Origin of the sequence: Novosphingobium guangzhouense, from assembly GCF_002896965.1 — a bacterium.
Classification (GTDB): Bacteria; Pseudomonadota; Alphaproteobacteria; order Sphingomonadales; family Sphingomonadaceae; genus Novosphingobium; species Novosphingobium guangzhouense.
The window spans coordinates 57672-115342 of sequence record NZ_LYMM01000084.1; the positions used below are offsets into that span (position 1 = coordinate 57672).

Here is a 57671-nt window from a genome sequence, read left to right on the forward strand (position 1 = left end):
AGGCGCCGCCCACCAGCCATTCGAAGCCACCGTGACGGCCCGCAAGGAACGCCGAGCCTGACGGCCGCTGGCCGTTACCGATGTGCCCGATCCCGGTAGAGGCGCGCGCAAGGGCGCCGATGCTGCGACCGGGTTTCAGCACATCGTCCACGTCCATGTAGCGAAAGTTCACCGATGCGCCGAGGCCCCCGATCGCTCCGGTGCCGGTGGACCCGCCGCGCGTCACATCGATGCCGGCGAGCATCATCGGATCGACGAAGATCGACCCGGTCTGCGCGATATTGGCGCTGAAGGCGCTGAAACCCTGGCTGATCCCTTCGATCTGCTGAGTGATGCGGTTCTGCCCCTCGATCCCCTGGACGCCCACGGCCACGTCCGCACGCGAATAGAGGCTGTTGATGTGCAGGCCCGAGATGCTCTCGATCAGGTCGGCCATGTTGCCGGCATCGCGGCGCTGGATCGCTTTGGCGCCAAGGTCCACCTGCTCGTCCTTGTCACGCAGGCCAGTGACGGTGATCGCCTTTTCGCCGTCATCCTTGTGCGGCCGGTCTTGCGCGAATGCCGCCACGGGCACGAGCGCGGTGGAGGCCAGCAGCAGTGCTGCGGCCAGGGGCGAAGTCCGGCATTCCCGGAAACGCGGGCGGTACATTCTCAACATCTCCTGCACACACAAAAGTGATTGCCCCCGATCACCTGCATATCCGTTGAGTGCTAACCGACTGGTTTGATTGGGTTGCACGAAGCGGGAGGTGCCGAGATTGACTCGACAAGGATCGTCGCGTCGCTATAAATGATAGTGATTATCAATTGCAAATCTGCCCGAAGCGGGTTTTTCTCTACCCGCATCGGATCGCCGGGGAGTAAGGCCGCATGTCCGCAACACCGCCATCATCGATCCTGCAAACACCGATTTCCGTGCTGCTGGGCGGCGATGCCGACGTCGGCGCCTGCAGCTTCGCGCGGGTGGAACTGCAACCGGGAATCGATCTGACGGTGTGGGAAGGCGACCTTGCCCAGCCGATCACGTTCGATGTCCACGACGACTGGCACCGCATCAACTTCTCCTGCGCGCTGGCGGGCCGTTCCCAGTTTTCGACGCTCGACCAGCAGCGTAACGAGGCGCACCAGCTTGATGGCGGGATGAGCTGCGTCAGCTTCACCCCCGATGTGCGCGGGCAGGCCAGTTATCGCGGCCGGATTTCGAGCCTGCATGTCTCGATGGACCCGGCAATGCTTGAAGGATTGCTGCCCGACGCGCCTGCGCAGTTGCATCGTCGGCTGGGCGAGGGGCGCTTCTATCGCCAGAACGCCGCCGCCGCCGAGATGAGCGCGACCGCGCAGGCAATGACCCAGGCGATGCAGCGCGCCCGGATGCGGGGAGATACCGCGCTTGCCGGAGCATCGCGGATGTGGATGCTGGGCCAGGCCTTCGTGATGGCCAGCCTGGCGATCGAGGCGGGTTTCGGCGATGAGCGGGCAAGCGCCGACCTCAGCCTCGAAGAGATGCGCAAGCTGCGCCGCGCGCGCGATCTGCTGCTGGCCGATCTGACGCAGGCGCCGACCATCGCGATGCTGGCAGCCGAGACGGGGCTGCCGGTGATGAAGGTCAAGCGCGGCTTTCGCCAGCTGTTCGATGACAGCGTCTACGGCCTGTTCCAACGCGAACGGATGATCGAGGCGCGGCGGCGTCTGGTGGCGGACATGCCGGTGATGCTGGTCGCCAGCGACCTTGGCTATACCAACGCCAGCCACTTTGCGGCAGCCTTCCGCAAGCAGTTCGGTATCGCCCCCTCCGACCTCAAGCGGCGGAAGTGAAGTTCACCGATCCGGGCAACATCCGCACCATCTCGGGTAGAGAGGGGCTGCTGCAAATGATTAGCATCCGCAAACTTTTCCATCCTTCGCGGAGTGCCTTCATGACCCTGTTCGTCGATACCCGGAGCTGGCCGATCGTGCGCCTGACGATGCCCGAACAGGTGCCCGATGCCGAAGCTCAGGCGCATGTCGAACAGTTGCAGGCGGTCTACGCGCTGGACGAGCCGTTCGTGCTGTTCATGGCCGGGGCGGAACTGCCGCGTCATTCGCCCGCGTTCATGCAGGCCTATGGCGCTTGGGCCATGGCCAGCATGGACGTGCAGCGCCGTTTGTGCCGGGGGGCTGTGCGGATCGAGCCCGATGCCGGGCTGCGTGCCGCCTACCGCGAGCGCGCGGCGGCTGCGGCAAGGGCCAATCCGCAGCCTTACGCTTATGCGATCGTCGCTGACGAAGTCGAGGCTGCGGAACTGGCCGGGCGCTGGCTGGCAAGTGCGCCGCAGCCGTGATGACCCGCTCCGTCCTGTCGCAAGGGAGATACCCCCCGTGTCCTTAGCTGAAGCGTCATTGGCCGAAACCACCGAAAGCCTCACTCCTGAAGCCGCGCAGGGGCCGGATTACCTTGCCCCTTTGCGGCTCATGCGCGGGCATCTGGGGGACTCTTCCGCACGGCTGGCTTTCGCGATCGGGCTGGCGACGCTGGGTGTCTTCGCCGAACTCGTGCCGGTCTGGGCGGTCTACCGGCTGGTCGCGGCGGCAGTGGCGGGTACGCTCGACTGGCCGCTGGTGACGACGCACGCCGCGATCGCGGCGCTGGGCGTGATCGTCGGCTTTGCGGCGATGGGGCTGGCGCTGGGCCAGTCGCACCTTGTGGCCTTCGATGTCATCCATCGCGTGCGCCTCGCTGCCGCGCGGCACATGGCGCGCCTGCCGCTGGGCTACTTCGCCGAGCGGCCCAGCGGCGATGCCAAGAAGCAGGTGGTCGACGAGCCCGAGAAGCTGGAAGCCATCGTCGCCCATGGCCTGCCCGAAGGCGTCAGTTCGGTGGCGACATGGCTGGCGGTGTCGATCTGGCTGTTCGCGGTGGACTGGCGCATGGCGCTGGCCGCGATCGTGCTGACGCCGGTGTCCTTCGTGCTGCTGGGCATCGGCATGAAGCGCGGCGGCACTTATGCCACGGCTTATCAGCGCGCCAATGCGCGGATGAACGCGGCGATCGTCGAATATCTGGCGGGGATGCCGGTGGTGAAGGTGTTCAACCGCACCAGAGACAGCTTTGCCGAGACGAGCGCGGCGGCACGTGCCTATGCCGATATCGAGACGCGCTGGGCGCGCGCCTACCTGCCGCTGGGCGGGGCGTTCTACATGCTGGTGATCGCCAATATCGTGGTGATCCTGCCGGTCGGGCTGATGCTGGTGAAGGCCGGGACGCTCGACCTTCCGACGCTGCTGCTGTTCGTGATCCTGGGCGCCAATTACAGCCAGCCGCTGCTCAAGCTGTTCAACCAGTTTCATGGTCTTGCGCATATCGCGATGGGCTCCAGCGCCGTCACCGACCTGCTGGCGCAGGAACCGCAGGCTGACAGCGGCAGGCGGGTGATCCTGCGCAATCACGATGTCGCGTTCGAGAAAGTGCGCTTCGGCTACGGCCAAAACGACGTGCTCCACGGCGTCGGCTTTCTCGCCCGCACCGGCGAGGTGACGGCGCTGGTCGGGCCTTCGGGCTCGGGCAAGAGCACGATCGCCGCGCTCGTCGCGCGGTTCCGGGATGTGCGCGAGGGCAATGTGTCGATCGGCGGGGTGGACGTGCGCGACATGGCCATCGACCAGTTGATGGAGACGGTCGCCTTCGTGTTTCAGGATACCTTCCTGTTCTCCGACACGATCGCCGCCAACATCCGCTTCGGCAACCCCGATGCCAGTGACGATCAGGTGCGCGCAGCGGCCGAGGCGGCGCGTGCGCATGATTTCATCATGGCGCTGGACCACGGCTACGACACGCCGCTGGGCGAGCAGGGCCGCACCCTGTCCGGCGGCGAGCGGCAGCGCATCGCCATCGCCCGCGCCATCCTGAAGGATGCGCCGGTGATCGTGCTCGACGAGGCGACCGCCTTCGCCGATCCCGACAACGAGGCCGCGATCCAGGACGCCATCGCTGCGCTGACGAAAGGGCGCACGCTGATCGTCGTCGCCCATCGCCTGCATACGATCATGGCGGCCGACCAGATCCTGTGCATCGACCGGGGCCATGTGGCCGAGCGCGGCCGCCACCGGCAATTGCTGGAGCAGAACGGCCTCTATGCGCGGCTCTGGGAAGATTACCTCCACGCCCGCAACACGCCCTTGCGGCCCGCAAACGCCGCAACCATCACACAGGAGGCCGTATGACGGGCCAGACCACCATCGCCCCGTCGCAGGACGTGCGCTCCGACGTCGACAGCCTGCGCCGCGTCTGGGCGCTGGCCGGGCTCCAGAGGGGCAAGGGACTGCGCGGCAAAGTGCTGCGTGGCATCCTCTACCGGTTCTTCCAGTCGCTCTCGCTCGGTCTTGCCTTCGGGGCAATGATCTGGGTGGTCATCGACCTTGCCGCCGGGCAGGTGCTCGACTGGGCGCGGATCGGGCAGGTCTGCGCGATCGTCGCGGTATCGCTGATCGGGCAGACGGTGTTCAGCTACCTCTCGGCGATGAACGCCTGGCTCGCCAGCTTCGAACTGGCCAGCGACCTGCGGCTGGCGATCCTCGATCACTTGCGCCGCCTGCCGATGGGGTTCCACCTCGCGCGGCACAAGGGCGATACGGTGACGGTGCTGACCAGCGACATGCAGATGCTGGAGAGCTTCCTGTCGGACGCCCTGCCGCGCATCGCGCAAGCGTTCGGGCTGCCGGTGATCGTGCTTGGCTACCTTGCGTGGCGCGACTGGCCGGTGGCGCTGGCGGCGCTTGTCTCGATCGCGCTGGGCTTGCCGCTTTTCGCATGGACCAGCCGCAGGCTCGCGCTGCTGGGCATCCGGCGACAGGACACGCAGGCCGAAGCGGGCGCACGGATGATCGAATACGTGCAGGGCATGGCCGTGATCCGCGCCTTCAACCGGCTGGCGAAGGGCGAGGAAAGTTTCCGCGCCGCGCTTGCCGATTTTCGCGACATCTCGGTGCGCATGGTGATGCAGTTGACGCTGCCTCTGGTACTGTTCGGTGCCGTTGTGTCCCTCGGTGTGCCGCTCGTGATGCTGGCTGCGGGAGCCAGGAATCTGGACGGCGCGATCGACACGGGCACGTTGGTGACGGCACTGGTTCTGGTCTTTTCGCTGTATTCTCCATTACTTGCGCTGATCTCCGTGATGGAGCTGACGCGCATGGCGGATGCCTCGCTAACCCGGATCGACCGGATCATGACCGCGCAAAGCCCGCCGCTTCCGGTAAGCCCGAAAGAGCCTCAAGGCTTCGCAGTTCGCTTTGAAAACGCAGGATTTTCCTATGTTGCGGGAAAGCCGGTGCTGACCGACATGAGTTTCGCGGTTCCAGAGCGGACGATGACCGCCGTGGTCGGTCCATCGGGGTCGGGAAAAAGCACTGTTCTCAACCTCCTGGCGCGGTTCTGGGATGTCGATGAAGGGCGCATCACCATCGGCGGCGTCGACATCCGGGAGATGAGCGAGGAACGCCTCAACAGCCTGATAACCGTGGTATTTCAGGACGTCTTCCTGTTCACCGGAACGGTCTTCGACAACATCGCCTTCGCCCGCCCCGGCGCCACCCAGGCCGAGGTCGAGGATGCGGCAAAGGCGGCATGTGCCCATGATTTCATCATGCTACTGCCGCAAGGCTACCAGACCCGTATAGACGAAGGCGGCGGTAATCTCTCAGGCGGAGAGCGCCAGCGCATCTCGATCGCCCGCGCTATCCTCAAGGGCGCACCCATCGTCCTGCTCGACGAGGCGACCGCCGCGATCGACCCGACCAACGAGCGCGCGGTGCAGCAGGCCCTTACCAGCCTCGTTGCGGCCAAGACGTTGATCGTCGTCGCGCATAAGCTCGGTACTATCCGTGCTGCAGACCAGATCCTCGTCGTCGGCGAAGGTCGCATTGCCGAAAGTGGCTCGCACGATGCGCTGATGGCAGCGGGCGGGCGTTACAGCAACTTGTGGAATGCCCGCGCTCGTTCGGAAAGTTGGCGGATCGAAGGGCACTCATCAAATCTCGCGACGAGGGCACACTGAGATGGCAGAACATGGTGCAACAACAGGTCTGACCGGCGTGCCGGAGACATTGCTGATAACGCTGGCTGCGCGATTGCTGGCCAGTCGGCGCAATCCGGACCTGCGATTTGCCGATCCCGCCGCTGAAGCAGTCGGCGCAGCGCTCGGTTTCGATCCAGACCGCTTTGCGCACGACAAGGCGAGCATGCGCGGCTGCGTGGTGCGGGGGCAGTGGTTCGACGCAATCGTTCGGCACTTCCTGCTGTCCAATCCGGAAGGTCTGGTCATTTCGATCGGCTCGGGCCTCGATACTCGCGCCAACCGGATAGCACCGCCGCCGGGCGTCGACTGGGTAGACATCGATTTCGCTGAGGTGGTGTCTCTGCGCCGCGCCCATGTTCCGCCATTGGTCAACGTGCGGTCGCTGGCCGGAGACGGCACCGCCGTTTCCGACTGGATCGATGATGTGCCCTGGCATGAAGGTCGCCCGGTGATGACCATCGCGGAGGGCGTCTCGATGTATCTCAAGCCGGAACAAGCGTTCGCCTGGCTTGACGCAATGACGGCACAGGCACGCACGCGCCAATCCTCGATGACGATCGCGCTTGACCTTGCCTCGCCGTTGATGGTCAGCCAGTCACACCGCCATCCAAGCGTGTCGAAGACCGGCGCGGTCTTTTCATGGGGTGTGAAACATCCCGCCGACATAGCGAAGAAGGTGCCATCGCTTGAACTGACCGAAACCTACGATATTGCACGCCAATGTGGATTGCCATCCTACCTGGTCGCATCCGCTTATCGGCTGCTGACGTTCGGACGGCCGATATACAGTTGTGCCGCATTCCGCATGTGAAGGTGCTATATCAAAGCCTCTCGTCGAGGCCGGCTGTTCGCTGCGTCTGGCCGGATGATGATGGGTGTTTCTGTCAGGATTTCTCCAAGGCAAGGGAAGCGGTGCCAAGGCTGTGCCAGTTCTTTTCCTGCCGGGTGAACTTTATCTCGGTCATCTTGAGGATCGTTGGCAGGATTCCGCTGTTCAGCGCGGCCGAAAATGCTTTCTTGATCACCGTGGCAAATCTCATGTCCGGGACGGCGATAAGGATCATGCCCGGATCTGCAATCTTGATGTAGCTCGCCAGCACCTGGCCAAGATGCGCGCCGGCAGTGTCGAAAACGGCGCACGCATCGCTGTCGCCTTCGCATGCCCGGTCGAGAAGCTTGATGAACAGCGCTTCCACTTCGGCCTCGTTACGCGGATCCAGCCGGGATACCTGAGCGCCAAACCCGCGCAAGACCATGCCGTAGATCGAGGCGTAGGTCGTGGCGCAGCCACGCGACCCGCAGTAGCACGGTTCGCCATTCTCGATGTCGCCGGTTTGCACATGCGCAAGTTCGGGGCCGAAGCCGTGCGTGCCGACGCGCGGCAGGCCATCACTGTATGCCGCTGAGTCCAGCGACAATCCCACATTGATCAGCGTGAAGGTATCATGGCCCTGTGCCGCACCGTGCCAATGCTCTGCGCGCGCCTTGTAGGTCGTGCCTTTTTCTATCGTCACGGGCAGGCCGATCCTGTCGCCCACGACGGCGGCAAATGGATATGGGGTGTCCTCGAAAGTCGCCATGAAATGGACAACGCCGTCCACGCTGTCGACGAGCGCCGGAACGCCGATGCCGACGTGCTCGATGCGCCCCTTGGGGAAGCCGCTGGCATCGATCGCCTCGGCGATTGTTTCGGCTACCCGCTCGGCCAGTTCCGCAATCGAACGGGGCCCGGAGAAGGGCAGTTCACTCTCGCTGCAGATGGCGCCGTTCAGATCGACGAACGTGATCAGAAGCGTGTTGAGGGTTGATATGACCGCACCCAGCACCAGCGGGCCTTCACCGGCGATCGTGAGGTAAGTCCGCGGTCTTCCAGAGCGTTTGCCGGTTTCGCGGGCTTCGACGACGTACCCGCGCGCCACGAGTTCCCCGGTCGTCTGCGAGATCGTTCCGGCTGCAAGGCCGGTCAGCCGGGGCAAATCGCTGCGAGACACAGGAGCATGGGCGCGAATTGCCTTGAGCACTTCGAGCCGGTTCGTGCTTGGGCTTCTTCTACGCATTGCAACTGCCAATAGGATGCCGTCTCGGCGATGGGAAGTGCAGAGGTTATTTCACAGCATGAAATAATGTTTGACAGAAGCCGGCGCCCTCTCAACAATCGGCCTCGGGAAACAAGTGCGGTCGCCGGCAATGGGCGCGCCGCCGCGCCGAAAGAGCGTCGAAAAAGCGTAGAAAAAGCAGGGGGGGAGACTGATGAGGCACCACGGGAAAAGTGCGCGCGCGGATCATGCAGCGGCCCGGTCAAGCTGGCGCGCGCTGGCAGTGGCCGGCCTGCTCGCGGCGGGCTTGATGCCCGGCGTGGCATTCGCACAGGAGGCCGACCAGGAGGCTGCCAAGGACGCTGGGCAGGATTCCGGGCAACACGATATGCCGACGGTCGAGAACGAGATCGTCGTAACCGGCACGCTGCTTCGTGGCGGGGCGCCTGTCGGGTCCAACGCCGTGATGCTTGGGCCAGACACCATTCAGAAGACGGCCGCGATATCGTCCAACGAACTGCTGGCATCGGTGCCGCAGGTTTCCAACTTCTTCAATCGCGTGCCGCTGGCCGATCTCGCGATCGCGACGAACCAGATCCAGGTGACCCGCCCGAACATCCGCAACCTGGCGCCGGGCGGGAAGACCAGCGTGGCGGCAAGTTCGCCAACCCTGATCCTCGTCGACGGTCATCGCATTGCCTCGGTCGGTGTGAACCAGGCTTCCATCGATCCGGACCTCATCCCGATCGGCGCGATCGAGCGCGTGGACGTGGTCACCGAAGGCGGATCGGCGACTTACGGCGCGGACGCGGTCGCGGGAACGATCAACTTCATCACCCGGCGGCGGTTCGACGGGCTGAAGGTCGACGGACATTACGGCTTCGCCGACGATTACTGGCAATGGGACGCCAGCGCCACGGCCGGAAAGGACTGGGGCAGCGGGTCGTTCTATGTCTCCTACAGCTACTCCAAAAGCGACAAGCTCTATGGCCGGGAGCGCAGCTTCATCCACGATCTGGACTACACCGCGCAGCCCTATGGGCCCCGCGACCTGACATGCGCATCGCCGAACCTGTCATTGAACACCGTGATCCCCGCCTTCGGTGCGACGGTCGCCTCGGTCAACTACGCGGCTCCCGACTATGTCGCCGGCACACGCAACCTTTGCGATAATTCGCAGGACGACGTCTACATCCCGTCGGCAGAGCGCCATGGCGTGCTGGCCAGCCTGTTCCAGCAACTGGACGACCGGACCGAGGTGACCGTGAAGGCGTTCTACGCACGCCGATCGACACTGAAAACGGGCGATCTGACCGGTGTAGTTGCTGTCAGCCCGGCCAACCCTTACGCCGCAGCCAGTCTGCCGCCGGGGTTGGCGCTCGGCCCGACGACCGTTGAAATTCCGGGGCTCGGGACATTCCCCGCAGTCAATCTGGCCTCGGTCAGCTTCAATCTGCGACCGCTCCTCGGCCCTGACGCGCAGCGGGAGCGTACCCGTCTGGAAGAGTGGGGCTTCAATGCCGAACTGGTTCGTGATCTCGACGACAACTGGCAGGCACGCCTTCTGTTCAACTGGAGCGAAAGCGACAGTTCTTTCGCGCTGACCGGCATCAGCAGTGCGCGGCTCAACGCTGCCGGCGCGGGCACAAGCCTTGCCACGGCCTTCAACCCGTTCGACGTCACGAATAACGACCCGGCGTTGATCGCAGACCTGATCGACAGCCAGATCGGGGGACAGGCGCGCGACAACCTGGTCGATATCCGGGGCATCCTGGAGGGGCGCCTTGCAGAACTGCCCGGCGGCGACCTGCGGCTGGCGATCGGCTACGAATACATGAACGATCAACTGCAGCAGCGCTATCTGAGCGACATCCGCATCGGCACGCTGTCGAACTATCCGTTCGCCCGCTATTCGCGCAACATACATTCGTTCTTCGGTGAGGTGCGGGCGCCGGTACTGTCCGACGGTGAGGGCGCAAGCATGCTTACCCTGTCGGCATCGGGTCGCTATGACAAGTACAGCGACTTCGGCGGAACGTTCAACACCAAGTTCGGCGGGACGTTCAAGCCGGCGCAATGGCTGTCCCTTCGCGGCAACTGGGGCACTTCGTTCACCGCACCGACTCCGCTCGACCAGCTGGGGTCGCAGCGCAACACGATCAGTTCCTACGCCTTCGTTCCCTTCCCCAACCCAGCCGATCCGCCACCGGGCGGCGCCTATACCGTTTCCATCCAGGGATCGACCGCGAACCTCAAGCCGCAGACTGCGGATACCTGGTCCGTCGGCGCCGACCTCACGCCGTTTCGGGGCTTTCGGGCCAGCGTCAACTACTATGACGTGAAGTTCCAGGACATCCTGCAGACGCCGCTCGTCAATGCGGATATCCTTGCCAACTATCCCAGCCAGATACTGACCCGAAGCACCGGGTTCTCCGCCGCCGAACTCCTGGCTTTCGCGGCCGGTGCGCCGAACGGACAGGCTGTCGTCCAGCCGCTGATCGACAGCGGTACGCTGGTCTATTCGCTTGTCGACTTCCGTGTCGCGAACTTCGGGATCCTGCACGTCAAGGGCATCGATTTCGACGTCAATTACGCATACGATACCAGCTTCGGCAGCATCGATGCATCGGTCAACGGCAACCGCCCGCTTTCGCGCAAGGCGCAGGCGAGCCCGACTTCCCCGGTCGTCGACGAACTCGCGCTTGAAAGCCCCAAACTGTATCTGCAGGCGGCCCTGGGGGCCACCATCGGGGGTCTGCGTGCGCAGGCGACATGGAACCACACGGGTGGCTATGCCATCGCGCCGACCAGTTCCGTGCCGGTTCAGGACCGCGTCGGAGCGTTCGATACGGTCAATCTCTTCTTCAAGTACGATGTGCCCGGCCAAAGCGCGCTGATGAAGAACCTGAGCTTCACGCTCAACGTGAACAATGTCTTCGATCAGGATCCACCGCTGCTGCGCCGAAACCTGCCCAGCGAACTGGGCTTCGCCAATGGCTTCACCTTCGGGCGCATGTTCATCCTCGGGGTGAGCAAGCAATTTTGACCTTGTAGCAGGGTGGGCATCGAGCCGCCCGGGAGACGATCATGAAAAACACGTTCATCAGCGCCGGAGCCTTCGGTCTGGCCGCGCTGGCGGGATCGACCTGCCTTGCAACTTCAGGCGCGGCCGCAGCGGAATGCCGGTTCGCTCCGGTTCGGCAGATCGACAGGGATGTCGGCGTCGACCCGCAATTGCTGATCGACGGCACTTGTACCGACCCGGACTACAACGAAGGGACATTCGTTGTCGACAAGACCGAGCAACTGACGTTCGAGGTGCCCGGCGGACCGACGATCCCCTATACACAGGTCACAGGCCATTTCCCGGCGACCCGGACCACCGCGACGCTGCCGCCCTACGTGCGCCAGAGCCCGACGCTGTTCCGGCAGGATTACGTGTTCCGCTTTCCCGCGAAGGAATTCTGGAAGCACCGTTCCTTCCAGCAGCAGCATCCTTCGGGCGGGGGCGTCGTTGACAACCGCATGGCCTTCACCAACGGCGCGTTCTCGGTGAACTGGATGAGCGCAAGCACTGCCAATTCGGTGGCCAGCCATCGTCACGAGGCCGCAGCCACCAAGGTCGCCAAGGCTTATGCCAACAAACTTTATGGCAACTCGGCGAAGATCTACAGCTACTTCTGGGGTTGCAGTGGCGGCGGCATCGTCAGCATGGCGGCTGCCGAGAATACCACCGGGGTCTGGGACGGAGTCCAGCCGCAATGCCTGGGCCCGAAAGGCGTGGCGACCTTCCATTCGTTTCAGTGGCAGGCGCATTACACCATGGCGATCCCGCAGGCGAAGCGCGATGCGATCGCCGCCGCAGCGGCGCCCGGCGGCACCGGCGACATCTACGCCGGACTGAACGATGAAGAGAAAGCCGTCCTCGACGAGTTCATCGCCGCCGGCTACCCGCTGCCCGCCATCGGCAACCATTTCAAGAGCCTGGTGCCGTTGGTCGATCCGATCGACATCCGCATCGCGGACCCGACTTACGAGGACGATTTCTGGTCGAAGCCGGGATATGCGGGCGCCAATCCGCCCGCCTACCTCAAGGCGGCGCTGATCGATGACTGGGCGACGATCACCGGGATCGATCGCGGCGCGGACGGCGCACCGGCCACGATCCGCTTCGATGCGGCGACGCTTCCCAAGCTTGGCGTCATGGGCGACAATTACCTTGAATTCTTCGTCTACGGTGCAGACGGCAAGACGCGACTGATCGATCCCGAACCCGTGGTAGGCGAGCCGAGCGATAACCGCCGTCGCTACAGCCTTCAGGGCAAGTACGATCCCGTAGCCGGTACGCTTGCACTGACCGGGACAACGACCAATGTGTTCGGCAAGACATCGCCGCTGGTCAACAGCAAGCTCCTGCTAGACGGCCTGAAGGTCGGTGGGAAAGTGCGGATCAACAACCGCTTCATCCTCGCGATGTACTACTATCCGCGTTACAGCAACATTGCGGGCGCGCGCAGTTACGACCAGTACCGTAATGCCGACGGTTCGCCCAAATACCCGCAGCGCGCGGACATCAGCGTTCTGTGGGGCGCGAACTATCGCACCATGGGTGGGCGGGTAGAGACCGGCGACGTCAAGACCAGGACCATGATCATGGAGGGCATGAGCGACAACCTTTCATGGCCGATCTTCAATGCCAGCTATGCCGAGCAGATCCAGCATACCCTCGGCGCGGCCAAGGCCAGGAGCACGATGCGTTTCTATCTGCACGACAACGGCAACCACAGCACGGGCGGCGGCGAGCCGGGCATTTTCCAGCAGTCGATCCAGGACCTGATGGCCTGGGCGGAGCGCGGCGTGACGCCGCCGCCTTCGACGCAGTACACAATCCGCAAGGGGCAGGTGGTGCCCGCGCCGCGCGCCGCCGATCGTGGTGGCCTCCAGCCGGTGATGACGCTGGCGGTGGACGGGGCAAACCGCGCGACGGTGGCCGCGGGTCAGCCCGTCAGGCTGGCCGGCGCGCTGGAAATGCCCCCCGCCACGGGTAAGATCGTCCAGTATTTCTGGACGATAGCCGGGGCGGACGAGGCGCCGACGAAGCTGCCTTCGCCGCAACAGAAGCTGGACGTCGAGCGCACGCTGAGCTTCCCGGCTGCCGGCTCCTACCTTGTCCGGCTTACCGTGAACGGCCAGCGCAACGGCCAGATCGATCCGTTCGACAAGACGCTGCTGCGCAACTTCAAGGAGGTGCGCATTCTTGTGAAGTAGGCGTTGTCGCCTACTTCTTCATGCCCTGCACGAACGCAAGCGCGCCCTTCACGTGATCGCGAACTTCGTCTTCGGTGTGAACGAAGACGATCTTGCCGGAAGGCGCGATTACGTAAGTCGTGCGGGTATTGAACATCGCGCCGTCGTTGACGTCGAAAGCGTTCACAAGGCTTTCGTCTGCACTGCCCAGAGCGAACTTTCCATGCGCCGCGCCGGTCGAAAGTCCGCTCAGCGATCCGACGGAATCGCGCGACATGCCGACGATGGTTGCACCCGCGGCGCGGAATTGATCGGCCTTCGCCGCAAACTCTTCCGTTTCTGCGGCTTCCGTGAAAGCCGACGGGAAAAAGTAGAGCACGACCGGACCGTCCTTGAGCAAGGTTGCGAGTTCGACCTGCCTGGCCGCCCCATCCTGCACAGCCTCGACCGTGAAAGTCGGGGCCTGAGCGCCGACGGACAGTGCCGCCTGTGCCGGGGTTGCGAATAAAAGGCTCAGGATACCAATTGCGCACGCGTGTTTCATGGTCTGTTTATCGCATGGGAACCCTTTGGGCGGCCATGAGAAACGCCCTTGAGGAATAGTCATCGCGGGCACGAAGCCAATGGTGTTCGGTCGTCGATCGTTTCTGGCGACTTGCGTTTGATCGACCGGATACGGAAAGGCCGAAGACAGGCCGAACATGCCGGGCTCTTAACCACTATTGCGATTGACTTGCAATAGTGGTTAAGAGCCCGGCATGGTTGGATTCGCCAAATCGCTGAGATTGTCGGAGGAGCGCTCATCCGGCCGCGGCGCGTTGCGGTTGCCGGCCCTGGCGATTACCGGCGTGGTCCATCTGCTGGTCATCGCTTTGTTCGTCTGGTGCGGGGGAAGGCCGCATCCGGCGGGAGCGCCCAGAGATGCCATGCATCTGGTCCTGCTGCCTCCGACTTCCAGCACCCCTGTCGAACGCAGAGCAAAACCCGCACGAGCAGCGGAACAGCCCATCGCGACGAAGAGCAAAGCGTCACCGCCAATACCCGCGACGGCGCCCTCCGCAGCGGGGCTGCAGCAAGCAACTGCCCTGCTTCCAGACCCGGATGTGCCGGACGTGACAATAGCGCAAACGGCGACGCAGGTGCCACACCGCTCGCAAGACGAAATCGCCACCGACTATCGGCAGGTGCTGTTCGAGAGCCTGGCGGCGCAGCGTCACTATCCTGAAGCTGCCCGTTTGCAGCACTATCAGGGCCAAGGTGCCGTGATGTTTCGCATCGATCGCGATGGAAGACTGCTTGAAGCATCGATGGAAAAATCGACCGGCAAGCGCATCCTTGACCGCGCCGCGCTGATGCAAGTTCGCAGAGCGGCGCCCTTTCCAGAGATTCCGGGCGAACTGCCGGATGAACTGATTGTCTCCATGTCGCTCCAGTTCCTCATCACCCAGCCCGGAAGGCAGATGGCTGCGCGGTGACGGGAACGGCGCTCTCCCTGCTTGCCCGGCATCGCAGCGCCCTGCTGGCGAGCGTGCGACGGCGCGTTCGTCCGCCGGTAGAGCCTGCCGACATCGTGCAGGAAGCCTTTTTGCGGGCCATTCCCGCGATAGAGGCCGGCCGGGTCGTGAACGTGCAGGCGTTCGTTCACGGAATCGCCCGCAATCTCAGCGCGGAGGCGATGCGCCAGCAGCAGCGCTGGTCCCGCTGGCTGGTGGACGCGGACCGGACGGACGATGTGGCCGACGACGCGCCTTCGCCCGAGGCTCATGCCGCGGGTCGCAGCGAACTGGATCGCCTGCACGACGCTATGGCCACGCTGCCGCCGCGCTGCCGCGAGGTTTTCGCCATGCGCCATGTGGAACTTCTCGAAAAGGCGGAAATTGCGGATCGGCTCGGCATTCATGTCAAGCAGGTGGAGAAGCAATTGCGCCATGCCCTCATGCTGTGCGCCCGCGCCTTGAGCGAGCAGGGTCAGGACGATTAAAATGCAGATACCAGGGCTCCATATCGGCATGCCATCCGACAATCCTTACGAGACTACAGACCAGGGGCGCCTCGCCCCGCGCAGGCATGAGGTGAGCGATGTCGATTGAAGACGACGCGGACGCTCCGCTCGAGACGCCGGAGGAGCAGGCTGCAGACTGGGTAGTCCGGCAGGACGGCTCTGCACTGGACGAAGCCGGGCAGGCTGCCTTCGCGGCATGGCTGGCAGTGCCGGGACATCGCGCCGAGTTCGATCGACAGCACGCGGTCTGGCAGCGGTATCGCCGTCTGGCGTCGCTTCCCGAAGAGGAGCCCGGCGGCCGCATATTCCACCGGCCAGCTCGGCGCACGCCCGCCTGGCGCTTTGCGCGCGTGATGACGGGGCACCGCATCGCCATTCCAGCCATCGCAGCAGCCTGCGTTCTGGCGATGGTCGGTGCAGCCGAGGATTGGCCCACCCGTCTGCGTGCCGATTACGCGACCGGCGTGGGAGAGCGGCGCAACGTCACCTTGCCGGATGGTTCCACCGTGACGCTGGCGGCAAGTTCGGCGATCGCGTTCGATCAGGCGCATGGTGAGCGGACCGCAAGCCTGCTGGCGGGCGCGGCGCAGTTTCAGGTCGCACCTGATCCGCACCACCCCTTTCGCGTCAAGACGGCTCAGGGGCGCGTCACTGCCCTTGGCACCGTATTCACGGTGCGCGAGGATGCGGGCGGCCCACAAGTCGCCGTGCTCGAACATTGCGTCGCCATTCTCACCGCGAGTGGGGAAAAAGCGGTCGTCCACGAAGGTGAAAGCACGCGCTTCACCGCTGCAGGGATAGCACCTCCGGTCCGGTCCGATGTTCAGACCGCGGCCGCATGGACACGTGGCAAGCTGATCGTGTTCGATCGTCCGCTCGGCGAAGTCGTCGGCATCATCGGCCAGCAGCGACGGGGCTACTGGACCGTGACCGGAGACGCCGCGAACCTGCGGGTGAACGGAGTGTATGATCTCGATCACCCGCTGGACGCACTGGCGGCGCTTGAAAAGACCTTGGGCCTGCGGTCCTTTCGCATTTCGAACCGGTTCGTCGTCATCAGCCGCTGATCTGCCGCGCGGCGTCAGTACGGCCATCTCGAACGGGCCGCTTGGGATTCGGCCCGCTTCGATTTTTTTCGCACCGGTAGGCTCCAAACCCGGCAGCGCTCCGTCCTACCTTATGAGAGTGCCTCGCAACAGCATTTACGGGCGCTCGGGGTTATGTGGGGTTTTCCGAAAAATGAAGCGATTTTCCGTGCGTCCGCTGCTGGCAGCTGCCTGGGCCGGCACGACAATGCTGACCTCAGCAGGTCTGTGCGTTCCGGCCTATGCCCAGCAAGCCGAAACCATGCGCCATTATGACATTCTGGCCGGGTCGCTGGCGCAGGCACTCAGCCGCTTTGCCGACCAGAGCGGCGTGCAGATTTCCTATGAAGGCAGGCTGACCGAAGGCCGGACGACCTCGGGCCTGCGCGGCACCTTCGTTCCCAAGGAAGCCCTTTCGCGCCTGCTTGCAGGGACCGGCCTTGTGGCGCGCACCCCGGATGCGCGCACGGTGACTGTGGTGCCGGCCACCGTGGGGCGCCTGGAACTCGACCCCATGCGCATCCAGACCGTAGCCTATGCCGATGGCGATGATACAGGATCGGACACGGAAGATCAGACGGGGCGTGACGGCTCGACGATTATCGTCAACGGCCAATCGACCACGATCGACAAGGTCGCCGGTATAGGCCCCTGGGGTTCGCGAACGCTGAACGATACGCCCTATGCGATCAGCGTCATGGGGAACGAGCAGATCCGCAACACCATCGCGCGCGATCTTGATCAACTCTACAAGATGAACCCTGTGGTGCAGGAAAGCACCCCGACCAGCGTGTTCGGCTACCCGGCTGTCACCATTCGCGGGTTCATGCAGACGGCAGGCATCGTCGACGGCGTCAGGCTCTCGTCCTACACGTATGGCCTCAGCACCGAGGAAATCGAGAAAGTCGAGGTCATGAACGGCCTGTCCGGCTTCCTCTACGGATCGGGCAACGTCGGCGGCGTGGCGAATTACGTGCTGAAGCGCCCCACTTACGAACCGTTGCTGACGGCGACCGCAGGCAATTACGGCGGCAGCCAGTATTTCGGTCATGTCGACGTGGGTGGCAAGATCACCAGCGACAACACGCTGGCCTATCGCGTTAACGCTTCCTATGCCAACGGCGGTACCGCGAAGGACGACCAGCACCTCAAGAAGTGGATGGTCAGCGGCGCGCTTGACTGGAACGTGGCGGACAACCTGCTGCTGCAGGTCGAAGGCGCGCACACGTACTGGCATCTGGATCGCGTGGACACCCGGTTCTACACGTCCGGCCTCGATTACTGGCCCGATGCCTACGATGTCGAAAAGACCTATACCCCGGACTGGACCTACAACCAGACCAAGTCCGATCGCATCGGCGGCAATCTGAAGTACACCATAAACGATGGGCTCACCCTGCGTTCGGCGTACATGCACAAGACCGACGAACGCGAATACGTCATCATATACCCGATCAGGACGGCCAGCGGCTGGTCTACGTACAACATCACTAAGACGTTCCCGTACAAGACCGTATCCGATGGCGCCTATACCTATCTGGATGCTGCGTTCGATACGTTTGGCATCCGTCACAAACTGACGGTTGGCGGTTCGTGGGATACCTACAAGGAACTGCGCCGCACCGTTGGCAACGTGCAGGGTTACAAGAGCGACGGCACGATCTACTCGCCCGCGGCCAATGTGACGCTGGAAGAACTGCTCAACCTTGAAACGCCGGTATTTCCGGGTGATCCGGGCCCGCTCTACAAGTCCATGGTGGCGACCAACACCAATGTCGTCATCGGCGATGACATAACGTTCACCGATACGTTCAGCGCGCTGGTCGGCTTCAACTACAGCACGATCAAGACCAGGGCCTTCAGCACCGCCAGCGTACAGACATCGGGATACAACGAGTCCGCACTGACGCCTACGGTATCGCTGATCTTCAAGCCTGTTGAGGGCCTGACCACTTACGCCAGCTACATGGAAGCGCTTGAAGCAGGGACGATCGTGGGCAACGACGAAACCCTCTACACCAATCCCGGCATGGTCTTCGATCCGATGATCAGTCGCCAGTACGAAGTGGGCGCAAAATATGCCCTTTCGGAAGGGCTGATGCTGACATCGGCGCTGTTCCGCATCGAAAAGGCCAATTCGTACCAGGAGACGGGCAGCGACAACATGATCACGATCAGCCAGGATGGCAGGCAGGTGCACCAGGGCATCGAGCTTACGCTTGCCGGCAAGGTCACGGACAACCTGAGCGTGACGATGGGCGGTACGCTGATGGATCTCAGCATCCAGAAGGCCTCCAGTGCGGCACTGAAGGGCAAGGAGCCGACCGGATCGGCGCCGCTGCTGGCCAAGGCTTTCGTCGATTACACGATCCCGGGTATCGAGGGGCTGACGCTGTCCGGGGGCGTCTATTACACGGGATCGAAATATTACGATTCCGCCAACCTCTACAAGATCGATGCATACACACTGGTCGATCTGGGCATGCGCTACAGGACAGAAGCACTCGGCCGGCCGCTGACCTTCAACCTCTACGTCTCGAATGTGACCGACGAGGATTACTGGGCGACGATCAACCAGTTGGGCACTCCGCGCAACATCGCTTTCTCGGTCCGGGCGGAGTTCTGAGCACCGTGGGCAAGGCAGCATCGGCGCTCGCGGGAAAAGCCGCGTCATGAAGCAGGGTTTTCGCCAGTCGATGGCGTGGCTGCACACCTGGGCCGGGCTTGTTCCGGGCTGGATACTGTACATCGTCTTCCTGTTCGGGACTGCAGCGTTCTTTCATCACGAGATCGACGCCTGGATGCGTCCCGAACTGCCTGCCCGCACGGCAGTCAGTCCGGGTGCGCTGGCGGCTGCCGACACGCTCCTGCGCCAACGCGGCGAAGGAGCGGAGAGCTGGAACGTCGCCCTTCCAAACGCGCGTGGCGGCAGCGGGCTGAAAGTGTCATGGAGCTTGCCGGGGCAGGATCGGTACGACCGGGAAGAGATCACGCTGGACCCGCAGACCGGGCGCGAACTGGCGGTCCGTGACACGCAGGGCGGGTTCTTCCTCTACCGCATGCATTTCGACCTGCACTACATCTCCGTGCGCTGGGGCCGCTATACGGTATGCGTTGCGGCGCTGGCGATGCTGGTGGCGATCCTTTCGGGCGTGGTGACGCACAAGAAGATCTTCACCGACTTCTTCCAGATGCGGCTGGGCAAGGGGCAGCGCAGCTGGCTGGATGCGCATAACGCCACCGGCGTGCTGGTCCTGCCGTTTCACATCATGATCACCTATACCGGGCTGGTCACGTTGCTGTTCATGCTGATGCCCTGGGCGATCACCGCGAACTTCGTGGATCAGGATACCTTCTCAAAGACACTGAACCCCCGGCCCGAGGAGCGCGCCGCCAGCGGCGTCCCGGCGCCGACCATGCCCCTGGAGCGTCTGCTCGCGATCGCTGAAAGCCAGTGGCAGGGCGCTCCTGCCAGTTACGTCATCATCGAGCATCCAGGTGACGCCGGAGCGACCGCGCGGCTCATTCCCGAGCGCAGAGACTGGGGCAGCGGTCGTCGCGAGAACCTGTATCTGAACGCCGCGCAAGGTCGGGCCGTCCCGATACCCGCGCAGACCAAGGGCGGTGCCAGCCTGACGCGCGAGATCATGGTCGACCTGCACACCGGCTGGTTTGCCGGTGTCGGGCTGCGCTGGCTCTACTTCCTGTCAGGCATCGGCGGCACCGCAATGTGCGCGACAGGGCTTGCCCTGTGGTGCGTGAAGCGGCGCACCAAGCTGCCCGATCCGGCGCGCCCGCATTTCGGGTTCCGGCTCGTGGAACGCCTAAACATCGGTTTCATCGCCGGTGCGCCGGGGGGAATGGCGGCCTACTTCCTCGCCAACCGCCTGCTTCCCGTCGATCTGGCGGAGCGCGATCAGTGGGAGATCGACAGCCTGTTCATCGTCTGGGGCCTGATCTTCGTCTGGACGCTGGCGCGGCCTGCCAAGCGCGCCTGGGTGGAAGCCCTGTCGGCAAGCGCCGTGCTGTTCGCGCTCGTCCCGATCGTCAACGCCGCCGCAACGTCCCGCGGGCTGGGGCCAAGCCTTTACCGGGCTGATTGGACCTTCGCTGGTTTCGACCTCACGATCATCGCCTTCGCAGCGGGTCTTGGCTACACCGCCTGGAAAGTCCTGCGCCACCAGCCGAAGGCCGCTCCTGCACGCCGCAGGCGCAATGCGGCGGAGGCCCCGGCATGATCCACCTTGCCATCGCCGCACCGGCACTGCTCGGTTTTGCGCTGTTGCTCATGGCCATGACGCGTCACCAGCAGGACTGGCTGCGGCGGAAACTTTCCCCGCGGCTGTCGAAGTCGATGCGCTGGAGCGGCCTTGGCCTGCTTGTACTGGCTTTCGGCGTCGCCGGGCTGGCTATGGGCTGGGCCTACGGTTCAGTCGTGTGGTTCGGATGGCTGAGCGTGGCTGCCGCGCTGGTGCTGACCGGGCAGACCAACCGCGAACGCATCCAGCGCATGCTGCGTTTGCAGTCGCACAAATCCTGACCCCTTCTCGCCGATAAATGAGATCGCCATGAGCAATTCCACAAAACAAGCCGCAGCAGATGATCCCTCCCCCTTGCTTCCTGCTGCGGCGGTCAGTGCGCGTCGTCATCGTCGCTCGGTGACGGCGCGCACGCTTGCCGGCACGCTTGGCGCTTATGGCGTGACCGCGCAGGCCACGATCGTCCTTTCGTTCATGCTCGCGCTGTGCGGCATGGATCGTGCCGAAGCGGTCGTCGCCGCAACGCTGGCCAGCTTCGCGATCTTCGCGCTTGTTTCGATGGCGGTCTTTCATACCGGCAGCGCCAGCCGGGCATGGATCTGGCTTGTGACGGCGTCCGTTCCGCTGGCCTTTCTCCAATGGGTGCTGAGTCCGCTTTGATGAATTCCCTTTCCCTGATGCTTGCCGGCATGGCCGCCACCGCCACGCCGCTGGACGAAACACAATCCCTGAAGCGAACAGGGCAGGAGGCTCCGCCGGCCGTCGTCCCCGCCGGTCCCGACCCGGTCTATCCGGCCGACTTCTACAAGCCCTTCCAGCCCCAGACCGCGCTCGACATGCTGGAGCGCACCCCCGGCTTCATTCTGAGTGAAGGCACTTCGGTCCGTGGTTTTGGCGGTGCTGCGGGCAACGTTCTGATCGACGGGCAGCGCCCCACCGTCAAAGGCGGCGGCATATCCGAAGTGCTGCGCCGCATCGCAGCGTCGCGGGTGGAACGCGTGGTCCTGCTGCGCGGCACCGATGCCGCCGAAGCGCAGGGACAAACGCTTGTCGCCAATCTGGTGCTGCGCGCCGATGCCGGCGGGTCGGGCAATGCCTCGCTTACTCTCAGCCATACGGCGGACGGCGTGATCTCTCCTTCCGCACGCATCAGCCACGCACGGCGCATCGCCGGATGGCAGACCAACATCGAACTTTCGGGCGAGATGGTACGCTTTCCTACCGACGGCACCTATCTCGACCGGAATGCGATCGGTGCTCTCACCTCCACGCGGCAGGAGCATATCGCGGGCAAGGCGCCTGAATATGGGCTGGCGCTCAGCACGTCCGGTCCGCTGGCGGGTGGCACGCTGACGGTGAACCTGAGGCTCAACAAGGACGGCTACTCCTCCAGACGCGGGATCGACATCTTTGACGGCGCCGCTGACGACACCCCCGATGCCCGGCGCGACATCGCCTATGACGAAAAGGGCCGCAGCGGCGAACTGGGGCTGGACTGGACCCGCCGGATCGGCGCGGGCTGGACCGCCAAGCTGGTGGGGCTTGGCCGGATCGAGCGCTACACCACGGACGAGGATTACGTGGAAGCCGACTATCGCGGCCTTTCATCGCAAGTGGAAAGGCCAAGTGAATTCGTGGCCCGGACCACCATCACGCGCGAAGGCAACCACACGCTGCGCCCCGAATTCGGAGGCGAGATCGCCTATAATCGCTTGTCGAGCCATCTGGACTATGCCGAGGACACGGGCAGCGGCCTTATCGCCATCCCGCTTGCCAACGACCGGACCCGCGTTTCGGAATTGCGCGGCGAGGCTTTCGCCAACCTTACCGTCAAGCTGACAGGGCAGATCAATCTGGAGACTGGACTGGCGGTAGAACTCTCTCGCATTCGGGTGACCGGCGAGGCAGCGCAGGAGCAGAGCCTGTCGTACCTGAAGCCGTCAATGGCCCTGGTCTGGTCGCCTTCGGGCGCCACGCAGGTCCGGCTGGGGGCCCGCCGGACCGTCGATCAGTTGTCCTTCGGCGATTTCGCGGCCTCGGTGAACCAGGCAGACGGCCGGCCTTTGGGCGGCAATTCCGGCCTGCGCCCGGCGCGTGTGACGCGTGCCCTTCTTCGCATCGACCATCGCTGGGGCAAAGGCGGCGCAGTCGCAATCGAATCCTACCATCAATGGCATACAGGCATGCTCGGCTATCTCGTGCTTGCCAACGGGGATCAAGCGATCGGTACTATCGGCAATGCCCGGCAGTGGGGCATCTCGATGCAGGGCACATTACCGCTGGAGAGTGTTCTGAAGGGCGCCCGTCTGACAGTGGACGGAACCTGGCGCGGCTCGCGGTTTCACGATCCGATAATTGGGCGCTACCGTCCGATGGACGATGTCGCAGCCCAGTCCCTGACGGCAGAATTCCGTCAAGACGTGCCCAGACTGAAATCGTCATGGGGCGTGACCTGGACCGCTCCGGAGGAAGCCAGGGTCTTCTACACCGGCGAAGTCCTGCTCGCCCGCGACAGGGCACTATGGGGTGCCTACATAGAAACCACTGCACTGGCCGGTTTCAAGGCGACCCTGCGCGCAACAGCCTTCAATGGACAGGACAACTTCCGGATGCGGCAGTTCTACAGCCCGGACCGGGCAGGCACCTCCAGCGGCAGCGAACGACGCGACCAGCAATCGGGAGCGGTAGTTTCGCTGGCCCTTGCCCGCACCTTCTGATCTCACATAGTCGGGCGCGCTATCGCCTCAGGTATCGGTGCAGCGTTCGTCCATCGAGCGCTGCTTTTCACACTCGCCTTTCACGGCGGATACAGCTTGCCAGAAAAGGGTAGAGCATGCCCAGACCCACGGACAGCCAGAGCAGGTCGATGCCATTTGAAGTTGTATTGCCCAGTTCGTTGCCCAATGCGTTGATCGCCATGTGGCTGCAGGCCAGCACCAGCAATGCAATGCCTGCCATGGGGCGCAGCAAGCGGGCGGGGGGCAATCTCTGCGGCAGAGCCAGCACGACGAGCCAGACCAGCAGCGTCACGGCCCAGTATGTCGGCAGGGCGGGGGCGAGGCCCGCGACTTCACCAATGGCAGCCAGCGTCAGAGCCAGCGGCTGGCCCCAGAGCAGCCCGCTCCACAGCCGTTCGAGGCGCGGGGCAGGGCGTCCCTGATCCCGGCGCCGGGCCAGCCACACATTGCCGCCCGTCGCGACGATGAGCGTCAGTCCGCCGCCGAGCAGTGCGTAGATCACCTTGAGCGCAAGCCCGCCATAAGTGCCGTAATGCAGCGGCGTCAGCATCCCGTAGATGCGCATGCCGACGTTGCCGTCGGTGAAGCCCGCCTTCTGTTTCAGCGTGCCATCGGGGCTGAACACATAGCTTTCCGCGCGCGTCAGATGGCCCGGCGCGGCGACGGATACGGTCACCTGCTGACCGGCCGTGCCGACATGCTCCAGACGCAGCTGGCTGACGCGGGCGCCGGGCGTCTCGGCGTCGATCAGGGCGAGCATCGGGCGGATGTCGGGCACCGGCGCGGGGCGGCTGTCCTCGCTCGCCTGCGGGCCCAGCAGCGAGGCGATGGCGCGGGTCTGGTCGCCCTTGAAGGCAACCATGGCAAGGCCGAAGATGATGAGGCCCGAAAGCCCCAGCAGCGATCCGGTCAGTGAGACGATGAGGTGGAAGGGCAGCGCCCACACGCCGATGCGGTTGTGCAGGTCCGCGTTGGTCAGGCGCGTGCTGCCGCCCCAGCGCAGGCGGAACGCGTCCTTGAGGATGCGGCGATGCGCAAGAATGCCGGTGAACAGGCTGGCCAGCAGCAGGGTGCCGAAGATGCCCACCAGATAGCGGCCAAGCGCACCGGGAACGGTGAGGTTGAAGTGCAGTTCCTGCACGAACACGACCCACGGCACTTCCAGCGCGGGGCCCAGCTTTCCGTTGGCGTCGGCGCTCCATTCGCGGTGGTTGTCTGCCTCGCCGCCCTCGCCGTAGGCATAGATGTTGAGCAGCGGCAGTTCGGGCGTCGGCGCGTTGATGAAGATGTCGTGGGCCACGCCCGCCGCGCTGGCGCGGGCATAGGCGTCCTCGCTCACGCGCTGGAGCATGTCGGGCGACACCGCGCGCACGATGGTGGCCTGCGGGCGCTCCCAGATGGTCAACTGGTCCACCAGCACGATCAGCGAGCCCGACAGGCACAGCATGTAGATCACCGCGCCGAAGATCACGCCGATCAGGCCGTGCCCGTCCAGCATCGAACGGGTGAAGGCGTTGGGTATCCTGAAACGCGCCATGGTTCAGGCCCCCGCCAGCAAGGTGAGGCCGATCCCTGCGGCGCCGATGGTGGCGAAGGATGCCGCCTGAACCGCAAGCCGCCGGTGGCACACGACCCATCCGATGCCTATCGCCCAAAGCGTGGGCACGATCAGTCCGGCAAGGATCAGGCGGGTCTGCTCCGCCATCGGCGTGCGCGTGGCGATGACGACGGCAATGGCCATGGCGGCGATCAGGCCGAGCGGCCCCGCCACCAGCACCCGCACCGTGCCAAGGACATAGCGCCTCCACGACCCGCGCGAGGAGGAGGCGGCGGCATCAACAATGGCGGCCCGCTTGCGCGCAGGCCGCTCCTCGCGCCGCTCCATCCGGGTGAGGATGAAGCCGAAGGCGACGAGCGCAGCTGTCTCCAGCGCCAGCGGTATGCCGATCTCCGCCCCGAAGCGCCAGATCCAGATTGCCGCCGACATGCTCCACAGCAGGGCCACGCAAGCGGCGCGCAGTCGCATGTCGGCATGGGTCTTCCAGCCATGCCACAGCAGGAACAGACCGCCCAGCGATGCCAGCAGCGCCGCTCCGATCGTGACAAAATCCAGCATTACATTCCCCCGTATCCCTGCCCCACACGCCGTTAGCTTTAACGCTATTGACTCGCAATATGGATTATTTGTAGCGGCGCTGTTACATTTTCGGGGGAATGTGATGAATTGCGTGCGCCCGGGCCGCACGCTGGTCAACGCCAAGCTGGGCTGGCAGGGCGAAAACTTCGGCGCCTTCCTGCTGGTTTCGAACATCTTCGACGTCCAGAAACCCGCCGTCTTCTTCCTGGACTTCGACGGCCGCACCCGCGGCTTGCTGACCGACCCGCGCACGTTCGGCCTCAGCTTCGAGGGCCGGTTCTAGCGAAGCGTGGCGAGCGGCTCCATCGGGAAAGGCCCTCCGGGAACCTACTGTCGAGAGCCGCTCAGGTCGAGACGTCGTCCGTATTGGCGCGGGATGACCAGATAGCTGCCTGTCCGCTCTGACATGAGCGTCGCGGGCAAGGGCGAGCAAGCTGCCGGGCGTACATGGCCCGTTGCGGACATTAGGCATAAGTGTCATCGTGTTTCGATGACGAACATGCGAGTGAACCGGCGAAAATCGAAGTCGCGTCTTTGGCTGGCCGTTATGTTTTTCGCAATGGCTGGGTTCTCGACCCAGTCTGTAATTGGCGGAATAGTTCTTCTTTTGGTGGCGACGACATTCTGGCTGATTGAAGCACGCCTGCAGCGACCAAAGCGCACGCTTGGGCACTTAGCCCTTGGGTCGACTATTTTGCTCTCATGCCTCGTTTATATTTCGTGGAAGGGTGAGTTTTTCCTCGCTTTTTTAACATGGTTAGGTGTCACCGCGTTGGCCCTTTTCGTAGCTATTTCTTATGAGCGTACAGCCGGGAGAATGTGATCCGCTCACAACTTCCGCTTCCGCCCCGTTGCGGACGTTTGATGCCACTGGCATGTGTATGGCATGCGAGGTTTAGACAACTATCCGATAAGCGTTTCGGTCACAGCAGGCTGCTTAGCTTTTGTTCTGGCCTTACTTGCCCAAGCGACCATGGGCGCGTTTGGGTCGTTGATCGGCCTTGCGCTGGCAGTCTTTTCGGTCAGCCTGTTCGCATCAGCAATCAAGCGTTCTAGGAAGCAGTAACGCTTCGGCGGAGCGGCAACTATCCACCCAAATCAGACATCAAGCCCGCACAGCCTGCGCGTGTTGGGGCGCCGTGTCATGGGCCGATTCTGGCGTCTTGAGCGCCAACCGGCTTGCAAAGCCTCATCCCGCTGCGCTAACAGAGCGCCAATCGCAAGGACCCGGTGAAATTCCGGGTGGCTATTCCGGCCGCCGATCCGCCGGACAACATCACACATTCGCTGAAACCTTGGTGCCATCTGGGCGCCCGTGGTTGTGTAATCGTGCCTTGTTGTGGAATTTTCCATGTCTGACAAACTTTCCCGTTACCGCCGGGAGTGGTTCGGCGATGCAGCCTTCCTGCGTCGCGAAGTGCTTGCCGGTATCGTCGTTGCCCTGGCCCTGATCCCGGAGGCGATCGGCTTTTCGATCATCGCCGGGGTGGACCCGCGCGTCGGCCTCTATGCCTCGGTCGCCATCGCGATCGTCATCGCGCTTGTCGGCGGGCGCTCGGCGATGATCTCGGCTGCGACCGCATCGGTGGCCGTGCTGGTGGGATCGCTGGTGCGCGACCACGGCGTCGAATATCTCTTCGCGGCGACGATCCTGATGGGGCTGATCCAGGCGATAGCCGGGCTGATGCGGCTGGATCTGGTGATGCAGTTCGTCTCGCGCTCGGTCATTACCGGGTTCGTCAACGCGCTGGCCATCCTGATCTTCATGGCGCAATTGCCGCAGCTGACCAATGTGGGCTGGCAGACGTATGCGATGGTCGCGGCCGGGCTGGCGATCATCTACCTGTTCCCGCGCGTGACGAAGGCAGTGCCTTCGCCACTGGTCGCTATCCTGGTGCTGACGGCAATCTCGATCGGCATGGGCCTGCCGGTCAACACGGTGGCCGACATGGGCAAGCTGCCCGAGGGGCTGCCCAGTTTCGCCCTGCCGCACGTGCCGCTGACTTTCGAGACGCTGCGGATCATCGCGCCCTATTCGCTGACGATGGCGGCCGTGGGCCTGCTGGAATCGCTACTGACCGCGCAGATCGTTGATGACATGACCGATACGGACAGCGACAAGCGCGTCGAATGCGTCGGGCAGGGCGGGGCCAATGTGGTGGCTGCGCTGTTCGGAGGCATGGGCGGTTGCGCGATGATCGGCCAGTCGGTGATCAATGTGACCTCGGGCGGGCGCGGCCGGCTGTCCACTTTCGTCGCCGGCGCCTTCCTGCTGTTCCTGCTGGCGGTACTGGGACCGTGGGTCGGCCGGGTGCCGATGCCCGCACTTGTTGCGGTCATGATCATGGTTTCGATCGGCACCTTCAGCTGGGCATCGATCGCCAATCTCAGGCGCCATCCGCCGACGTCGTCGGTGGTGATGCTGGTGACGGTCGGCGTCGTCGTGGCAACGCGCGACCTGTCGCTGGGCGTGCTGGCGGGGGTGCTGCTGTCAGGAGTGTTCTTCGCGGGGAAGGTCCAGCGCATGTTCGCGGTGGAGCGGCGCGAGGAAGACGGCATCGCCACGTACCGGGTATCGGGCCAGATCTTCTTCGCTTCGGTGGAGCGGTTCACCCGCGCGTTCCAGGCAGAGGCCGTTGCGGGGCACGTTGTCATCGACGTGTCGGCGGCGCACTTCTGGGATATTTCGGGCGTGGGCGCGCTGGACAAGGTCGTCGAGCGGCTGCAGCGCGACGGGCGCAGCGTCGAAGTGGTCGGCTATAACCGGGCGAGTGCGGACATCGTCGATCGCTTCGCCCTTTACGACAAGACCGGCGTGGAAACGGGCGCGGTGCCGCACTGAGAATGACCCTGGCGCGGCACTGCCCTGTCTTGTCTTGTCCTGCCCTGCCCTGTTCAGGGGGCTGCGTAGAGTTTTGCTTCATCCGCGCGGCGGTTCTTGAGGCCGTTCATCGGCTTGCCGTCGTTGTAGATCCACTTGCCGAATTCGGCCTGCGCCGCAGGGAATTTCCCTTCCTTGTGGCGCTTGCCGAGCGTCGAGCTGGCGATCTTGCCGGTGTTGTAGTGGAATGAAACGAGTGCATCGAACTGGTTCTGCGATGTCGGTGCGGTGCCGATGAAGGCAGCCACTTCCTTTACGTAGTCGACCATGTCGATATCGAAGCGGGCGTCGCACTGGGCCTGCGTCCAGATGACGCCCTTCTTCACGTCGGGGCCGGTAGATCCCCAGCCAATGGTCCAGGGCTTGCCGTCGGCGCTGCCCGGGTCGGGGTAGGCGGCAAAAGTGCCGTCCGCGAGCCGCCTTGCACAGCCCTCCCACTTCTTGATCAGCTTGCTGCCCGCGGCGCCGAGGGTGCGGCCTGACACGCCGGGGGAAGAGGGGGGAGAGGGGGCGGCAGGTTCGGGGGGCAGGCTGGCGGTGAGGCCACCGGTGGCAAGGTCGATGGCCTTGTCCAGCGCGTTGACTTCGGCCTGCGTGAACGAACGACCCAGCATCTTGCGGACGGCGTCGAAGATCGGCTTGCGATTCATGTACGTTCCCTTTCGCTACAGATATGCGCGTAGTATCGGAAGGCAGAACAACTGCCCGCGATGCGCCCGAATGGAAGGATGTGCGCCTTGTCCAAGACGCTGTACTGTCCCGTCTCTTGCGGGGTTGCGAATCCAGTACATCCGGCGTGATCTTGTAGGAAAGCGGATTTTTGCAGCCTGCCCGCTGCTATCCGGATTTGTCATCCTGGGCGCGGCAGTAACCCTGAACGCGAAAGGGGCGCCCGGATTGCTCCGGACGCCCCCACTCGGCGAACTGGTCGCCGCCTGATCGAAAGGATCAGGCGCTGTAGTACATGTCGAATTCAACGGCCGACGGCGTGGTTTCCCAACGCAGAACTTCGGGCCACTTGAGTTCGAGGTAGGCTTCGATCTGGTCTTCGGTGAACACGCCGCCTTCGAGAAGGAAGGCGTGGTCGGCCTGAAGGGCGTCCAGAGCTTCACGCAGCGAACCGCAGACGGTCGGCACTTCGGCGAGTTCGGCCGGCGGCAGATCGTAGAGGTTCTTGTCCATCGCTTCGCCCGGATGGATCTTGTTCTTGATGCCGTCGAGGCCGGCCATCAGAAGCGAGGCGTAGCACAGGTAGGGGTTGGCCATCGCGTCGGGGAAGCGGAATTCCACGCGCTTTGCCTTGGTGCCCGCACCGTAGGGGATGCGGCACGAGGCCGAACGGTTGCGCGCCGAGTAGGCGAGCAGCACCGGTGCTTCGTAACCCGGAACCAGGCGCTTGTAGCTGTTGGTGGTCGGGTTGGTGAAGGCGTTCAGGGCCTTGGCGTGCTTGATGACGCCGCCGATGAAGTACAGGCAGGTGTCCGACAGACCGGCGTAGCCGTTGCCGGCGAAGGTGTTTTCACCTTCGTTCCAGATCGAGATATGCGTGTGCATGCCCGATCCGTTGTCCTTCATGATCGGCTTGGGCATGAACGTTGCGGTCTTGCCGTAAGCCTGTGCGACCATGTGCACGACGTACTTGTAGATCTGCATGCGGTCAGCGGTGGTGACCAGCTTGCCGAAGGTCAGGCCCAGTTCGTGCTGCGCCGAGGCCACTTCGTGGTGGTGCTTGTCGCAGGGGAGGCCCATTTCGATCATGGTCGAAACCATTTCGGCGCGGATGTCGACAGCCGAATCGACCGGAGCGACGGGGAAGTAGCCGCCCTTCGCACGCGGACGGTGAGCGAGGTTGCCCACGTCGTAGTCCTTGTTCGAGTTGGTCGGCAGTTCGATGTCGTCGATCTTGAAGCCGTTGCCGTCGTAGCCGTCGTAGAACTTCACGTCGTCGAACATGAAGAATTCGGCTTCGGGGCCGACGAACACGGTGTCGCCGAAGCCGGCCGACTTGACGAACGATTCAGCGCGCTTCGCGGTCGAACGCGGGTCGCGGGCGTAGAGTTCGCCGGTCGAGGGTTCGACGATGTCGCAGAACAGGATCAGCATCGGCGTGGCCGAGAACGGATCGACGTACACGGCGTCGAGGTCGGGCTTGAGGATCATGTCCGACTCGTTGATGGCCTTCCAGCCTTCGATCGACGAACCGTCGAACATGAGGCCGTCTTCCAGCTCATCTTCGCCGAGGACGGTCGAGACCATGGTCAGGTGCTGCCACTTGCCCTTGGGGTCCGTGAAGCGAAGATCGACCCATTCGATCTCCTCGTCCTTGATCTGCTTGAGGACGTCCTTTGCACTTGCCATTTTCTTGGTTCTCCAGCGTTACTCTTCCGATCCCGAAAGAGGATAGGGTAGTCTTGTCACGGGAATGCGACGGTCCCCACCATCGCAGCCCAATCCATCGGATACTTAGAGCGCGTCGTCGTCCCGCTCGCCGGTGCGAATCCGCACTGCGGTTTCCACGGGCACGACGAAAATCTTGCCGTCGCCGATGCGGCCGGTCTGCGCGGCGTCGGCGATCGCTTCGACCACGCGTTCGGCCAGCGCGTCGGGCACGACGACTTCGAGCTTAACCTTGGGAAGGAAATCCACGACGTATTCGGCGCCGCGGTAGAGTTCGGTATGGCCCTTCTGGCGGCCAAAGCCTTTCGCCTCGGTAACGGTGATGCCCGAGACGCCGACTTCGTGCAGCGCCTCCTTCACTTCGTCGAGCTTGAACGGCTTGATGATGGCTTCGATCTTCTTCACGCCTGCCTGGACCCCTGCACTTGCACCCGGACTGTATTCTGAGGGTACCGGTCCGGGAACCAGATGCCTCGCGCGCGATTCCCATCAAGAATCGTGCCAATGCGGTCGGCCTACTGATAGGCCGAGTGTGCGCCTGCGAAAAGACCGGATTTGGGCGATTTACCCGGTCAGTAAACAATCTGTCGCATATGATGCGGCGGGTTTGGGAAATCTTGTGTTCAATATTCGGGCAAGTGCTGCCTGAAAATTGTGCATTGCTGCTCGCTTGGGCAGTTTGCCCCTGTGGCGGGCCGTCGCGCTGACGCCGCTCCGACGCCGCGCTGACGCCGCGGGGAGCGCAGGCATAACGAAACGACCCGCAAAAAGCGGCGCGGGCTGCTTTTTGCGGGTCGTTTCGTTGTGCCGGTGAGGGTGGTTGCGGTCGATTTAAAGCCGCAGGCCCGCCGTTTCGTCGAGTCCGGCCATGATATTGAGGTTCTGCACCGCAGCACCGCTTGCACCCTTGCCGAGATTGTCGAGAATCGCGACCAGGCGCGCCTGCGAACCGTCCTTTGCACCCAGCACGCGCAGGGTCAGGGTGTCCACCGGCTCCATCGAGGCGCGCAGCAGCAGTTCGTCGGGCTGGTCGGCCTCGACCTTCACGACCTTGCTGTCCGCGTAGAATTCGGCCAGCGCGGCGCGCAGGGCATCAGCCGAACCGGCCTTGCCCATCATCGACAGATGCAGCGGCACTTCGACCAGCATGCCGCGATGGGCAGGGACAACGGCGGGGGCGAAGATCGGATCGTGGCCGATGCCCGCCTGCGCCTTCATTTCCGGCACATGCTTGTGGCCAAGCGCAAGGCCGTAGGCGCGGAAGGCGATGTCGGCATCGTCTTCGAACCGTGCAATCAGGGCCTTGCCGCCGCCCGAGTAACCCGAGACGGCATGGCAGACATAGGGCCAGTCGGCGGGCAGCAGACGGCTGCGCACCAGCGGCGCGACGAGGCCGATGAAGCCGGTGGGATAGCAGCCCGGATTGCTGACGAAGCGGGCCTGCGCCACGGTGTCATGGCCGACGATCTCGGGGAAGCCGTAAGTCCAGCCTGCCGCGACGCGGTGGGCGGAAGACGCGTCGATCACGCGGGTACGATCTTTGGCGATCATGCCGACGGCGGCCTTGGCGGCATCGTCTGGCAGGCACAGGATCACGACATCGGCATCGTTCAGCGCTTCCGCGCGCGCGGCGTCGTCCTTGCGCTTGTCATCGCCAAGCGTGATGAGCGAAAATTCGCTGCGGCCCGCCAGCCGGTCGGCGATTTCGAGGCCGGTGGTGCCCGCTGCACCGTCGATGAAGACGCTGGTGGTCATGCCGCTTCCAGATCCGAGAGAGCCACGTAGCCGACCGCGCCGTCCTCACCCAGCTGGCCCCAGGACCAGGCGCCGGCGATGTCGAGCACGTTGAAGGTTTCGCCCGCCGGCAGATCGATGATGGCGTCGGCATCGTCGCGGCCGAACACGCGCAGGACCGCGCCGTCCTTCAGCGTGTGCGGCATCGGCACCGCATAGTGCGGCACGAAGTAGCGGCCTGCCAGCTTGATGTGGGCAAGGTCGCCGCGCACGGGCAGGTGACCGGGGTCGGCGCTCACACTGGGGCCTGTCATCGCCAGCATGGTCTGGGCAGGCATGCCGTCCGTCATGTCAAGGCGAGTATACGAATCCACAGATGCCAACGCGGGTGCGTCTCCAAAGTCAAAGATGCGCGCGCCTAGCCGAGACACGCGGTTTTCGCAAGGTTGGGAGTTTGCGTGCCGTGTTCAGCCATAGCGGCCCTTGAGCATGTGCCAGGCGGCGCGCAGGCCCAGAGCCTCGCCGCCCTTGGGACGGCCGGCCTTTGCGGTGGGGCGCCAGGCGAACGTGTCGAAGTGCGCCCAGTCCATGCCCTTGGGCACGAAGCGGTCGAGGAACAGCGCTGCCGTGCTGGCGCCTGCGAAGCCGCTGGAACCGGCATTGTTGATGTCTGCCACGTCGGACTTCAGGTATTCGCGGTAGCCTTCGTGGAGCGGCAGACGCCAGCACGGGTCGTCCACCGCCTTGCCCGCTGCCAGCAGGGCATCGGCCGTCGCATCTTCCCGCGTGAACAGGGCGGGAAGGTCCGGGCCGACGGCAACACGCGCGGCGCCGGTCAGAGTGGCGAAGTCGATGATGAGTTCGGGCTTTTCCTCCCCCGCGCGGGTGAGCGCATCGCCCAGGATCAGGCGGCCTTCGGCGTCGGTATTGCCGATTTCCACCGTGATGCCGGCACGGCTGCGCAGGACGTCGCCGGGGCGGAAGGCGTTGCCCGAGATCGCGTTCTCCACCGCCGGGATCAGCACGTGCAGACGCACCGGCAACTGCGCGTCCATGATCAGGCGCGCAAGGGCAAGGGCGTGGGCCGCGCCGCCCATGTCCTTCTTCATCAGCAGCATTCCGGAGGACGGCTTCACGTCGAGGCCGCCCGAATCGAAGCACACGCCCTTGCCTACCACCGCGATGCGCGGGTTCTTCGGATCGCCCCATTCCAGTTCGATCAGGCGCGGCGCATGGCTGCGGCCCGCCGCGCGGCCGACCGCGTGGACCATCGGGAAGTCCCGTTCCAGCACCTCGCCGCGGGTCACGCGGATTTCGGCGCGGAATGCCTTGTGCAGCGCTTCGGCTTCGGCCTCCAGCTGGGCAGGCCCCATGTCCTCGGCCGGGGTGTTGACAAGATCGCGCACCAGCATGACCGCTTCGGCTTCGGCAGTGAGCGCGGCGATCTGCGCGGGCTCGCCGGTCAGGAGCACGCGCGGGCCGTGGTCTTCCGCATCGGCCTTGTAGCGATCGAAGCTGTACTGGCCGAGAATCCAGCCGAAGATCGCCGCGCCCGGTTCCCCGCCGGCACGGCGATAGGTTCCGGCGGGCAGCTTTTCGGCCAGTCTGGCCATGCACCAGCCGCCGAGTTGCGCGGCGTCGGCAATCCCGGCAGCCACGCACCAGCCGTCATCTTCGGGAAGAATGACGTATTCCCCGGCACTTGCGTCAAACCGCGCAGCCTCCAGCATGGCGCGCTGGGGAACGGTGAGGCCCTTGGTGAATTTATCCAGTCCATCCTTGTCGATAAGGTGGATGGAGACGGCCTGCTGGCCCCGGTCGGGCTGGATCAATGCGTTCTTGTCGCTCATGGCCTGATTCTCTAGCCTCCACCCGAGCCTGAGTGCGAGAGGAAATTTGATGCGATACTCCGGTATGGTTGTTGTTCTGGCCTTTGCGGCTGCTGCGTGCAGCGGATCGGGCAACAGCGATCCGCAGCCGAGCGCCACCGTTGCCGCCAGCGAAGAGGCGCTGCCGATGGCCTCCACCGATGCCCCTTCCGAGGCGCCGCCGGTCAAGGGCCGCGCCGAAAAGGAAGAGAACGACCTTTACGAGTTCGGCTATTCCTACCCCGATGCGGCGGCGGCGCTGCCGGGGCTGCGCGCGATGCTTGACCGGAAGCTGGACGATACCAAGGGCGAACTGGTTTCCTCCGCGCGCAGTGACAAGGCGGAGATGGCCAAGGATGGCTTTCCCTATCACGCCCATTCGATGCAGGTGGACTGGAAGGTCGTGACCGATCTGCCGGGCTGGCTCTCGCTTTCTTCCGAGATGTACCAGTACAGCGGCGGCGCGCACGGGATGAGCGGGTTCGATACCCTGTTGTGGGATCGGGGCGCGGATACCGCGCGCAAGCCGCTGGATCTGTTCACCAGCCAGGACGCGTTGCGCAACGCCCTGCGCGCGCCGTTCTGCGACGGGCTGGACAAGGCGCGTGAGGGCAAGCGCGGAGAGCCGGTACAGCGTGACAGCGGGCAAATGTTCACCGAATGCATCGATCCCACCGCGCAGACGCTGATCCTGGGCTCTACCAACGGCAAGACCTTCGACCGCATCGGCGTGCTGGTGGCCCCTTACGAGGCGGGGCCTTACGCCGAAGGCAGCTATGAAGTGACCGTTCCGGTGACGGGCAAGGTGATGGCCGCGCTCAAGCCGCAGTATCGTTCGGCGTTCTCGGTGAAACCCTGATCTCGCAATTCCGCCCCCGATGCGCTATCTGGGGCGGATGACCGAATACCAGATCGTAGAGCCCGGCCAGGAAGCGCTGCTGCGCGACGGCACCATCAAGCTGCATGGCCCCGAAGGCTTCGAAGGCATGCGCCGCGCAGGCGCGCTTGCCGCGAAGATCCTTGATGAGATCGCGCCGATGGTGCAGCCGGGCGTCACCACCGCCGCCATCGACGACAAGGTGCGCGAACTGACGCTGGCGGGCGGCGCGGTGCCGGCTACGCTTGGCTATCGCGGCTATGCGCATTCGTGCTGCATTTCGATCAACCATGTCGTCTGCCACGGCATCCCTTCGGAAAAGACGCTCAAGGACGGCGATATCGTCAACATCGACGTGACCCCGCTGCTGGACGGCTGGCACGGCGACACCAGCCGCATGTACCTGGTCGGCGACGTGGCGCTGAAGGCCCGCCGTCTGGTCGACGTGACTTACGAATGCCTGATGATCGGCATCGAGCAGGCCAAGCCCGGCAACCGGGTGGGAGACATCGGCGCGGCCATTCAGGCTTATGCCGAAGCGAACCGTTATGGCGTGGTGCGCGAATTCTGCGGCCATGGCTTGGGCCGTCTGTTCCATGATGCGCCCGAAGTGGTCCATGCCGGTCGCCCCGGCACCGGGCCGGAACTGCGCCCCGGCATGTTCATGACGATCGAACCGATGATCAACCTGGGCAAGCCGCCGGTGAAGCTGCTCAACGATGGCTGGACGGCGGTGACGCGCGACAAGTCGCTTTCCGCGCAGTTCGAACACTCGATCGGCATCACCGAAGACGGCTGTGAGATCTTCACCACCAGCCCCACCGGCCTGCACAAGCCGCCTTACGCCTGAACGGCGCCTGCCTGGCGACTGATCGCCCCGGCGCGCGTCTTGGCGCGTGACCGGGGGCGCGCTGCGTGACAGCTTCCTTTTCGAAAGAAGAGGGAGAGCGATCATGGCGGACCTGTCGGGCGGCATCCCGGTCGAGCGCGAATATGTCGTGGCGCAGCGGCCTGATGACGGCATCCGCGATGCGGTGAACGTGTGGGTAGAGGAGGAGAACGGCCTTTTCGCCATGCGCGTGGGCGTGGAAGCCGTGGGCGCGCAGTGGGACCGGCACGAACTGTGGCTGGACATCGCCTTCACGGACGGGCGGCTGTGGTCGCGTCGGGGCGACGGGGATGCGCACTCTGCCCATGACGCACAGGGGCGACCCACGGTGCGCGGCACCGGACCGCTGCGCTTCGAATGCACAGAGCCGTTCCATCGGTGGACGGCGGCCTTCGAAGGGCCGGTGGCGCGGACCAGCGCGCAGGAAATCCTCGACAATCCGGACTTCACAGAGACAGCGTGGAGCGACATTGCCTTCACCATCGACATGCAGATGGCCGCGATCCCGTGGGAGCCGGGCACGATCCTGCCCGAAGCGGCAGAGGCGCTGGGCGGCAGGCAGGGCGATTACATGAGCCCGCGCTACGAACAGCTGTTCCGCTGCACCGGCACGCTTGTCATCGACGGAGAAGAGCGGACCTTTCGCGGCAATGGCCTGCGCATCCGCCGCACCGGATTTCGCGCTTTCGCGGGCTTCTGGGGCCATTGCTGGCAATCGGCGGTATTTCCTGACGGCCGCGCTTTCGGCTTCAATTCCTATCCCCCGCGGGAGGGGGAGGCGCCCAGCTATTCGGAAGGCTGGATCGTTGAACAGGGCGTGCGCACTGGGGCGCGGCCAGTGGGAATCCCGTGGCTGCGCAGGCTTTTGACCGGCGGAGAAGACGTGTCGTGCGTGCTGGAGACGGTGGACGGCCGCCGGGTGGAGATCGCCGGGCGGACTTTCGCCAACACCCGTTCGCGCGGGGGGCATGTGCTGCCGCCGGACTGGCCCAAGGACTGGCCCATCGTCCAGCAGGCCCACGCGGTCTACACCTGGGACGGCGTGGAGACGACCGGCATGATCGAACGGTCAAGCAAGCCGAGCGTGATGGACCTGTAACGAAGAACGGGGGCGCCTTGCGGCACCCCCGTCGATCGATCAGAACTTGTAGTTCGTGCTGACCATGAAGCTGCGCGGTTCGCCGTAGCGGTACTGGCTGAACGGGCCGACCTGGCTGTAATACTTCTTGTCGAACAGGTTCTCGACGTTGCCCTGCAGCTGCAGCGCCTCGGTCACGTTGTAGCGGGCCATCAGGTTGACCAGCACGTAGCTCTTCTGTTCGAAGCGGAAGGGCAGCGGGGTGGTGTTGCCTGCGTCGTCAAGAATGGGATCGCCATTCGCGTCCGTCTCGACGAGCACGGGGTTGTTGCCGTCCCGATAGACCTTGCTGCGGTAGTTCACGCCGCCGCCGAAGGTCAGGTCGCCGACGGTGTAGGTGGAGAACAGCTTGAGCATGCGGCGCGGCTGGTTGGTGTTGACGTCGTTGCCGAATGCGTCGCGGATCTTGAACTGGCTGTAGCCGGCATTGATGTTCCAGCCGGGCAGCGGTTCGCCGGTCACTTCGATTTCGAAGCCCTTGCTGACGGCGCCCTTGGCGGCGCGATAGGGCTGGAACAGCTGGCCGCCGCCCGGGATCGGGATCTGCACGCCGTCGATCTGGCCAAGGTTGTCCTGCTCGATGCGGAACAGCGCAACCGAGGTCTGCAGCGCTTCGTTGAAGAAGTTGCTCTTCAGGCCGACTTCGTAGGACTTGCCGGTGACCGGATCCAGCTGGTTGTAGTTTTCGTCACGCAGGTTCTGCGGCTGGTAGATCGTGGTGTAGCTGGCATAGATGCGGTGGTTCGGCGTGATGTCCGCCAGCACACCGGCATAGGGGATGAACACGTTCTTGTCCCCGTACGTCGTCACGACGTTGTAAGCCTCGCCGTTGCGGCGCCAGGTCGCCAGGCGGCCGCCGCCGATGACCTTGAGCCAGTCAGCGACGTTCACGCGCAGGGCGCCGTAGTAGCCGATCTGCTTGATGCGTTCCTGTTCCACGCGGGTTCCGGTTTCAAGGAAGCCGGGGTTGGGGTAGGAATTTTCGTCCCAGTTGTTGAAATCGCCTGCCGCCGGGAAGTTGTACGAGCAGATGGGATCGCCGTTGAGCGGGCAGAAGCTGTCCGTGTGACGGTTCAGGGTGCTGTTGAGGTAGCCCAGCACCAGATCGTGATCCCGGCCGAACACCGTCAGCTTGCCCTTCAGCTGGGCGTCGTAGCTGTTCTGGATGCTGACGCCGTAGGCCGAATAGGGGTTGCTTGCCAGCCCCAGCCCGGTTTCGCGATCGACCACGCCCGAAAGGTACAGGATCTCGGTGAATTGGGTGTTGCGCTGGCGGTTGTAGTTGCCCTGGATGCTCCAGCCGTTGCCGAAGTCATGGCGCAGCGAGGTGAAGAAGTTCTGGTTGATCGTCTTCCAGGTCGTCCAGGGCTGCGTCGTGGTCTTCGAACGGCGCCATTCGGCGACCGTGCCGTCGCTGTAGAAGGTCGGCAGGCTGCCCCAGAAGACGCCGTGCGGATCGTTGCGCTGGTGGCTGAAGCCGACGCGCAGCAGGGTATCGGGCGTGATGTCCGCTTCCAGCGTGCCGTAGAGCACCAGCTTCTTGTTGCTGTAGTAGTCGGTGAAGGCATCGCCTTCTTCATAGCGCGCCACGCCGCGCACGCGCAGGCGACCGTCGGAGGTTACCGCGCCGCCGACATCGCCCGACAGGCGCCACGTGTCCCAGCTGCCGTAGCCGGCGTTGACATAGCCGGTCCAGTCGGTGCGGTCGGCATGCTTGCGCACCAGGTTGATCGATGCGGACGGATCGCCCACGCCGCTCAGCAGGCCGGTGGAGCCGCGCACGATTTCGACGCGTTCATAGATCGAAAGGTCGGCCAGCGTTTCACCACGGTCACCGCCCAGCGCCCATGCCGTCGGCACGCCGTCGATCTGGGTGTTCTCGATCTCGAAGCCGCGCGCGAAGAACGAGTTGCGCACATCGTCGGTTTCGCTGACTGCAACGCCGACCCCGTTGTCGACCACGTCCTTGATGCTGATCAGGTTCTGGTCAAGGATGCGCTGTGCAGTGATGATGCTGACCGACTGCGGGGTTTCCTGAACCGAAAGGCCAAGGCCGGTTGCGGTGTCGATCTTGTCTTCAAGGGTATACTTGCCGGTGACGACGATCTGGTCGCTTTCGGCCCCTTCACCGGCGGTCTGCGCCATGGCGGGAGCAGCGAAGACGCCGGCGCAACCCAGCATCAGAGCGAACTTGAACTTCATAGGTAAATGACCCCTGATTGCGAGTGTCGGGCACTCGATTGCAGGGGCCGCTAACGGCAATGCGGATCATTCGCAATAGCAATATTTGCGCTACGATTTCATTTGTCGCCGAATGTTGCGAATCGGTATCAGTAACCGAACCGTCGGCCTGGCCGTCGATGGCTTGTCCGCGACTTTCCGGCGCTTTCCCGCAATCAGAAAGAGACGACCGCCTCGCCGATGGCGTTCCACACTTCGTCCAGCTGATCGTCGGTGATGCAATAAGGCGGCATCACGTAGACGGTGTTGCCCAGCGGCCGCAGCAGCACATCGCGGCTGCGGAAGAAGGCCATGAGTTCGGGGGCCAGGCTGTCCATGTAGCCGCCTTCGCCAAGGGTGCGGAAATCCAGCGCGGCGATCGTGCCCAGCGTGCGCGGGTTATCGAAGTGGCAGAACCGGCCCAGCTTCTCCAGCCATGCGGACTGGCGCCGGGCCAGATCATCGATGCAGGCGCGCACCGGCTCTTCGGCCCAGATCGCCAGGTTCGCTGCGGCTGCCGCGCAGGCCAGCGGGTTGGCGGTGTAGCTGGACGAATGGAAAAACATCTTCGCCCGGTCGGTGGACCAGTGCGCGGCGAAGATCGCCTCGGTCGCCATGGTGACGGCCAGCGGCAGCGATCCGCCGGTCAGGCCCTTGGAAAGACACAGGATATCGGGCACGACATCCGCCTGTTCGCAGGCAAGCAGGGTGCCGGTGCGGCCCCACCCGGTCATCACTTCGTCGGCGATGAACAGGACGCCGTATCGCGTGCAGATTTCGCGCATGGCGCGCAGGGTTTCGGGGCCGTAGACCAGCATACCGCCCGAACCCAAAATCAGCGGCTCAAGGATCAGCGCGGCGATATCCCCGGCGCGGCACAGGGCCTCAAGCGCATCCAGCGTTTCCTGCTCGGCCCCGGCGGCAGGGTAGGGGATGCGGCCCACGTCGAACAGCAGCGGCGCGTAAGGCTGGTTGAACACCCCGCGCGCGCCGACCGACATCGCGCCGATGGTGTCGCCATGATAGGAATGTTCCATCACCACGATCCGATGGCGCGGCTCGCCCCCGTTTTCTGGCCCGCGGGCATGCCAGTAGCCGAGCGCCATCTTGATCGCGACTTCGACGCTGGTGGAGCCGCTGTCAGAGAAGAACACCCGCGTCAGTTCGGGCGGCATGATCGCGGTCAGCCCGGCGGCGACCTGTTCGGCGGGTTCGTGCGTCCAGCCCGCGAAGATCAGCTGGTCCAGCTTGCCCGCCTGTTCGGCGATGGCGGCCATGATGCGCGGGTGGCAGTGGCCGTGCGTAGTGACCCACCAGGAGGATATCGCATCGATCACCGTGCGCCCGTCCGCCGTGTGCAGCAGCGCGCCTTCGGCATGGGTGACGAGCGGGATCGGCTCTCCCAGACCATGCTGGGTGAAAGGATGCCAGACGGGCGAGGAGGCGGGCGGCAGGGTCACGCGAAATCCTCCACGCGGAAGTTGGCGGTGAAAGCGGCGGCCAGCGCCTCGGGCGTCAGCGGATCAAGGCGGGGCAGGCGGCCAAGGCGCTTTACCTTGCCCATGGCGCAGATGGTCGTCTCGCTGTCCTCCACCGGATCGCCCACGAAGGCGACGCCCAGAATCTCTACGCCGCGCGCGCGCAGCGCCTCTATCGACAGGAGCGAATGGTTGATCGTGCCCAGCATCGTGCGCGCCACCAGCACTACCGGGGCACCCCAGCGGGCGAACTGGTCCGCATAAGTTTGCGTGCGGGATATCGGGACAAGTGCGCCGCCTGCGCCTTCCACCACCAGCGGCCCGTCGACCTGTGGCAGCGCAAGCCGGGCCGTGTCGATCGTCACGCCGTCGATCTCTGCGGCAAGGTGGGGGGAGCAGGGCGTGGTCAGGCTGTAGGCTTCGGGCAGCACCTTGCCTGCGGGCAGCCCGCCAAGGAAGCCGACGCGCTGGGCATCGGGGCCTTCTTCCTCGATCCCGGCCTGTACCGGCTTCCAGTAATGTGCCTGCAGCGCACCGGCCAGCGCAGCGGCGAACACGGTCTTGCCGATGCCGGTATCCGTGCCGGTGACGATCAGGGGCCGGGAGAGAGTGCGCTGGGTCATTGGGGGCTCACGTAAGGAAAGGTCGTGGCCCGATGCAAGTGGCAGGTCACGACCTCATAGGTCACTTCGCATCCGCTTTGGGCGAACCGGGCCATGACGCTGCGCAGTTGGGCCGGGGTAAGCGGGCGGTGAGAGGGCGCCGACGTGCCCGCACCGATGGCCTTCACCGCGCGCAGGAAGCTGCGCGGGTCGGGGTGACGCTCGGTCACGTCCTCGACGATCAGCGTTTCGGGCGACAGGGTCGCAAAGGCGTCCACGGCGGCGAAGGCGGGGGTGCCGGGGGCGATCCCTTGCGCAGCGTGAGCGGCGCGCCATTCGCCGAAGCTGCGCGGTCCAAGCGTGGTGATGACAAGGTGCCCGCCCGGCGCCAGCCACTGCGCCAGTCGCGCAAGGGCGGCGGGGGTATCGTCGAACCACTGCATCGCAAGACTGGAGCAGATGAGGTCGAACGGCGCACCTTCGGGCGTTCCGTGCTCTCCGTCGAGGGTGGCGAAGCGCAGGGTTCGCGATGCATCGCAAGGCGGCGCGGCGGCGCGGCAACGCTCCACCATTTCGGGCGCAATGTCCGTGACCAGCCAGTCGCCGCCGATGCCCCGTTCGATCAGGGCGCGGGTAAGGAACCCGGTGCCGCAGCCGATTTCCAGCACGCGCGGGGCCGGGGCAAGGTCCAGCCCGGCGATGCGCGCGGCCAGCGTGGCGGCCACATCGCGCTGGATGCGGGCGTGCCCTTCGTAATCGGGTGCGGAGCCGAAGGCGCTGCGGATGCGGTTGCGCTGGCTCACGGTGCCATGATCCCGCGAACGGCCGCAGCGCACAGGTGAGGCGCTTCAACGGGAAGCAGGTGGCCCGCGCCGGCATGCTCGATGCGGTGGACCCGGCTTCCTGCGAAAGTGGCGGCGCGCATGTCCGGCGGCAGCAGCGGGTCCGCGCCGCCATGGACGGCGACGATGGGCACGTCCCCCGGCAGGTCCCTCAGCGCAGGCGCCGCGTCGCGCAGGCGCAGCAGGTCGGCGGCCAGCGGTTCGGCGTCGATTTCGCCGAACGCTTCGCTTGCACCACAGGTCTTGCGGAATTCGGCAAGCACGCCGCGCGGGTCCGTCGCGAAGCGGCGTGCCATGCGGTCAAGTACGCGTGGCGGTATGCCGGGGCGGCCGGTGACGGCCGTGAACCGCTCGAACCCGTTGATCGCCACGATGCCGACCAGCCCCGGCGGCGGCGCGGCAAGGACGCGCATGGTGCCGAAGGAATGCGTCACGGCAATGCACGGTCCTTCGACGGCGGGCGCGTGGGCCGCGCCGAAGTAGCCGCGATCGTCGATTTCATGCGTCCATTCGGGCAGCAGCGCGGCCAGCGGCGTCCAGAAATGGCGGTCGAAGCCCCAGCCGTGGGCGAACAGCAGCTTCACCTGTCCGGTCCCGCAGCAGCCTCGATCGCGCCGAGCAGGGCGTCGATGTCCGCCTCGCTATGGCCCGCACGCAGGGCAAGGCGCAGGCGGCTGGTGCCTGCGGGCACCGTGGGCGGCCGGATTGCGGAGGCAAGGAAGCCTGCCTCCTCCAGTTGTGCCGACAGGGCCATGGCCTTGTCCTCCGGTCCGATCACGGCGGGCACGATCTGGGTCGAGGACGCGCCGTGGTCCAGCCCTAGGCGGGCCAGCCCCGCACGCAGCCGGTCGCCCAGAGCGGCAAGGTGGGCGCGCTCTGTCCCCATCCCCGGCAGCAGGTCCAGCGCGGCATCCACCGCGCCCAGCACGGCGGGCGGCGGGGCGGTGGTGAAGATGAAGCCGCTGGCCGCGTTCGTCAGGTAGTCGATCAGCACCCGCGATCCGGCAACATAGGCACCAAAGCCGCCCAGCGCCTTGCTGAACGTGCCCATGACAAGGTCCACCTTGCCCGGCACCAGCGCCGAAAGGCCGCGCCCCTCGGGACCAAGCACGCCGGTAGCATGTGCTTCGTCGACGAACAGCGCGGCGTCGTGGCGCTGCGCGATATCGGCAAGACGCACCATGTCGGCGCGGTCCCCGTCCATCGAGAAGACGCTTTCGGTCAGGATCAGGCGAGCGGGGGCATCCGCGCCCTTTTCCGCCAGCAGGGCTTCGAGGTGGTCGAGGTCGTTGTGGCGGAAACGATGCTGGCGCACGCCCGCCATCGCGATTCCGGCGTGCATTGATGCGTGGATCAGCCGGTCGGAGAACACCGCAATCCCCGGAACGGCGGCAAGCAGCGCGGGTATCACTGCCGCGTTGGCTTGCCAGCCGCTGGCGAAGATCAGCGCCGCCTCGCAATGCTTGAACGCGGCGATGCGCGCTTCGAGAGCAAGGTGCGCGGCGCTGGTTCCCGTGACCAGCCGCGATGCGCCCGAGCCCGAACCGTCGCGCCCGGCCCATCGGGTAGAGCGTTCCACGAGCAGCGGATGGCGCGCCAGGCCAAGGTAGTCGTTACTGGAAAAGTCGAGCATGGTGCGTCCGCCGCGCTCTATCCGGCCGTCGGACAGCAAGGTGGTGGCGCGCAAGGTCCGACGCTGTCCGGCGCGGGTAATGCGCTCCAGCGCTGCCTCGAGGTGTGAATCGAGCCGGCTCATGCCCCGCCCGGTATGGCATGGCGCCGCGCGGCACAATGGGCGGATTGTCCGGGGCGGGGTATGAAGAAGGCGTTCGGGGCAGCGCAAGGTTGATCTCGACCCGGCGAGCCTCGCACGATAAGGCGCATTCCATGGACCTCGAAATCGATATCGAAGAACCTTGGGATGCTGCCACGGACTGGGCCGATCTTGCGCAGGCCGCGCTTGATGCGCTGGTCACGATGGCGCCGGAGCTGGACAATGAACGGCTTACCGCCAGCCTGCTGTTCACCAGCGACGCCGAAGTCCATGTTCTCAACCGCGAATGGCGGGCGAAGGACAAGCCGACCAACGTGCTGTCCTTCCCGATGCTTGAGCGTGATGCCCTGCTCGATCTGGACGGGGCCGGGCCGCCCGAAATGCTGGGCGATCTGGCGCTGGCCTGTGAAACCTGCGCGCGCGAGGCAGCCGAAAAGGGCATCCCGGTAGAGCACCACGCCACTCACCTGATCATCCACGGCCTGCTCCATCTGGCCGGCCACGATCACGAGACGTCGGACGAGGATGCCGAGGCGATGGAGGCGCTCGAAACAAAGGCACTTGCAGTTTTGGGCATTCCCGACCCATATGGGGACCGCACTGAGGCAACAGGGATTTAACCGTACATGGCCGACAATGGCCGCCACGCCGACTCCGCGTCCGGAGAAGGAGACAGTACCAACACGCTTTGGCGTGCTTTCAAGCGGCTTTTCTATGCAGAGGGCGACCAGTCCCTGCGCGCCCAGCTTGAAGAAGCCATCAACGAGCACGAAGGCGATACCGACGAAGGATCGACCGCGAAGGGCGATCTTTCGCCGATCGAGCGGCAGATGCTGCGCAATCTCCTGCATTTCAGCGAACATGACGCCGACGACGTCGCTATCCCGCGCAGCGAGATCGTGGCCATTCCCGCGTCGGCCACATGGGCCGAAGTCGTGGATGCCTTCGCCGAGCACGGCCACAGCCGCATGCCCGTCTACGGAGAGACGCTGGACGCCATCAGGGGCATGATCCACATCAAGGATGTGTTCCCGCTGCTGGCGCGCGGCGATCCGGCACCGGAAGACTGGACCACGCTGATGCGCCAGCCGCTCTACGTGCCGCAATCGCGCGGCGCGCTGGACGTGCTGGCTGACATGCGGGCGCAGCGCACACACCTTGCGGTCGTCATCGACGAGTACACCGGCACCGACGGCATCATCACCATCGAGGATCTCGTGGAGGAGATCGTCGGCTCGATCGAGGACGAGCATGACGATGCGCCCGAGGAATTGCTGGTTGCAATCGACGCAGGTATGTGGGACGCGGACGCCCGAGCGGAACTTGACGATGTGGCCGAGCGGATCGATCCGCGGCTGGCCGAAGTCGAGGAATCGGTTGATACTCTCGGCGGCCTTGCTTTCGTGCTGGCCGGGCAGGTGCCTGAAGTGGGTGCCGTCCTGGACCACGACAGCGGCTGGAAGATAGAGGTGACGGATGGGGACGAGCGGCGCGTGACGCGGTTGCGGCTCCACCCGCCGGTGGAAGAGTTGGAGAGCGAGGCCGAATAACCGCTGCCGCCGAATCCCCGGCGGTGGCCCCAACTGAGTGAAAAGACAGAAGAACAGTGCCTGTACGCCGTTTACCCCCTCTTCGCGCGCTTGAGGCTTTCGTGCGCGTGGTGCGCCTTGGTTCCGCCAAGGCGGCCGCCAACGAACTCGCGCTCAGCCCTTCGGCCCTGTCGCGCCGTGTCGCCGCGCTGGAGGACTTTACCGGCAAGCGCCTGTTCACCCGCCAGCATCAGGCAATGAAGCTGACCGACGAAGGCCAGGCCTTCTACACGGCCATCGCCCCCAAGCTGGAGGAACTGGCCGAAGCGGTGGAAGCGCAGATCGATCGCGGCCAGGTGCTGCGCCTGCATCTGGGTGTGCCTTCGCTCTTCGGCGGCCAGCGGTTGTTCCCGCGCCTGCCCGAACTGCGCAAGCTGCATCCGCGCCTGCACATCGACATCGATACCGGCGCGCATCTGGAAGACCGCGTCGGCGATACGCTGGACGCCGCGATCATCCTCGCGAAGGAACCCGACCCGCAGTATTACCGGGTGCAGCTGGACCATAACAAGGTCTACGCGATCACTTCGCAGGCGCTGGCCGAAGAACTGGGTTCGGTGCCGGATGAGGCCAAGCTGTCTCGCCAGACTTTCCTGATCCATCAAGATTTGCCCGACAGCCTCGATGCGTGGAAGAGGGCGATCGACCTGCCGGACCTCGATCCCGCATCGGTGGACCGTTTCGATTCTGGCCAGCTGGTGCTGGAAGCAGCGGCGCAGGGCCTTGGCATCGCGATCATGCACGACGATCACTTTCGCCGTTCGCATGATACCCGTCTTGCGCGGCTTTACGATATCGACGTGGAAAGCCCCTATCGCTACTGGTTCGTGTGCCGTCCCAAGTCGCTGGAAGCTCGGCCGGTCCGCATCTTCCACGAGTGGCTGCTGCAGGCTGGGCTCTGATCTTTCGACAAGCTGAGGGCGAGGGGAGGATTTGCAGCCTCCAGCCCCGCTGAGGCCAAACCTGTCGAAGCCCTATACGACGGGATGCGCCTGAAGCCTTCTGCGACCGACCGACATTTTCGTTTTTCCCATTGCGGCGAACGGGATATGCCCTGCGGCGTCCCGTTCGTGCGAACCATGGGAGTTTTCTGATGCGTTTCGTTCTTGCCGCCTGCTCCGCCCTGCTGGCGTCCGCTTCGCCCGTTCTTGCCGCTGAGGCTGCGCCGAACGCCGTTTCTGTTCCCGTCACCGATGCGGCGCGCCTTGCCGCTGCCAGGCAAACGGTGGACTATGTTTTTCCGCTCGGCACTTACGGGCGGATCATGAACGGCACGATGGATAAGATGATGGATTCCATCATGGACTCCATGATGCAGCTGCCGCTCAAGGATCTGGCCGGCATCAGCGGCGTGGACACCTCGCAGCTGGGAAGTGGCACGATGGCGCAGATCATGGAAATCTACGACCCCGCCTTCAAGCAGCGCATGCAGGTTTCGACCCGCACGATGATGACCGACATGATGGGCCTGATGACCCAATTCGAGCCCGATATCCGCGATGGCCTTGCCAGCGCCTATGCGGGACGGTTCGATACGAAGCAGTTGCAGGAAATGAACGCTTTTTTCGCCACGCCCACCGGCAGGGCCTATGCGGCGGATTCGTACATCATCATGATGTCGCCTGAAGTCATGAACAAGATGCAGGCGCTGATGCCCCGGCTGATGAAGGAAATGCCCGCCATCGTCGAAAAGGTGAAGGCATCGACCGCCAACCTGCCGGCTCCGCGTAAGTATGCGGAACTCAAGAGCGCGGAAAAGGACAAGCTGGCTGGCCTGCTCGGAATTTCGCGCAAGGAACTGGATGAGGGTGAGGCGAAGAAGGCCGCGCAGTAACGCCGCGTGCCGGGGCTTTTGATGCCGCTCCGTTGCGAGCGTGCCGAAGGCCCCGGCAAGGGAACGTTACTCGGTCGGCCCTTCGTAAGCCTCGACGATGCGCCCCACGATTGGGTGGCGCACCACGTCTGCTGCGGTGAAGCGGGTGACGGCGATGCCTTCCACCCCTTCGAGCCGCGACACCGCGTCGGCAAGGCCGGAATGGCGGTCGCCGCCGGGGATATCGACCTGGCGCGGGTCTCCGCACACCACCATGCGGCTGTTCTGGCCGAAGCGGGTGAGGAACATTTTCATCTGTTCGCGCGTGGTGTTCTGCGCTTCGTCAAGGATGACGAAGGCGTCGGCCAGCGTGCGGCCGCGCATGAAGGCGATCGGCGCGATCTCGATCTCTCCGTTCGCCAGACGGCGTTCCACCTGTTCGGGCGGCATGCAGTCGTACAACGCATCGTAGAGCGGGCGGAGGTAGGGATCGACCTTGTCCTTCATGTCACCGGGCAGGAAGCCGAGCTTTTCGCCCGCTTCCACCGCCGGGCGTGACAGGATCAGGCGCTGGACCGATCCGGTCATCAGCTGACTGACCGCCTGCGCCACCGCCACATAGGTCTTGCCCGTACCCGCCGGGCCAAGCGCGAAGATCACGTCCGACTTGGCCAGCTGGCGCATATAGTCGATCTGCGTGGCAGACCGGGGCACGATCGTTTTCTTGCGGGTGCGGATCATGATCGGCGGCGCGCCCGCGTCACCGGTAATGATGCCTTCGAGGGTGGGTTCAGTGCTCATCGCGATCAGCGATTCGATGGCGCCGGAATCAAGCGCCTGCCCCATCTCCAGCCGGTGATACATGCCTTTCAGTGTATCGCGCGCGCGGGCGACGGCATCGTCCGGCCCTTCGATCTGAATCTTGCTGCCCCGCGCGGAAATGTAGACGCCAAGGCGGTTCTCCACTTGCACGAGGTTTGAATCGAACTGGCCGAACAGGGCCCCCAGCAACACGGGTTCGTCGAAATCTATTTCGACACGCGCCCGACGGTGAGTTTCAGGGCGGAACTGCGCCGGGTCAACGGCACGGGCTGCTTTGCGGGCCATGTGCTCCTTTCATGCGAGATTGATGCCTCGTTCTATCGTGAAGATGGCTCCGCAGGGCTCATGCTGCAAGGAGGGGCAATGCAAATTCCCAGCGTTTCGTCGGGGATAACTGCGCGTTTCGGCGCTCCGGCATGAAACTGTCGCAGGGGTGCGACACTTATGTCCCCACGCTGCACGCCGCATTCCCGGGTCGTTCAGGAGCGAGCGGGCAGTTTTGAACCAGAAGGCCGGATACGGTCCTTACGAAGAAGGAGAATAATGGTGCGCAAGTTCTTCATGATCGCCCTGGCGGCCGGTGTGGCCCTGCCGACCGTTGCGGCTCCGACAATGGCTTCGGCGCAGAGCGCCCGCGAAGTGCGCCACAGCGCGCACGAGGTACGCCGTGACGAACGCGATCTGCGTCAGGCCCAGCGCTACGGCAGCCGCCACGATGTCCGCGAGGCGCGCCGCGATGTCCGCGATTCGCGTCAGGAGCTGCGCGAGGACTGGCGCGATTATCGCCGGTCCAACCGCAACGTCTATCATCGCCCGGCCTATGTCGGCCCGCGCGGCTATCGCTATCGCCCGGTAAGCGTGGGCTACCGCTTCCAGCCCGCCTATTACGGTGACCGCTACTGGGTGCGCGATTACGCCCGCTATCGCTTGCCCGCGCCGCGTGCCGGCCATCGGTGGGTGCGTTACAACAACGACGTGGTGATGATCAATGCTCGCACCGGCCGCGTCGTGACGGTCCATAACGGCTTCTTCTGGTAAGAAGCGCATCCTCTTGCACGAAGAGCCCCGGAGCGTCAGTTTCGGGGCTTTTTCGTATGCGGTGGGCCGTTCAGGCCGAAAGCCAGTCGCGCAGCGCGGCGTTCACTGCATCGGGCCGCTCCATCGGAGCCATGTGGCCGCATTCGGGGATCGCCACCAGCGTCGCACCCGGTATGGCCCCGGCGATGGTGCGCGAATAGCGCGGCGGCGTGGTGCGGTCATCATTGCCCACCAGCACCAGGGTCTTCACGGCGATGGAGCCCAGTCCCGGCAGCGGATCGGCTCGGGCGATGATCGCGCCCTGTTGTCGCTCGAACGCCTTGATCCCAACGCGCAGGGCCATCGCCACTACCGCATCGCCGATCGCCGGATCGGCCTGAGGATGGACGAGCAGGCCAAGGCTGCCGCGCAGCACGGTTTCGAACCCGCGTTCCTGCGCCGTCTTCACGGCGGCGCGGCGCACGGCGGCATAGTCGGGCGCATCGGCAGTGGCGCTGGTGTCGAGCAGAGCAAGACGCGTCACCCGTTCGGGAGCGCGCGCGATCACTTCCATCGCCACGTAGCCGCCCATCGAGAACCCGGCGAGGGCGAACGTATCGGGGGCCTCGTCCAGCAGCCGCTCGGCCATGGCCGCGATCGTGCCGTCGCTCAGCGTATCGGCCACGGTCATGTCGGCCACGTCCGCCAGCCCGGCCGTCTGCGCGCGGAAAACTTCCGCGTCGCAAGTCAGGCCGGGGACGAGGACCAGTTGCTGGCGGTTCACGCCACTTCTGCGGAGAGCGGAACCGCGCCAAGGCTGTTCGGCCCGGCGCTGGTGATCTCCACGCGCACGATCTGACCCACTTCAGCTTCGCCGGTGAAGTGGACCGACTGCAGCCAGGGAGACTTGCCCAGCCACTGGCCGGGGTGCTTGCCCTTGCGCTCCACCAGCACGTCGCAGGTCTTGCCCAGCGTTGCGGTGTTGAATGCCAACTGATCGCGATTGAGCGCGGACTGCAGGCGCTGCAACCGCTCGTCCATCACGGCGGCGGGAATCTGGTCGCCCATAGTTGCGGCGGGGGTGCCGGCGCGCGGGCTGTACTTGAAGCTGAAACACTGCGCATAGCCGACCGCATCGACGAGCTTCAGCGTGTCTTCGAATTCGGCGTCGGTTTCGCCGGGGAAGCCGACGATGAAGTCGCCCGAAAGCGCGATGTCGGGCCGCACCGCACGCACCCGCTCAAGGATTTCAAGGTAGCTTTCCACCGTATGGCTGCGGTTCATCGCCTTCAGCACACGGTCGTTGCCCGCCTGCACCGGCAGGTGAAGGAACGGCATCAGCTTGGCGTTGTCCGCATGGGCATCGATCAGGCCCTGCGCCATGTCGTTGGGATGGCTGGTGGTATAGCGGATGCGCGCGAGGTCCGGGATTGCGGCGAGTTCGCGCGCCAGCCCGTCCAGGCCCACGGTCTGCCCCTTCGCGTTCTCTCCGGTCCATGCATTCACGTTCTGGCCCAGCAGCGTGATCTCGCGCGCACCGGCTTCCACCAGCAGCTTCGCTTCGTCGACAAGCGCGGCATAAGGGCGCGAGACTTCGGCGCCGCGCGTATAGGGAACCACGCAATAGGTGCAGAACTTGTCGCACCCTTCCTGCACCGTCAGAAACGCCGTGGGGCCGGACCGCTTGCGGCGGGGCAGGGCGTCGAACTTAGTTTCGGCGGGCATGTCGGTATCGGTGACGCGCTTGCCTTCGCTGGCGGCGCGGACCATTTCGGGCAGGCGGTGATAGGCCTGCGGGCCCACGACCATCTTCACGGCGGGCGCGCGGGCCATGATTTCTTCACCCTCGGCTTGCGCAACGCAGCCGGCGACCGCGATCAGCGGCGAAGTGCCATCATCACGGCGCAGACGGCCGATGTCGGAATAGACCTTTTCTGCGGCCTTTTCCCGGATGTGGCAGGTGTTGAGCACGACGAGGTCCGCCTCCTCGCCTTCCGGCGCGGCGGTGATGCCCTGTTCGGCCAGCAGTTCGGCCATGCGATCGCCATCATAGACGTTCATCTGGCAGCCGAAGCTCTTGACGCGGTAAGTTTTCGGAGTCGCGGTCGTCGTTTGCATCCGCGCGCCGTTAGCGGAAACGACCCGGTTTGGACAGGGGGCAGGACCATGAAGGGGCCAGATCGGTTCTACTGTCCGTTCATGAAAAATGGTTGCAGCCAGAGCCAAAGCCGTCACCCCGAACCATGTCAGGAGGGCGAGCAGATTCGCGGCTCCCATCCCCACCTGCAATTGAACGCCGAATCTACGAGCGTTGCGCCCCACATGAATGTGAAAAGGCTCGCAAACAACACGAAGATGTAATTTAAACGCTTTCGGTTTTTAGTAAGGCTTTTCAGAACTCGTCCTGCATGCATTCTATCATATCGACGTGTCGGCAATGGACGGGCCTTGATGTCGTCTTCGGGCGTAAACCTTGATGGCGGCTTTGAGCATCGCGGCGCGAATAAGCGGGCCTACCGATTTGTCTTCACCCTCTTGCGATAAAGGGCGGTCGGTCCCTTAGACGCTTCAAGTCGAATACGTCGATGCGCAATACCGAACATCAGCGGCACGCCAATCAGACTGACACCTACCATTGCTTCTGACACGTTTGGCCGCCAATCCGCCAGCAAGGCCGTGCTGTAAACAAGAACGAAAAACAGCGCCCAGGTTAGCGCTGCGAGGTCTGTCAGGCTCGACAGCGATTTGCTGTGATAGTGTTTATGCGCGAACCGCCAGAATGCTGCTTCCATCTCACTCACCTGGGGCAAACCGTGTCTCTGATGTTGGCCGCGTACGCGTAATTCAGCAAGCCATTCGAAAGCTCACAGAGGGGCGCCTTTGGAACTGCCTCATAGCGATCGATTATCCCCTTCGGTGTGAGCGACATACCTGCGCGTGCTCGCGCGCCAGCGGCGACGACGAGTTCCTTATTGATTGCAGTTCGCAATTGTCTGGTTCATCTGACTCCTTCTAGCCGCACCGTCGCTGATCTCGCAGCTCAGGGGTCAGGGGGCGGCTATGGCGTTCTCGCCGGTTGTGCAACGCATCGTCACCGATGCCCGAATGGCACAGGTCGAACGATACAGGTTGAACTATAAGGGTTGAGCTGATGGATGCACATTTCGTAGACGGAGCCTTTTTCGCCGACGAACTCGTTCGCGAAGCAGCCCATCAGGCGCTGGCGGCCGCCGACCCTGTACAGAAACAGCGCCAGCAGATGGCCGGCGCCTTCGAAGGCTGGTTCTGGGTCGAGGATGTCGTGCCGCACCTTTTCGCCTCGGCATGCGAACTGCGGTGCCCAACCGGCGCGGCGATCTCGCAGCCGGTGGAGCGCTCTGTGATGATCACCCTTCTGCTGGAAGGGGCTAACGGGCACTTCGTGGCGGAAGGCGAAGACCCGGTGCACAGCGAACTTGAATGCGCCCATATCGTCGGGCTGGGAGAGCCACGGCTCTGTTCCCGCGTGCTGGCACCAGGACAGGGGTGCAAGCGGGTTGAACTGGGCGTGCGGGCGCCGTTTCTTGAGGCTAATGCCGATGCTCTGTCGGCAGCGGACCTGGAGGCGTTGGACAAGCTGATGGCGCCGGGCTTTCGCAGCCACCATCTGCCGCGCACGGAGACGATGACGCGCATGGCGGCCATGCTGACCGAAGAGCGTTATCACGGATCTCTTGGCCACCTGTTCCGCGAGTCCATGGCGGTGCAGTTGATGCTGCAATCTCTTCGGCTGTTTGCGCAGATCGGCGAGAAAGCGTCCAGGGGCCGGCCGCGCAGCCACGACGCGGTGATGGCTGCGCGCGGCATTCTGGACGAGGCGCTGCTGGCGCCGCCGGGCACGATCGAACTGGCGCGACGGGTCGGGCTTAACCGCAATGCCCTGCAGGCCGGTTTCCGCAAGGCCTTCGGCACCACCGTCTTTGGCTACGTCCGCGATCGGCGCATGGCGATGGCGCGAGTCATGATCGAGGAGCAGGGCCTGGGCGCCGCAGAGGCCGGTTACAAGGTCGGCTTCGCCAGTCCTTCGGCCTTCACTGCCGCGTATCGCCGTGTGTTTGGTGTTCCGCCGATGCGTGGCAGAGGGTGTGCCTGACGCGACAGTCTTCGTGCCCCGCGCGACAGTAATGCCCATTGGAGCAGGCCCGGCGCGCTACTATTGAGAGCCGGTCGCATTTACGGCGATACGATCATCTTTTCGAGCAAGGGCAGAATCGGCGGAACGGCATAGCCTTTCCGCCGGGCGCAGTGGACTGCGCGTGCGGCCCGATCCTTGCCCGATATACGGCACGAACAGGGAATTCATGACCAGAATCTGCTTGCTCTCCGCGACCTTGCTCGCGGGGACGTCCGGTATTGCCCACGCTCAGGCGGCTGATGATGTCGAGGCATCCAGCCGGGTCATCGTGGTTACCGCGACGGGCCAGTCATCGGCCACGTCGACGACCAAGACCAGCACTCCGATCATCGAATCGCCGCAGTCGATCTCGGTCGTCAGCCGTGAGGAAATGGACCTGCGGGCCTCGCCCACGATCTCGGACGCGCTAGCCTATACGGCAGGCGTTCAGGCTGCGCCTTCGGGTCTCGACAGCCGCGTGGACGAAGTGACGGTGCGCGGGTTCGCGGCGGGCGGCTTCTCTTCGAACAACAACTTCGTCGACGGCATCCGCCTGCCCACCGGCGGGCAGTGGACGCGCACCTCGTTCGACACCTTCGCGATCCAGCAGGTCGAAGTGCTCAAGGGGCCTTCGGGAACGCTCTATGGTCAGAGCGCGCCGGGCGGAATGGTCAACATCGTCACCAAGCGACCCACCGAGCAGTTCCACGCCGAAATGATGCTGCAGGCGGTCGGCATTACCGATCTTGGCAAGTGGAACACGCAAGGCTCTGTGGATGTCGGCGGACCGGTAACATCGGCGCTTTCGGCGCGGGTGGTCGGTCTGGCGCGCTACGGCGATACGCAGGTCGATAACGTGCGGAACAGCCGCTACTACATTTCGCCAAGCCTGACCTGGCGGCCGGACGACCGGACCACCTGGACCCTCCTTGGCCAGTACCAGCGCGACGAGGGCGGCGCGACTTTCCAGTATCTTCCTGCCGCCGGCGCCCTGCGCAAAAGCAACGGGCAGTACATCAAGCTGGGCGACAACCTTGGCGAGCCCGACTGGAACACCTACGATCGCAACCAGTACCTTGCGGCCAGCTTCTTCGAGCACAAGTTCGGCGATGCGATCACGGTGCGCAACAACACGCGCTACACCCACCTCGACAGCCTGTACAAAGTGGTGGTGCTAACGGGGAATACCTATGGCACGGAAACCGGCCTGACCCCTTGCTCCAGCTCGATCACCGGCTGCATCAACGGGGCCACGATCGGCCGCCGTGCCGTGCAGGGCAACGGCAAGAGCGACGGCATTTCCACCGATACCCAGGTCGAGGTGCACTTCGCCACAGGACCGGTCAAGCACGTGGTGCTGGGCGGCTTCGACTACTTCCACACCAAGTGGGAGCATTACCGTTACTACACCGCCACGCTGCCGCTGCTCGACATCTTCGACCCGCAGCCGCGCGGCGCCTCGACGATCGCTGCCAGCCTTGTACCACAGACCTTCGTGCAGACGGTCAGCACGCAGGCGGGCCTCTACCTGCAGGACCAGATCAGCCTCGATCGCCTGCGGGTGACGATCAGCGGGCGGCAGGACTGGTACAAGGATGACCAGTACAATCCGCGCACGGCAACCGGCTTCGTGTCGAAAAGCGATGCCTTTACCTGGCGCGCGGGCGCGGTCTACTTGTTCGATAACGGGCTTGCGCCGTACTTTAGCTATGCCGAGAGCTTCCAGCCGCAAGTCAGCGATCCCGCGACGAACCTGACGGGTGCGGTGTTCAAGCCCACCACCGGACAGCAGTTCGAAGGAGGGCTGCGCTATCAGCATAAGGGCATCTACCTGACACTGGGCGCCTATCAGATCACCCAGCAGAACATTACCACCTCTTCCAGCACCGAGGAGCTCGCCGCCTATCCGGGCCATTCCTGCGACGATGCCAACTGCCTGGTGCAGACCGGCGAAGTGCGAATCCGCGGCATCGAGTTCGAGGCCAAGGCCTCGCTTCCGTGGAACATGGCCGTGGTCGGCAGCGTGACCCGCAGCGACAGCGAGATTACCCAGACCAACACTGCGGCGCAGCTGGGCAAGAAGCTGGCGGCGGTGCCGGACTGGATGGCCTCGGTCTTCGTCAGCCAGAAGCTGGAGAATGGCCTGAGCTTCGGCGGCGGCGCGCGCTATACCGGCAAGAGCTTCGGCGATAACACCAATGCCGCCAATCTCGCGATCCCGGACTACACGCTGTTCGACCTCTTCGCGCGCTATGATCTGGGCAAGCTGAGCCCGACACTCGATGGGGCATCGTTTTCGCTCAATGCGCGCAATGTGGCCAACAAGCGCTACGTCGCCACCTGCATCGCCTTGTCCGCCTGCTATTACGGCGAAGGGCGTACACTGACGGCTCGGCTGCAGTTCCGGTGGTGATGGTTCCCGTGGCGGGCGGCGCGTGTGTAATGCTTGCCGCCATCGCGCTCTACCTTGCCGCGCCGCACCAGCGTTGGGGCGCCTTGCCCGCGGAGCCCGCTGCTCTCGGGTGGGGCGGGGCGGCAATGCTGGTCATCGGCCTTGTCCTGCTGCTGAGCTGGGCGGGGCCGGCGACCACGCTGTTTATCGCGGCCACGCTGCTCATGACGACCTGGTCGATCGTGCCGGTCGCCATCGCTTGGGCCCGGCGTGAGCGGGGAGGTTCCCGATGACCCGCCCCCTTTCGAGCCGCGACTGGGCCGGCAAGACCGGGGCGGGGCTGGTGCTGGGCTTCACCTTCGCGCTGGCGCTTTCGGGGCTGTTCCGGCTCGGGACCGGCTACGGCGATGCCTATTTCTCCGCGCAGGGACAGTTGGGCATGTGGATCATGGCACTGATCTGGCCGTTGATCCTGGGCTTCGTCTTTCTCTTTCGCACATCCTTGCGCGCCTGGTTGTGGCTGGCGCTCGCCAATTTCGTGACCTGGGTGCCGCTGGTGGCCTTGGGGGGACTGCACGCATCATGAAACTGCCCACCGACCTTGTCCGCATGTACAAGGAAATCCACGGTTGGGTCGGCATAATCGCCGGCCTTGCGCTGTTCATCGCCTTCTATGCGGGCGCTCTGACGATGTTTGAGGAGCCGTTGCAACGCTGGGCCTCGCCACCATCGGCTCTTGCTCCGCCTCCGTCGCTGAAGCGCACGCCCGAACTCGTCGCCAAAGTGAAGGCGGCCTATCCGGACGCCGCACGCGGTTACGAGGTCAACCTCGTTATCGACGCCGCGCATCCGGGCCGCGTCAGCTGGCGCGCGCCGGGCGGCAAGCGCGGCGAGCATGGCGGCGGCGCGACGTACTTCGCCTCGCTCGCGCCCGATGGCTCGCTGCAGGTGGAGACGCAGCAGCGCTCGCAGGTCGCCAACTTCATCGATGTATTGCACCAGCAGGTCGGCCTGCCGTTCCCGCACTGGCTGGCGATGCCGATCATGGGTGGCCTCTCTCTCCTCTATGTGGTCGCGATGATCTCGGGCATCGCGGTGCTGATGCCAAGCCTGGTGAGTGATCTGTTCGCCCTGCGCATCGGCCGCAACGTCAAGCGCATGTGGCTCGACCTGCACAACCTGCTGGGCCTGATGAGCCTGCCGTTCCACATCATCATCGCGCTCACCGCGGTGGTTTTCGCCTTTCACGACGAGTTCTACGGGGCGCAGCGCCTTGCGTTCTCGGACGCGGCGAGCCGGGCTCGGCCGATGATGCGCGCGGAAGCATCCATAGAAGGGACGCCCACGATCACGCCCCTGCAGATCGTCCAGCGGCTTAGGCAACAGGCCCCCGGTTTCACGCCGCACCAGATCGTCTACGGACAGGGGGGCGGCATCCTGCCTGCACTGCGAGTCCAGGGCAGCGATCCGCGTTATGGCCAGCGGGGGCCGACCTACGGCATCGCGGGGCTCGATCCGAACACCGCCGAAATCGTCGATCGCAACTTCATGCCGGGTATGCAGAACGGCTGGGCGGCCACTACCACCGGGTTGTTCACGCTGCATTTCGGAAGCTTCGGCGGCTATCCGAT

General features: G+C 64.3%; 51 protein-coding genes and 1 other annotated feature (2 of these 52 cut by a window edge). Of the genes, 30 read left to right on the top strand and 21 right to left on the bottom strand.

All coding sequences use genetic code 11. The features are described 5' to 3' along the window. Window positions 1-649, bottom strand: the beginning of a protein-coding gene (locus A8V01_RS24790) for a TonB-dependent receptor plug domain-containing protein (protein ID WP_103098931.1). 2141 nt of this gene lie to the left of the window's left edge; only the first 649 of its 2790 coding nucleotides appear in the window; the start codon lies at window positions 647-649; its stop codon lies beyond the left edge, outside the window. 221 nt (window positions 650-870) lie between these two features. On the opposite strand from A8V01_RS24790, the gene A8V01_RS24795 reads away from it, so the two are divergent. The 5 genes from A8V01_RS24795 to A8V01_RS24815 all read left to right on the top strand — a co-directional run bounded on the left by A8V01_RS24795 (window position 871) and on the right by A8V01_RS24815 (window position 6861). Beyond that, window positions 871-1815: a helix-turn-helix domain-containing protein gene (locus tag A8V01_RS24795; RefSeq protein WP_103098932.1), complete on the top strand. Its 945-nt coding sequence runs from the start codon at window positions 871-873 to the stop codon at window positions 1813-1815. A gap of 101 nt (window positions 1816-1916) precedes the next feature. Beyond that, complete coding sequence (locus A8V01_RS24800; RefSeq protein ID WP_146037383.1) at window positions 1917-2321, top strand: hypothetical protein; 405 nt, start codon at window positions 1917-1919, stop codon at window positions 2319-2321. Window positions 2322-2358: 37 nt separating this feature from the next. Then, a complete protein-coding gene (locus A8V01_RS24805; RefSeq protein WP_211295160.1) occupies window positions 2359-4200 on the top strand; it encodes an ABC transporter ATP-binding protein in 1842 nt (613 codons plus the stop codon). Beyond that, window positions 4197-6029: an ABC transporter ATP-binding protein gene (locus A8V01_RS24810; protein WP_103098934.1), complete on the top strand. Its 1833-nt coding sequence runs from the start codon at window positions 4197-4199 to the stop codon at window positions 6027-6029. Before A8V01_RS24805 ends, A8V01_RS24810 begins: the two co-directional genes overlap by 4 nt. Window position 6030: 1 nt before the next feature. After that, window positions 6031-6861, top strand: coding sequence for a class I SAM-dependent methyltransferase (locus tag A8V01_RS24815; RefSeq protein WP_170066059.1), 831 nt, complete (start codon window positions 6031-6033; stop codon window positions 6859-6861). 73 nt (window positions 6862-6934) lie between these two features. Here the strand turns inward: A8V01_RS24815 and A8V01_RS24820 are convergent, their stop codons facing one another. Further along, the gene (locus A8V01_RS24820; protein ID WP_103098936.1) at window positions 6935-8107 is read right to left on the bottom strand and encodes an ROK family transcriptional regulator; all 1173 of its coding nucleotides are present in this window, start codon (window positions 8105-8107) and stop codon (window positions 6935-6937) included. Window positions 8108-8300: 193 nt separating this feature from the next. Here A8V01_RS24820 and A8V01_RS24825 point away from each other — a divergent pair, with 193 nt between their 5' ends. After that, the gene (locus A8V01_RS24825) at window positions 8301-11132 is read left to right on the top strand and encodes a TonB-dependent receptor domain-containing protein (RefSeq protein WP_103098937.1); all 2832 of its coding nucleotides are present in this window, start codon (window positions 8301-8303) and stop codon (window positions 11130-11132) included. Between the two features lie 41 nt (window positions 11133-11173). Beyond that, window positions 11174-13354: a PKD domain-containing protein gene (locus tag A8V01_RS24830; protein ID WP_103098938.1), complete on the top strand. Its 2181-nt coding sequence runs from the start codon at window positions 11174-11176 to the stop codon at window positions 13352-13354. Between the two features lie 10 nt (window positions 13355-13364). Here A8V01_RS24830 and A8V01_RS24835 read toward each other — a convergent pair whose 3' ends face one another. Then, window positions 13365-13877: a redoxin domain-containing protein gene (locus A8V01_RS24835; RefSeq protein WP_103098939.1), complete on the bottom strand. Its 513-nt coding sequence runs from the start codon at window positions 13875-13877 to the stop codon at window positions 13365-13367. A gap of 214 nt (window positions 13878-14091) precedes the next feature. On the opposite strand from A8V01_RS24835, the gene A8V01_RS24840 reads away from it, so the two are divergent. The 8 genes from A8V01_RS24840 (at window position 14092) to A8V01_RS24875 (ending at window position 23396) form a co-directional block, all read left to right on the top strand. Continuing rightward, entirely contained in the window at window positions 14092-14808 is a 717-nt protein-coding gene (locus A8V01_RS24840; RefSeq protein ID WP_103098940.1) for an energy transducer TonB, read from the top strand. Next, window positions 14805-15314, top strand: a complete 510-nt coding sequence (locus tag A8V01_RS24845) for an RNA polymerase sigma factor (protein WP_103098941.1) — start codon at window positions 14805-14807, stop codon at window positions 15312-15314. The genes A8V01_RS24840 and A8V01_RS24845 overlap by 4 nt, the downstream gene beginning before the upstream one ends. 98 nt (window positions 15315-15412) lie before the next feature. Next, entirely contained in the window at window positions 15413-16402 is a 990-nt protein-coding gene (locus A8V01_RS24850; RefSeq protein ID WP_103098942.1) for a FecR family protein, read from the top strand. A 172-nt stretch (window positions 16403-16574) separates the two neighbouring features. After that, window positions 16575-19046 (top strand): TonB-dependent siderophore receptor, encoded by a 2472-nt coding sequence (locus A8V01_RS24855; RefSeq protein ID WP_170066060.1) that lies wholly within the window; start codon window positions 16575-16577, stop codon window positions 19044-19046. A gap of 46 nt (window positions 19047-19092) precedes the next feature. Further along, the gene (locus A8V01_RS24860; RefSeq protein WP_103098944.1) at window positions 19093-20658 is read left to right on the top strand and encodes a PepSY-associated TM helix domain-containing protein; all 1566 of its coding nucleotides are present in this window, start codon (window positions 19093-19095) and stop codon (window positions 20656-20658) included. Next, on the top strand, window positions 20655-20960 hold the full coding sequence (locus tag A8V01_RS24865) for a DUF3325 domain-containing protein (RefSeq protein ID WP_103098945.1): 306 nt from the start codon (window positions 20655-20657) through the stop codon (window positions 20958-20960). The genes A8V01_RS24860 and A8V01_RS24865 overlap by 4 nt, the downstream gene beginning before the upstream one ends. A gap of 28 nt (window positions 20961-20988) precedes the next feature. Further along, window positions 20989-21339 (top strand): hypothetical protein, encoded by a 351-nt coding sequence (locus A8V01_RS24870; RefSeq protein ID WP_245892812.1) that lies wholly within the window; start codon window positions 20989-20991, stop codon window positions 21337-21339. Beyond that, window positions 21339-23396, top strand: a complete 2058-nt coding sequence (locus tag A8V01_RS24875; RefSeq protein ID WP_146037384.1) for a TonB-dependent receptor plug domain-containing protein — start codon at window positions 21339-21341, stop codon at window positions 23394-23396. Before A8V01_RS24870 ends, A8V01_RS24875 begins: the two co-directional genes overlap by 1 nt. Before the next feature lie 67 nt (window positions 23397-23463). Here the strand turns inward: A8V01_RS24875 and A8V01_RS24880 are convergent, their stop codons facing one another. Both A8V01_RS24880 and A8V01_RS24885 read right to left on the bottom strand, forming a co-directional pair. Continuing rightward, a complete protein-coding gene (locus A8V01_RS24880; RefSeq protein ID WP_103098946.1) occupies window positions 23464-24954 on the bottom strand; it encodes a PepSY-associated TM helix domain-containing protein in 1491 nt (496 codons plus the stop codon). A gap of 3 nt (window positions 24955-24957) precedes the next feature. Then, the gene (locus tag A8V01_RS24885; protein ID WP_103098947.1) at window positions 24958-25533 is read right to left on the bottom strand and encodes a hypothetical protein; all 576 of its coding nucleotides are present in this window, start codon (window positions 25531-25533) and stop codon (window positions 24958-24960) included. Between the two features lie 103 nt (window positions 25534-25636). On the opposite strand from A8V01_RS24885, the gene A8V01_RS24890 reads away from it, so the two are divergent. After that, window positions 25637-25837: a hypothetical protein gene (locus A8V01_RS24890; RefSeq protein WP_103098948.1), complete on the top strand. Its 201-nt coding sequence runs from the start codon at window positions 25637-25639 to the stop codon at window positions 25835-25837. A gap of 937 nt (window positions 25838-26774) precedes the next feature. After that, window positions 26775-26830 (top strand) — a sequence feature (sul1 is cis-regulatory element that is thought to sense ions involved in sulfur or methionine metabolism; They are found in Alphaproteobacteria). Window positions 26831-26905: 75 nt separating this feature from the next. Further along, entirely contained in the window at window positions 26906-28396 is a 1491-nt protein-coding gene (locus A8V01_RS24895) for a SulP family inorganic anion transporter (protein WP_103098949.1), read from the top strand. Between the two features lie 53 nt (window positions 28397-28449). On the opposite strand, the gene A8V01_RS24900 is transcribed toward A8V01_RS24895, so the two are convergent. From A8V01_RS24900 to A8V01_RS24925, 6 genes are all read right to left on the bottom strand, one after another. Further along, complete coding sequence (locus A8V01_RS24900; RefSeq protein ID WP_103098950.1) at window positions 28450-29085, bottom strand: lysozyme; 636 nt, start codon at window positions 29083-29085, stop codon at window positions 28450-28452. 298 nt (window positions 29086-29383) lie between these two features. Continuing rightward, a complete protein-coding gene (gene glnA, locus A8V01_RS24905; protein WP_103098951.1) occupies window positions 29384-30793 on the bottom strand; it encodes a type I glutamate--ammonia ligase in 1410 nt (469 codons plus the stop codon). Between the two features lie 105 nt (window positions 30794-30898). Next, entirely contained in the window at window positions 30899-31237 is a 339-nt protein-coding gene (locus A8V01_RS24910) for a P-II family nitrogen regulator (RefSeq protein WP_008832116.1), read from the bottom strand. Between the two features lie 426 nt (window positions 31238-31663). Next, entirely contained in the window at window positions 31664-32587 is a 924-nt protein-coding gene (gene argC / locus A8V01_RS24915) for an N-acetyl-gamma-glutamyl-phosphate reductase (protein ID WP_103098952.1), read from the bottom strand. Further along, the gene (locus A8V01_RS24920; protein WP_245892813.1) at window positions 32584-32904 is read right to left on the bottom strand and encodes an SH3 domain-containing protein; all 321 of its coding nucleotides are present in this window, start codon (window positions 32902-32904) and stop codon (window positions 32584-32586) included. The genes argC and A8V01_RS24920 overlap by 4 nt, the downstream gene beginning before the upstream one ends. A gap of 129 nt (window positions 32905-33033) precedes the next feature. After that, the gene (locus A8V01_RS24925) at window positions 33034-34416 is read right to left on the bottom strand and encodes a leucyl aminopeptidase family protein (protein ID WP_103098953.1); all 1383 of its coding nucleotides are present in this window, start codon (window positions 34414-34416) and stop codon (window positions 33034-33036) included. A 49-nt stretch (window positions 34417-34465) separates the two neighbouring features. Here A8V01_RS24925 and A8V01_RS24930 point away from each other — a divergent pair, with 49 nt between their 5' ends. The 3 genes from A8V01_RS24930 (at window position 34466) to A8V01_RS24940 (ending at window position 37299) form a co-directional block, all read left to right on the top strand. Next, window positions 34466-35293, top strand: coding sequence for a DUF4163 domain-containing protein (locus A8V01_RS24930; protein WP_245892814.1), 828 nt, complete (start codon window positions 34466-34468; stop codon window positions 35291-35293). A 37-nt stretch (window positions 35294-35330) separates the two neighbouring features. Then, complete coding sequence (gene map / locus A8V01_RS24935; RefSeq protein ID WP_103099046.1) at window positions 35331-36161, top strand: type I methionyl aminopeptidase; 831 nt, start codon at window positions 35331-35333, stop codon at window positions 36159-36161. 103 nt (window positions 36162-36264) lie between these two features. Further along, window positions 36265-37299 carry a hypothetical protein gene (locus A8V01_RS24940; RefSeq protein WP_245892815.1) on the top strand — a complete coding sequence of 345 codons (1035 nt, stop codon included), beginning with the start codon at window positions 36265-36267 and terminating at the stop codon, window positions 37297-37299. Between the two features lie 39 nt (window positions 37300-37338). Here the strand turns inward: A8V01_RS24940 and A8V01_RS24945 are convergent, their stop codons facing one another. The 6 genes from A8V01_RS24945 to A8V01_RS24970 form a co-directional block, all read right to left on the bottom strand. Then, window positions 37339-39540, bottom strand: a complete 2202-nt coding sequence (locus tag A8V01_RS24945) for a TonB-dependent siderophore receptor (RefSeq protein WP_103098955.1) — start codon at window positions 39538-39540, stop codon at window positions 37339-37341. Between the two features lie 194 nt (window positions 39541-39734). Then, window positions 39735-41018, bottom strand: coding sequence for an adenosylmethionine--8-amino-7-oxononanoate transaminase (locus A8V01_RS24950; RefSeq protein WP_103098956.1), 1284 nt, complete (start codon window positions 41016-41018; stop codon window positions 39735-39737). Further along, a complete protein-coding gene (bioD, locus tag A8V01_RS24955; protein WP_103098957.1) occupies window positions 41015-41659 on the bottom strand; it encodes a dethiobiotin synthase in 645 nt (214 codons plus the stop codon). The genes A8V01_RS24950 and bioD overlap by 4 nt, the downstream gene beginning before the upstream one ends. Then, entirely contained in the window at window positions 41656-42441 is a 786-nt protein-coding gene (locus A8V01_RS24960; protein ID WP_103099048.1) for a methyltransferase domain-containing protein, read from the bottom strand. Before A8V01_RS24960 ends, bioD begins: the two co-directional genes overlap by 4 nt. Further along, the gene (locus A8V01_RS24965) at window positions 42438-43064 is read right to left on the bottom strand and encodes an alpha/beta fold hydrolase (RefSeq protein ID WP_103098958.1); all 627 of its coding nucleotides are present in this window, start codon (window positions 43062-43064) and stop codon (window positions 42438-42440) included. The genes A8V01_RS24960 and A8V01_RS24965 overlap by 4 nt, the downstream gene beginning before the upstream one ends. Continuing rightward, window positions 43061-44236 (bottom strand): aminotransferase class I/II-fold pyridoxal phosphate-dependent enzyme, encoded by a 1176-nt coding sequence (locus A8V01_RS24970; protein ID WP_103098959.1) that lies wholly within the window; start codon window positions 44234-44236, stop codon window positions 43061-43063. Before A8V01_RS24970 ends, A8V01_RS24965 begins: the two co-directional genes overlap by 4 nt. A 131-nt stretch (window positions 44237-44367) precedes the next feature. On the opposite strand from A8V01_RS24970, the gene ybeY reads away from it, so the two are divergent. From ybeY to A8V01_RS24990, 4 genes are all read left to right on the top strand, one after another. Then, window positions 44368-44874: an rRNA maturation RNase YbeY gene (gene ybeY / locus A8V01_RS24975; RefSeq protein ID WP_103098960.1), complete on the top strand. Its 507-nt coding sequence runs from the start codon at window positions 44368-44370 to the stop codon at window positions 44872-44874. 6 nt (window positions 44875-44880) lie between these two features. After that, window positions 44881-45804: a hemolysin family protein gene (locus A8V01_RS24980; RefSeq protein WP_103098961.1), complete on the top strand. Its 924-nt coding sequence runs from the start codon at window positions 44881-44883 to the stop codon at window positions 45802-45804. Between the two features lie 56 nt (window positions 45805-45860). Further along, a complete protein-coding gene (locus tag A8V01_RS24985) occupies window positions 45861-46745 on the top strand; it encodes a LysR substrate-binding domain-containing protein (RefSeq protein ID WP_103098962.1) in 885 nt (294 codons plus the stop codon). 191 nt (window positions 46746-46936) lie between these two features. Further along, window positions 46937-47677, top strand: a complete 741-nt coding sequence (locus A8V01_RS24990; protein ID WP_103098963.1) for a DUF2059 domain-containing protein — start codon at window positions 46937-46939, stop codon at window positions 47675-47677. A gap of 66 nt (window positions 47678-47743) precedes the next feature. On the opposite strand, the gene A8V01_RS24995 is transcribed toward A8V01_RS24990, so the two are convergent. Then, entirely contained in the window at window positions 47744-48763 is a 1020-nt protein-coding gene (locus A8V01_RS24995; protein ID WP_103098964.1) for a PhoH family protein, read from the bottom strand. A gap of 261 nt (window positions 48764-49024) precedes the next feature. Between A8V01_RS24995 and A8V01_RS25000 the strand changes: the two genes are divergently transcribed. Further along, entirely contained in the window at window positions 49025-49516 is a 492-nt protein-coding gene (locus A8V01_RS25000) for an RcnB family protein (RefSeq protein ID WP_245892827.1), read from the top strand. A gap of 70 nt (window positions 49517-49586) precedes the next feature. Here A8V01_RS25000 and A8V01_RS25005 read toward each other — a convergent pair whose 3' ends face one another. The 3 genes from A8V01_RS25005 to A8V01_RS25015 all read right to left on the bottom strand — a co-directional run bounded on the left by A8V01_RS25005 (window position 49587) and on the right by A8V01_RS25015 (window position 52287). Then, complete coding sequence (locus tag A8V01_RS25005) at window positions 49587-50279, bottom strand: alpha/beta fold hydrolase (protein WP_103098966.1); 693 nt, start codon at window positions 50277-50279, stop codon at window positions 49587-49589. Next, window positions 50276-51613 carry a tRNA (N6-isopentenyl adenosine(37)-C2)-methylthiotransferase MiaB gene (gene miaB / locus A8V01_RS25010; RefSeq protein WP_103098967.1) on the bottom strand — a complete coding sequence of 446 codons (1338 nt, stop codon included), beginning with the start codon at window positions 51611-51613 and terminating at the stop codon, window positions 50276-50278. The genes A8V01_RS25005 and miaB overlap by 4 nt, the downstream gene beginning before the upstream one ends. 395 nt (window positions 51614-52008) lie before the next feature. Then, the gene (locus A8V01_RS25015; RefSeq protein ID WP_103098968.1) at window positions 52009-52287 is read right to left on the bottom strand and encodes a hypothetical protein; all 279 of its coding nucleotides are present in this window, start codon (window positions 52285-52287) and stop codon (window positions 52009-52011) included. A gap of 359 nt (window positions 52288-52646) precedes the next feature. Between A8V01_RS25015 and A8V01_RS25020 the strand changes: the two genes are divergently transcribed. The 5 genes from A8V01_RS25020 to A8V01_RS25040 form a co-directional block, all read left to right on the top strand. After that, window positions 52647-53627, top strand: coding sequence for a helix-turn-helix transcriptional regulator (locus tag A8V01_RS25020; RefSeq protein WP_103098969.1), 981 nt, complete (start codon window positions 52647-52649; stop codon window positions 53625-53627). A gap of 208 nt (window positions 53628-53835) precedes the next feature. After that, a complete protein-coding gene (locus A8V01_RS25025) occupies window positions 53836-56061 on the top strand; it encodes a TonB-dependent siderophore receptor (RefSeq protein ID WP_103098970.1) in 2226 nt (741 codons plus the stop codon). Beyond that, on the top strand, window positions 56055-56333 hold the full coding sequence (locus A8V01_RS25030; protein ID WP_170066061.1) for a hypothetical protein: 279 nt from the start codon (window positions 56055-56057) through the stop codon (window positions 56331-56333). The genes A8V01_RS25025 and A8V01_RS25030 overlap by 7 nt, the downstream gene beginning before the upstream one ends. Then, the gene (locus A8V01_RS25035) at window positions 56330-56626 is read left to right on the top strand and encodes a hypothetical protein (protein ID WP_103098972.1); all 297 of its coding nucleotides are present in this window, start codon (window positions 56330-56332) and stop codon (window positions 56624-56626) included. The genes A8V01_RS25030 and A8V01_RS25035 overlap by 4 nt, the downstream gene beginning before the upstream one ends. Then, window positions 56623-57671, top strand: partial view of a PepSY-associated TM helix domain-containing protein gene (locus A8V01_RS25040; RefSeq protein ID WP_103098973.1) — the 5' portion only. Its footprint extends 547 nt past the window's final position; only the first 1049 of its 1596 coding nucleotides appear in the window; the start codon lies at window positions 56623-56625; its stop codon lies off the right edge, out of view. The genes A8V01_RS25035 and A8V01_RS25040 overlap by 4 nt, the downstream gene beginning before the upstream one ends.

Bases quoted from the DNA above. Each gene is read 5' to 3' on its own strand.
- A8V01_RS24795 (WP_103098932.1), top strand. From the start codon at position 871: ATGTCCGCAACACCGCCATCATCGATCCTGCAAACACCGATTTCCGTG.
- A8V01_RS24800 (WP_146037383.1), top strand. From the start codon at position 1,917: ATGACCCTGTTCGTCGATACCCGGAGCTGGCCGATCGTGCGCCTGACG.
- A8V01_RS24810 (WP_103098934.1), top strand. From the start codon at position 4,197: ATGACGGGCCAGACCACCATCGCCCCGTCGCAGGACGTGCGCTCCGAC.
- A8V01_RS24815 (WP_170066059.1), top strand. From the start codon at position 6,031: ATGGCAGAACATGGTGCAACAACAGGTCTGACCGGCGTGCCGGAGACA.
- A8V01_RS24820 (WP_103098936.1), bottom strand. From the start codon at position 8,107: ATGCGTAGAAGAAGCCCAAGCACGAACCGGCTCGAAGTGCTCAAGGCA.
- A8V01_RS24825 (WP_103098937.1), top strand. From the start codon at position 8,301: ATGAGGCACCACGGGAAAAGTGCGCGCGCGGATCATGCAGCGGCCCGG.
- A8V01_RS24830 (WP_103098938.1), top strand. From the start codon at position 11,174: ATGAAAAACACGTTCATCAGCGCCGGAGCCTTCGGTCTGGCCGCGCTG.
- A8V01_RS24835 (WP_103098939.1), bottom strand. From the start codon at position 13,877: ATGAAACACGCGTGCGCAATTGGTATCCTGAGCCTTTTATTCGCAACC.
- A8V01_RS24840 (WP_103098940.1), top strand. From the start codon at position 14,092: ATGGTTGGATTCGCCAAATCGCTGAGATTGTCGGAGGAGCGCTCATCC.
- A8V01_RS24850 (WP_103098942.1), top strand. From the start codon at position 15,413: ATGTCGATTGAAGACGACGCGGACGCTCCGCTCGAGACGCCGGAGGAG.
- A8V01_RS24855 (WP_170066060.1), top strand. From the start codon at position 16,575: ATGAAGCGATTTTCCGTGCGTCCGCTGCTGGCAGCTGCCTGGGCCGGC.
- A8V01_RS24860 (WP_103098944.1), top strand. From the start codon at position 19,093: ATGAAGCAGGGTTTTCGCCAGTCGATGGCGTGGCTGCACACCTGGGCC.
- A8V01_RS24865 (WP_103098945.1), top strand. From the start codon at position 20,655: ATGATCCACCTTGCCATCGCCGCACCGGCACTGCTCGGTTTTGCGCTG.
- A8V01_RS24870 (WP_245892812.1), top strand. From the start codon at position 20,989: ATGAGCAATTCCACAAAACAAGCCGCAGCAGATGATCCCTCCCCCTTG.
- A8V01_RS24875 (WP_146037384.1), top strand. From the start codon at position 21,339: ATGAATTCCCTTTCCCTGATGCTTGCCGGCATGGCCGCCACCGCCACG.
- A8V01_RS24880 (WP_103098946.1), bottom strand. From the start codon at position 24,954: ATGGCGCGTTTCAGGATACCCAACGCCTTCACCCGTTCGATGCTGGAC.
- A8V01_RS24885 (WP_103098947.1), bottom strand. From the start codon at position 25,533: ATGCTGGATTTTGTCACGATCGGAGCGGCGCTGCTGGCATCGCTGGGC.
- A8V01_RS24890 (WP_103098948.1), top strand. From the start codon at position 25,637: ATGAATTGCGTGCGCCCGGGCCGCACGCTGGTCAACGCCAAGCTGGGC.
- A8V01_RS24895 (WP_103098949.1), top strand. From the start codon at position 26,906: ATGTCTGACAAACTTTCCCGTTACCGCCGGGAGTGGTTCGGCGATGCA.
- A8V01_RS24900 (WP_103098950.1), bottom strand. From the start codon at position 29,085: ATGAATCGCAAGCCGATCTTCGACGCCGTCCGCAAGATGCTGGGTCGT.
- glnA (WP_103098951.1), bottom strand. From the start codon at position 30,793: ATGGCAAGTGCAAAGGACGTCCTCAAGCAGATCAAGGACGAGGAGATC.
- argC (WP_103098952.1), bottom strand. From the start codon at position 32,587: ATGACCACCAGCGTCTTCATCGACGGTGCAGCGGGCACCACCGGCCTC.
- A8V01_RS24920 (WP_245892813.1), bottom strand. From the start codon at position 32,904: ATGCCTGCCCAGACCATGCTGGCGATGACAGGCCCCAGTGTGAGCGCC.
- A8V01_RS24925 (WP_103098953.1), bottom strand. From the start codon at position 34,416: ATGAGCGACAAGAACGCATTGATCCAGCCCGACCGGGGCCAGCAGGCC.
- A8V01_RS24930 (WP_245892814.1), top strand. From the start codon at position 34,466: ATGCGATACTCCGGTATGGTTGTTGTTCTGGCCTTTGCGGCTGCTGCG.
- map (WP_103099046.1), top strand. From the start codon at position 35,331: ATGACCGAATACCAGATCGTAGAGCCCGGCCAGGAAGCGCTGCTGCGC.
- A8V01_RS24940 (WP_245892815.1), top strand. From the start codon at position 36,265: ATGGCGGACCTGTCGGGCGGCATCCCGGTCGAGCGCGAATATGTCGTG.
- A8V01_RS24945 (WP_103098955.1), bottom strand. From the start codon at position 39,540: ATGAAGTTCAAGTTCGCTCTGATGCTGGGTTGCGCCGGCGTCTTCGCT.
- bioD (WP_103098957.1), bottom strand. From the start codon at position 41,659: ATGACCCAGCGCACTCTCTCCCGGCCCCTGATCGTCACCGGCACGGAT.
- A8V01_RS24970 (WP_103098959.1), bottom strand. From the start codon at position 44,236: ATGAGCCGGCTCGATTCACACCTCGAGGCAGCGCTGGAGCGCATTACC.
- ybeY (WP_103098960.1), top strand. From the start codon at position 44,368: ATGGACCTCGAAATCGATATCGAAGAACCTTGGGATGCTGCCACGGAC.
- A8V01_RS24980 (WP_103098961.1), top strand. From the start codon at position 44,881: ATGGCCGACAATGGCCGCCACGCCGACTCCGCGTCCGGAGAAGGAGAC.
- A8V01_RS24990 (WP_103098963.1), top strand. From the start codon at position 46,937: ATGCGTTTCGTTCTTGCCGCCTGCTCCGCCCTGCTGGCGTCCGCTTCG.
- A8V01_RS24995 (WP_103098964.1), bottom strand. From the start codon at position 48,763: ATGGCCCGCAAAGCAGCCCGTGCCGTTGACCCGGCGCAGTTCCGCCCT.
- miaB (WP_103098967.1), bottom strand. From the start codon at position 51,613: ATGCAAACGACGACCGCGACTCCGAAAACTTACCGCGTCAAGAGCTTC.
- A8V01_RS25015 (WP_103098968.1), bottom strand. From the start codon at position 52,287: ATGGAAGCAGCATTCTGGCGGTTCGCGCATAAACACTATCACAGCAAA.
- A8V01_RS25020 (WP_103098969.1), top strand. From the start codon at position 52,647: ATGGATGCACATTTCGTAGACGGAGCCTTTTTCGCCGACGAACTCGTT.
- A8V01_RS25025 (WP_103098970.1), top strand. From the start codon at position 53,836: ATGACCAGAATCTGCTTGCTCTCCGCGACCTTGCTCGCGGGGACGTCC.
- A8V01_RS25035 (WP_103098972.1), top strand. From the start codon at position 56,330: ATGACCCGCCCCCTTTCGAGCCGCGACTGGGCCGGCAAGACCGGGGCG.